This window comes from Pseudomonas sp. G1002 (assembly GCF_013385455.1).
Lineage (GTDB): Bacteria > Pseudomonadota > Gammaproteobacteria > Pseudomonadales > Pseudomonadaceae > Aquipseudomonas.
Map to the genome: position 1 here is coordinate 115,344 of NZ_JACAPY010000027.1, position 57,671 is coordinate 173,014.

A 57,671-nucleotide genomic window follows, 5' to 3' on the forward strand; every position below is an offset into this window, starting at 1 on the left:
GATGGTCAATATCACCCGCAACCTGGCGATCGACCAGTTGCGCAAACACCGCGAACAACCCTTGAACGAAGGCCAGGAGGACGCCACGGCCGACGAAAGCCCCAGCGCCCATGAACAGCTCGACAGCGAGCGTGAAGCCCTCGCCCTGAACCGCTGCCTCGACAGCCTCGAAGGCATGCAGCGTCAATCGATCACCGTGGCTTACTTCCAGGGCTTGTCGTGCTCGGAATTGGCCGAACATCTGGCCGCGCCCCTGGGCTCGGTCAAATCCTGGATTCGCCGCGGCATGGAGCGCTTGCGCAGGTGCCTTGAATCATGAACTACCAGACCACCGCCCTGCGCCGCGCCCTGGCGGCTGACTACGCCATCGGGCTGATGCCTGCCACCGCCCGCCGGCGCTTTGAAGCGCTGCTGCGGGATGACGCGGCGCTGCGCGTCGAACTCGGGCACTGGCAGGATGCCCTCGCCAGCCTCACCGGGCCGCTGCCTGAACGGCCGGTGCCGGACCACGTATGGGAAGGGATCAAGGCGCGCATTGAGCCGCAAGTGCTGCATATGCCGGCGAAGAAACCGTTCTGGATGAACCTGCGCTTGCTGGTAGCGGCGTGCGGGGTGGTGATCGCGGTATTGGTGGGTGTGTTGTACCAGCGCGATCTTGGGGTGGAGTACAACGCCACGCTGGTGGCGGCTGATCAGCAGCCGGCGCTGAAGATCCAGGCCTACGCGGATCACCTGCAAGTGGAACCGCTGACCCTGGCGGCCGTGGAGCCGGCCCGCGCGTTGGAACTGTGGGCAATCCCGGCAGGCGGCAAACCCATCTCCCTGGGGTTGTTGCCGGTGTCGGGTAACGGCCGAATCCAGTTGAGCAAAGAACACCAGGCGCTGCTGACGGCGCCGCTGACCCTGGCAGTGAGCCTTGAGCCTCAGGGGGGCTCGCCGACCGGACAACCCACCGGGCCGGTGCTGTATCAGGGCCAATTGGCATCACTCTGATCCGAGGCTCAATACGACGGATGAGGAACCGATCGCCGTTAACTGGGTCCATGAAAGACTACAAAACATGTCAGGAAGAGCCTAATGACTGCGATCAACCCCCAAGTGATTGAGCACAAGCCTTCATTCTGGAACCGCCCACGCCTGTTCGTCGGCGCCTGTTTGGTGATAGTGGCAGGCGTCGGCGGCGCCCTCTACACCCAGGACAGCGTCAAGGCTGCCGCATTGCTGGTGAACACCACCCAGCAACCGGCCACGCAAATCGTGGCCCACAAGGATTACCTCGAAGTGCAGCCGATTGCCGCCACCGCACCGGCTCCGGATCAAAGCCTGGAACTGTGGGCCGTCCCGGCTGACGGCACGCCAGTGTCGCTGGGCCTGCTGCCGGAAGACGGCAAAGGCATTATCGGCATCAACCCTCGCCAGCAGGAGTCGATCAGCAAGCCGGTGACACTGATGGTCAGTTCGGAAACCAAGGGTGGCTCGGTGAGCAAGCAGCCGACGGGGCCAACGGTGTATCAGGGGGCTTTGGCGATTCGCTGATTCTCCCACCCAACCGCAGATGCAAAAAAGGCGACCCTGAGGTCGCCTTTTTATTTGCCCGCGATTTAAGCCGCGCTGAACAACTTGTGCGGATCAATCACAAACTTCTTCGGCACGCCCGCATCGAACTCGCCGTACCCGCGTGGCGCGTCATCCAGGCTGATGACTTCCACACCGACGATGTCGGCAATGTTGATACGGTCCCACATGATCGCCTGCATCAGTTGGCGGTTGTACTTCATCACAGGGGTTTGCCCGGTGTGGAAGCTGTGGGACTTGGCCCAGCCCAGGCCGAAACGAATGCTCAGGCTGCCCATTTTTGCAGCGGCATCCACGGCACCCGGGTCTTCGGTGACGTACAGGCCCGGAATACCGATTTTGCCAGCCACCCGCACCACGCCCATCAACGAGTTGAGCACGGTGGCCGGAGCCTCTGCCTTGGCCCCTTCATGACCATGGCCACGCGCTTCGAAACCCACGGCATCGACGGCGCAATCCACTTCCGGCTCGCCCAGCAACGCAGCGATCTGTTCGTGCAGCGGGGTGTCTTTCGACAGGTCGGCAATTTCAAAACCCTGGGCCTTGGCGTGGGCCAGGCGGATCGGGTTGACGTCACCGATGATCACCACCGCAGCGCCCAGCAGGCGAGCGGAGGCGGCAGCTGCCAGGCCCACGGGCCCGGCACCGGCGATGTAGACCGTGCTGCCCGGGCCAACGCCTGCGGTGACTGCGCCGTGGTAACCGGTGGGCAGGATGTCGGAGAGGCAAGTCAGGTCGCGGATTTTCTCCATGGCCTTGTCGCGGTCCGGCAGTTTCAACAGGTTGAAGTCGGCGTAAGGCACCAGCACGTATTCGGCCTGGCCGCCGGTCCAGTCGCCCATGTCGACATAGCCGTAGGCGCCACCGGCGCGGGCCGGGTTGACGGTCAGGCACACGCCGGTGTGCTGCTCCTTGCAGGAACGGCAACGGCCGCATGCGACGTTGAACGGCACCGACACCAGGTCGCCGATCTTCAGGTTCTCGACGTCGCTGCCCTTCTCGATCACTTCGCCGGTGATTTCGTGGCCCAGGACCAGGCCGGTCTGGGCAGTGGTGCGGCCGCGCACCATGTGTTGGTCGGAGCCGCAGATGTTGGTGGAGACCACGCGCAGGATGACGCCGTGCTCAATCTTCCTGCCACGGGGGTCCTGCATTTTGGGATAGTCGATTTTCTGTACTTCGACCTTGCCGTTGCCGAGATACACGACACCACGATTACCAGACATGCTTTCACCTCGCTGTTGTTTTTATGGAACCGCGTTGCCCAGGCAGGCAGCGCGTTTAAGTGCTCGGGTACAGATGCTGTTTTTGCGTTGTTAGTAAGGGCCTCTTCGCGAGCAAGCCCGCTCCCACAGTTGACCGAGTCCTACCTTTGAAATGCGGTCGAATGTGGGAGCGGGCTTGCTCGCGAAGGCGTCCATCAGAGCACCACTGTCCGATTGGCGTTCAAGAACACCCGCCGCTCAATGTGATACCCCACGGCCCGGGCCAGGGTCAGGCCTTCGATATCCCGTCCCTTGGCAATCAAATCTTCCGGATAGTGACTGTGGTCCACCACCTCCACGCCCTGGGCGATGATCGGGCCTTCGTCCAAATCGTTATTGATGTAATGCGCAGTAGCGCCCACCAGTTTCACTCCCTTGTTGTAAGCCTGGTGATACGGCTTGGCGCCCTTGAAACCGGGCAGCAGGGAGTGGTGGATGTTGATGGCTTTACCGTCAAGCTTGCGGCACAGCTCCGGCGACAGCACTTGCATGTAGCGCGCAAGGATCACCAGCTCGGCGCCGGACTCTTCGATCACCTGCCACACCTGGCGCTCTTGCGACGGCTTGTCGTTGGGGTCCAGGGGAAAGTGGTAATACGGAATCTGGTGCCAGTCGGCCAGGGGCTTGAGGTCCGGGTGGTTGGAGACTACGGCGACCACGTCCATCGACAGTTGGCCGATGCGCTGGCGGTAGAGCAAATCGTTGAGGCAGTGATCGGCCTTGGAGACCATGATCACCACTTTCGGCCGGTAGTTCGGCGCGGTCAGTTCGAAGATCATGCCGAAGGCTTCGCCACGGGTGGCCAGGCCATCGCGGAAGGCTTGTTCGTCGAAACCATCGGGCTGGCGGAACTCCACGCGGATGAAGAACCGGCCCGAGAGCCGGTCATCGAAGGAGTGGTGCTCAGTGACGTAGCAGCCCTGCTCGAACAGGTAGCGAGTGACCGCGTCCACCGTGCCGAGCACGCTGGGGCAGTCGGCGGTCAAAATCCATGTATCGGGTACGCGGCTCATTATTCGTGACTCCTTGATCGTTCCCACGCTCTGCGTGGGAACGCCGCAATGGACGCTCTGCGTCCGCTCTTGGGACGCGGAGCGTCCCGGGATGCATTCCCACGCGGAGCGTGGGAACGATCAGGCCTGGACGCTTAAACCATACTCAGCCGCCGCATCCTGCAACCACAGCCACCAGTAATCCGAGAAGCTGCGACGAATCACCAGCTCCCAGGTGTCTTCAGCAGTATGGCGAATCACCAATTGCGACTTGGCGAACACCGTGCCCACCGCCTTGCCCACCGGGAAGCTGTTGGGGTGCACGTCGTAGCTGGTGGATTTCATCAGCACATCGCGCACGTTCGGGCCGCTGAGTTCGAGAATCTGCTGGCCGCCGCTGACGTTGACGACCTGGATATGCAAATCACCCAGCGCCTCACGCAAACTTTGCTCGGCGGCGAATTCCTCACCGCCTGGCACTACCAGCAACCACTCATCCGGACCGAGCCATTGCAAGCTGGTCTCGCCCTTGACGATGACTTGCAGGGCACCGGGCAATTCGATACCCAAGGCTTTGTGCACACCGGCGGCGAAGGCTGCGTCATGGCCATCGCCACGAATGGTCAGGTGGCCCAGCAGTTTCTTTTCACGCACGGTCACGCCGGCATTCTTGCGGCCCTTGCCTACCAGGCTGGCGAGGTCGGCATGGTGCAGCGACGACTCGGCCTTGGCTCCGGAGGTGGGGCGTTGTTGGTAAACATTGGCTGCTGTCATAAAGCACCTGTGTTGAATTTGATCGTTCCCACGCTCTGCGTGGGAATGCCGCCATGGACGCTCTGCGTCCGCTCTTGGGGCGCAGAGCGCCCCGGGATGCATTCCCACGCGGAGCGTGGGAACGATCAGGTGTCAGATGTTCTGGCGGTCGCCTTTAGGATCAAAGAACACCGAAGAAACAATCTCCGCCTCGATCACGCTGCCATCCGCCAGCGGTGCAAACACCCGCTCGCCGATGCGCTTCAAGCCGCCCTTCACCACGCCCATGGCAAACGAATAACCGAGGGAGTTGTGGGCATAACTGGAGGTGACGTGGCCGACCATCTTCATCGGGATCGTCTGCTTGGCGTCGAACACCAACTGCGCGCCTTCCGGCAGCCACACGTTCGGGTCAATCGGCTTGAGTCCGACAAGCTGCTTGCGGTCTTCACGCACGCAATCCTCGCGATTCATCCCGCGCCAGCCGAGCCACGAGAACGGTTTGGTGCGGCCTACACACCAGCCCATGTTCAGGTCGTCCGGGGTCATCGAGCCGTCGGTATCCTGGCCAACGATGATGAAACCCTTCTCGGCCCGCAGCACGTGCATGGTTTCGGTGCCGTACGGGGTCAGGTTGTACTGCTTGCCGGCCTCGACGATTTTCTCGAGCACACCCATGGCGTAGTCGGCCTGCACGTTGACTTCGTACGACAGCTCACCGGTAAACGAAATCCGGAACACCCGCGCCGGCACGCCGCCAACCAGGCCTTCTTTCCAGGTCATGAACGGGAAGCCGTCCTTGTCCAGGTCGATGTCGGTGACTTCGCTCAGCAGTTTGCGGCTGTTGGGGCCGGACAAGGTCATGGTTGCCCAGTGGTCGGTGACCGAGGTGAAGTACACCTTGAGGTCCGGCCATTCGGTCTGCTGGTAGATTTCCAGCCACTGGAGTACGCGTGCTGCGCCGCCGGTGGTGGTGGTCATCAGGAAGTGGTTGTCGGCGAGGCAGGCAGTCACGCCGTCGTCGAAGACCATGCCGTCTTCCTTGCACATCAGGCCGTAGCGGGCCTTGCCCACGTCGAGCTTGGTCCAGGCGTTGCTGTAGATGCGGTTGAGGAACTCGCGGGCATCCGGGCCCTGGATGTCGATCTTGCCGAGGGTGGACGCGTCCAGCAGGCCGACGCTGTCACGCACGGCCAGGCATTCGCGCTTCACTGCGGCGTGCAGATCTTCACCGTTGCGCGGGAAATACCATGGGCGTTTCCACTGGCCGACGTCCTCAAACTCGGCGCCGTTTTTCACGTGCCAGGCTTGCAGCGCGGTGTAGCGCACCGGCTCGAAGATGTGCCCACAGTGGCGGCCTGCTACCGCGCCGAAGGTTACCGGCGTGTAGTTGGGACGGAACATGGTAGTGCCCATCTGCGGGATGGTCACATTCAGCGAACGGGCCGCGATGGCCAGGCCGTTGACGTTGCCGAGCTTGCCCTGGTCAGTGCCGAAGCCCAGTGCGGTGTAGCGCTTGACGTGCTCCACCGACTCGAAACCCTCGCGGGTGGCGAGTTCGATGGCGGCTGCGGTGACGTCGTTCTGCAGGTCGACAAATTGCTTCGGCGCCCGTGCGGTAGCTTTCTCGTGAGGCACCTGGAACAGCGCCAGGGTCGGTTCCTCCAGACGGCTCAAGGCTTTGGGCAGCGTACCTTCCACCGGCGCAAACCCGGCTTCGCTGGCAGCGCGCACGCCACCTTCAAAACCGTCGGCCAGGGAATCGCCGAGGCCATAGACGCCATTGATGCCACCGACGCACACGCGTTTCTGCGGTGCTTCGCCCGGTACAAAACCGAGGATGTCTTCACGCCAGGTCGGCTTGCCGCCCAGGTGCGAGGCCAGGTGGACCACCGGGCTGTAGCCGCCGGAGCTGGCGACCAGGTCGCACTCCAGCCACTCGCCGGGGCTGGTGACTTTATGAGCTTTGACATCGATGGCCGCAACACGGGCGCCAGTGACGTGCTTGCTGCCACGGGCCTCGATCACGGCGCTGCCGGTGAGGATGCGAATGCCTTTGGCACGCGCCTCTTCAACCAGCGCGCCCCGTGGGTTGTGGCGGGCATCGGCTACGGCGACAACGCTGAGGCCGGCGTCGAACCAGTCCAGCGCCACGCGGTAGGCGTGATCGTTGTTGGTGGACAGCACCAGCTTCTTGCCCGGTGCCACGCCGTAGCGACGCACGTAAGTGGAGACCGCTCCCGCCAGCATGTTGCCCGGCACGTCGTTGTTGCCGTACACCAGCGGGCGCTCGCAAGCACCGGTGGCCAACACGACACGCTTGGCGCGAACCCGGTGGATACGCTGACGCACCTGGCCGATCGGCGCACGGTCACCGAGGTGGTCGGTGAGGCGCTCGTGAATGGTCAGGAAGTTATGGTCGTGGTAACCGTTGACGGTGGCGCGAGGCAGCAGCACCACGTCCGGCAGGGCCTTGAGTTCAGCAATCACACTGGCAACCCATTCAGCCGCCGGCTTGCCATCGAGGCTTTCGCGGGAATCCAGCAAGGAGCCGCCGAACTCTTCCTGTTCGTCCGCGATGATCACCCGGGCGCCACTGCGGGCGGCGGCCAACGCAGCCGCCAGGCCGGCAGGGCCCGCGCCCACAATCAGCACGTCGCAATGACGGTTCATGTAGTCGTAGGTGTCCGGATCGTTCTCGGTCGGCGAGCGGCCAAGACCGGCTGCCTTACGAATGTACTTCTCGTAAGTCATCCAGAACGATTGCGGGTACATGAAGGTTTTGTAGTAGAAACCCGGCGGCATCAGCTTGCCGCCGACCTTGCCGAGAATGCCCATCATGTCGTTGTTTACGCTCGGCCAGCCGTTGGTGCTGGTGGCGACCAAACCCTGGTACAGCGCCTGTTGCGTGGCGCGCACGTTGGGGATTTGCGTGGCTTCGGTGGCGCCGATCTGCAGCACCGCGTTCGGCTCTTCGGCACCGGCGGCGAAGATGCCGCGCGGGCGGGAATACTTGAAGCTGCGACCGATGATGTCGACGCCGTTGGCCAGCAATGCAGCGGCCAATGTGTCGCCCTCAAAGCCTTTGTAGCTCTGGCCGTTGAAGGTAAAGCTCAGGGCTTTGTTGCGGTCGATGCGGCCACCGTTAGACAGGCGATTGATCTGGCTCATACCTTCTCTCCAGAAGCCTTGGCGGTGAATTGCGGCTTGGTGCCAATCTTGTAGGTTTCAAGAATTTCGTAGGTCACGGTGTCGCGGGTCGCGTTGAAATACTGGCGGCAACCGGCGGCGTGAATCCACAGTTCGTGGTGCAGGCCGCGCGGGTTGTCGCGGAAGAACATGTAGTCGCCCCACTCCTCGTCGGTGCAGGTGTTCGGGTCCAGTGGGCGCGGGATGTGCGCTTGGCCGGAGGCGTGGAATTCCTCTTCGGAGCGCAGTTCGCCACAGTGAGGACAGAAGATATGCAACATAGGGAATTTCTCCTGTTAGTGGGCGACGGCCGCAGCGCCGTGTTCGTCGATCAGCGCACCGTTGTGGAAACGGTCGATGGAGAAAGGTGCAGCCAACGGGTGCATTTCACCCTTGGCGAGGCTCGCGGCAAATACGTTGCCTGAGCCTGGAGTCGCTTTAAAACCACCGGTGCCCCAACCGCAGTTGAAGAACATGTTCGGGACCGGGGTCTTGGAGATGATCGGGCAGGCATCCGGCGTGGTGTCGACGATGCCGCCCCACTGGCGGTTCATGCGCACGCGGGACAGCACCGGGAACATCTCGACGATGGCCTGGATGGTGTGCTCGATCACCGGGTACGAGCCGCGCTGGCCATAGCCGTTGTAGCCGTCGATACCGGCGCCGATCACCAGGTCGCCCTTGTCGGACTGGCTGATGTAACCGTGCACGGCGTTGGACATGATCACGCTGTCGATGATCGGTTTGATCGGCTCCGACACCAGTGCTTGCAGCGGGTGGGATTCGATCGGCAGGCGGAAGCCCGCGAGCGAAGCCATGTGGCCGGAGTTACCCGCCGTCACCACGCCGACGCGCTTGGCGCCGATGAAACCCTTGTTGGTTTCCACGCCGATGCACACGCCGTTTTCCTTGCGGAAACCGATGACTTCGGTCTGCTGGATCAGGTCCACGCCCAGTGCGTCAGCTGCGCGGGCAAAGCCCCAGGCCACGGCATCGTGACGGGCCACGCCGCCGCGCCGTTGCACAGTGGCGCCCATTACCGGGTAGCGAGTGTTCTTGGAGCAGTCGAGGTACGGAATCTCATCGGCCACTTGTTTGGCGTTGAGCAGTTCGCCGTCCACACCGTTGAGGCGGTTGGCGCTGACGCGACGTTCGGAGTCACGGATATCCTGCAGGGTGTGGCACAGGTTGTAGACGCCACGCTGGGAGAACATCACGTTGTAGTTCAAATCCTGGGACAAACCTTCCCAGAGTTTCATCGCGTGTTCGTACAGGTGCGCCGACTCGTCCCACAGGTAGTTGGACCGCACGATGGTGGTGTTGCGCGCGGTGTTACCGCCGCCCAGCCAGCCTTTCTCGACCACGGCCACGTTAGTGATGCCGTGCTCCTTGGCCAGGTAGTAAGCCGTCGCCAGACCATGCCCGCCGCCGCCGACGATGACCACGTCGTAGACCTTTTTCGGGGTGGGCGTGCGCCACATTTTCTGCCAGTTTTCGTGGTGGCTGAGTGAGTGCTTGAAGAGGCCGAAGCCCGAGTAGCGTTGCATAGTCATTACTCCAAAACCGCGCTCAGCGATAAACCGGGAAATCAGCGCACAGGGCGGCCACATGCTTGGCGACGTTGGCCTCCACATCGGCGTCGCCGAGGTTGTCGAGGATGTCGCAGATCCAGCCGGCCAGTTCCAGGCATTGGGTCACTTTGAAGCCGCGTGTGGTCACCGCCGGCGTGCCGATACGCAGGCCCGAGGTCACGAAGGGCGACTGCGGGTCGTTGGGCACGGCGTTCTTGTTGACGGTGATGTGAGCGCGACCGAGGGCGGCATCCGCGTCTTTGCCGGTGAGGCCCTGACGGATCAGGCTGACCAGGAACAGGTGGTTATCGGTGCCGCCGGACACTACATCGTAGCCGCGCTTGATAAACACGCCGGCCATGGCCTGGGCGTTGTCGATCACTTGCTGTTGATAGGCCTTGAAACCTGGCTCCTGGGCTTCCTTGAAGCACACCGCCTTGCCGGCGATCACGTGCATCAGCGGGCCGCCCTGGGCGCCTGGGAATACCGCAGAGTTGAGTTTCTTTTCAATTTCTTCGTTGGATTTGGCCAGGATCAACCCGCCACGTGGACCGCGCAGGGTCTTGTGGGTGGTGGTGGTGACCACATCGGCGTAGGGCAGCGGGTTCGGGTACAGACCGGCGGCCACCAGGCCGGCGACGTGGGCCATGTCGACGAACAGCAGCGCACCGACCTTGTCGGCGATCTGGCGAAAGCGCGGGAAATCCAGGGTCTTGGAGTAGGCGGAAAAACCCGCCACGATCATCTTCGGCTTGTGCTCCACGGCCAGGCGCTCGACCTCGTCGTAGTCGATCAGCCCGGTGTTGGTGTCGATGCCGTATTGCACCGCGTTGTACAGCTTGCCCGAGGACGACACTTTGGCGCCGTGGGTCAGGTGGCCGCCGTGGGCCAGGCTCATGCCGAGGATGGTGTCGCCGGCGTTCAACAGCGCCAGGTACACCGCACTGTTGGCGGACGAACCGGAGTGCGGCTGCACGTTGGCATAGTCGGCGCCGAACAGTTGCTTGGCGCGCTCGATGGCCAGCACTTCAACCTTGTCCACATGTTCGCAGCCGCCGTAGTAACGCTTGCCCGGGTATCCTTCGGCGTACTTGTTGGTGAGGCCGCTGCCCTGGGCTTCCATGACACGCTTGCTGGTGTAGTTCTCTGACGCGATCAGCTCGATATGATCTTCCTGGCGCTGCTCCTCGGCATTCATGGCCGCCAGCAGTGCATCGTCATAACCCTGGATCTGGTCTTGCTTGCTGAACATCGCGTCTCTCCCAGCGGCGGCGGTGCGCCAATCGTATTGTTGGGGCCGCCGCACGACGGAGGGGCCCTTTGATGCGATGGTAGGGCTGGCGCAGAGAGGTCAAATGCCTATGGACGCCACGCAAAGGTGCGTTTACGACATGGCCGGAGCAACACAGAACAAATGTGGGAGCGGGCTTGCTCGCGAATGCGGTGGGCCAGCCAATATAGGTGCAGCCTGACACACCGCTTTCGCGAGCAAGCCCGCTCCCACAGGGGTTAGGCGATGATCTTGCGGACCAGTAGCAGCAGCAGGAAATGCGCCGGATAAAGCGCATACGCCCAGCGCCGCATGGCCGGCGGCGACACCTGCCTGGCCTGTCGCAACAAGACCAATCCGGCCAGTGGCGCAATCAGGCATGTCGCCAATCCCAGCATCGCCACCAGCGTGCCGCTATTGAGCAGGATCTGCCATTGATTGGCAGCCAGGCACACCACACCCGGCAGCACGCTGAAGTACCACGGCCGGCGAAACACCAGCAGCATCGCCAACGGCAGCAGCACACCAAAAAACCCGAACATCAACTGAGCCGAAAACAACCCCGCCAAAACCAGCGCGATCAACGCCAATCCTCGATCAATAACCGTCTTCTGCTGCCATCCCCGGGCAACCAGCAAACCCAGCGCCAGGGTCGGCAGTACGTTCAGCGTGTCGGCGTCGTCGATGAACATCCGGTACGGCACCTCACTGATCACACTGAACAGCAGCAACCAGCCCAGATAGCGCCACTGCCCCGCCACCGGCGCGTCCTTGACCCGATGCAAATTCGCCGCGATCGCCAGGCAAAACCACGGGAACGCCAGGCGCCCCGGCACATACAGCCCGTCCAGGCTCAAACCGACATACCGCAGGTGGTCCAGCACCATACTCAGCAGCGCCAGCCACTTGAGCAGGTCCAGGGCGCCATCGCGGACGCGGCTTACAGGAACGCTTTCAGAACCGTGCATAATTCCCCAATGACTTTGCATTAACAGTGCGTGCGCCCGCCCGACAATCTTGGGTAAAGTGCGCACCAACATCGACCACAGGACTGGGCCATGACCGACAAGAGCCAACAATTCGCCAGCGACAACTATTCCGGCATCTGCCCGGAAGCCTGGGCCGCCATGGAGCTCGCCAACCAGGGCCATCAACGCGCCTATGGCGATGATGAATGGACCCACCGCGCCGCCGACGGTTTCCGCAAACTGTTCGAAACCGACTGCGAAGTGTTCTTCGCCTTCAACGGTACCGCAGCCAACTCCCTGGCGCTGTCCTCCTTGTGCCAGAGCTACCATAGCGTGATCTGCTCGGAAACCGCCCACGTCGAAACCGACGAATGCGGCGCGCCGGAGTTTTTCTCCAACGGCTCCAAGCTGCTCACTGCCCGCACCGAAAACGGCAAGCTGACCCCGGAGTCGATCCGCGAGATCGCCCTCAAGCGCCAGGACATTCACTACCCGAAACCCCGCGTCGTGACCCTGACCCAGGCCACCGAAGTCGGCAGCGTCTACACCCCGGAAGAAATCCGCGCCATCAGCGTCACCTGCAAGGAACTGGGGTTGAACCTGCACATGGACGGCGCACGCTTCTCCAACGCCTGCGCATTCCTCGGCTGCTCGCCGGCCGACCTGACCTGGAAAGCCGGGGTCGACGTGCTGTGCTTTGGTGGCACCAAGAACGGCATGGCCGTGGGTGAAGCGATCCTGTTCTTCAACCACAAGCTGGCCGAAGACTTCGACTACCGCTGCAAACAAGCCGGGCAGCTTGCCTCAAAGATGCGCTTCCTCTCCGCCCCGTGGGTGGGCCTGCTGGAAAACGACGCCTGGCTCAAACACGCCCGCCACGCCAACCACTGTGCACAATTGCTCAGCAGCCTGGTGGCGGATATCCCGGGTGTGGAGTTGATGTTCCCGGTGCAGGCCAACGGCGTGTTCCTGCAACTGTCGGAACCGGCAATTGCCGCGCTGACGGCCAAGGGCTGGCGCTTCTACACCTTCATCGGTAAAGGCGGCGCGCGGTTCATGTGCGCGTGGGATACCGAGGAAGAGCGCGTAAGAGAATTAGCCGCAGATATTCGGGAAGTAATGAGCGCCTGAAGTAGGCATCAGCCCCTCAGATAATGGCGAAAGGCCGAGACTGTTTTTTGATATTTCTGACAGCAACCAACTCAGCTTTCATTGACTAGCCTCTTGGAACCCGAAAGGAAAAGGCCGCCTTTCGGGACTAACCGCCAGCCGAATAATCGGCCGGAAACGGAAATCCAGCAGAGGGCAATACCATGGAAGCGCAACGCTACGGAAACAACTTGCTAGGCGAAGGCACTATCAGCACCACCGTCATCGACTGGGACGAATTCAGAAAATCCGCGAAAATCGGTGACACCATCAGCGAACCGACGAGGACATTGCGGATCACTGACAAGGTCTATGAACTGACAGCATCCGGCCAGCACTTCGTCGTGCATATCTATGCCCAATAACCTCTAACTGATCGTTCCCACGGTCTGCGTGGGAACGCCTCCCCGGACGCTCCGCGTCCAGGCCACACCACGGTTCAAGGACGAATTGATGGGCAGAAGCCGCTACACCATTACCGAACCTGAAAAACCACACTTCCTGACATGCACTGTCATGGAATGGACACCGCTATTTACCCGCGACTACCTTGTCGGCCACCTATTGAGTTGCTGGCGATATCAACAAACCCACGAACATTTCAATCTCTACGGCTACGTCGTTCTCGAAAACCATCTGCACTTCGTCGCTCAAGCACCTGACCTGGGTAAATGTGTCAGCCAGTTCAAATCCTTCACCGCTCGAACCATCATTGACGACCTGCAGAAACGAGGAGCGGAGCGAGTGTTGCAGCGTTTGCGTTTCAGCAAACGGGCGCATAAAACGGACCGGATTTATCAGCTATGGCAAGAGGGGTCACACGCCGAGTTGGTGTACAGCGAAGCGGTGATGCGCCAAAAGCTTGATTACATTCACCACAACCCTGTGAAGCGTGGTTATGTGGACTTGGCCGAGCACTGGCGGTATTCCAGCGCCCGCAACTATGCAGGACAGGATGGCCTGATTGAAATTCAGCGCTGGGCCTGATCGTTCCCACGCTCTGCGTGGGAATGCAGCCCGTGACGCTCCGCGTCACACAGCGGGACGGGACGCGGAGCGTCCAAGGAGGCATTCCCACGCGGAGCGTGGGAACGATCGATTCCTGTGAAGCGGGGTTGTGTGGACTTGGCCGAGCACTGGCGGTGTTCCAGCGCCCGCAACTATGCGGGACAGGATAGCCTGATTGAAATTCAACGCTGGGCCTGATCGTTCCCACGCTCTGCGTGGGAACGCAGCCCGTGACGCTCCGCGTCACACAGCGGGACGCGGAGCGTCCAAGGAGGCATTCCCACGCGGAGCGTGGGAACGATCGATTCCTGTGAAGCGGGGTTGTGTGGACTTGGCCGAGCTGGCGGTATTCCAACGTCCGTAACTATGCAGGACCGGACGGCCTGATCGAGATTCAGGGCTGGGCCTGATCGTTCCCACGCTCTGCGTGGGAATGCAGCCCGTGACGCTCCGCGTCACACAGCGGGACGCGGAGCGTCCAAGGAGGCATTCCGACGCGGAGCGTGGGAACGATCATTAGAACTCGATGCGCACATCACCCTTCGGCACGCTGCAGCACGACAGGATGTAACCCTCGGCTTCGTCTTCCTCGGTGATCCCGCCGTTGTGGTCCATCTCGACCTCCCCGCCCAGCTTCAGCACCTTGCACGTCCCACAGATCCCCATGCCGCAAGCTTTCGGAATCAGCAGGCCAAGCTTGGCCGCCGCTGCGTGAACGGTCTCGCCCGGTGCCACGCGGATGCTCTTGCCAGAGGCAATGAATTCCACCTGATGCAGGTCCGCCAGGTCGATCTCCGGTGCATCCGCCGCTTGTTCGGCTTGTTCCACCGCGTCGGCCCGGGCTTCCGGTGGCGTCGCGCCAAAGGATTCCTCGTGGTAGCGGCTCATGTCGAAGCCGGCGGCTTCCAGCAGGCGCTTTACCGCGTTCATGTAAGGCGTCGGGCCGCAGCAGAAGACTTCCCGCTCCAGGAAATCCGGCACCATCAGTTCGAGCATCTTGTGGTTCAGGTAACCGCGATAACCGGCCCAGGGCTCACCCAGGCCGTGTTTTTCGCAAATCAGGTGCAGGCTGAAGTTATCAATCCGCGACGCCATATGCTCCAGCTCGCGGTGGTAAATGATGTCCTTTGGCGAGCGGGCGCTGTGGATAAACGTCATGTCGACGTTGGCGTTGGTGTCGTAGAACCAGCGCGCCATGGACATCACCGGGGTAATACCGACACCACCACTGAGGTACAGCACTTTCGGGCTCGGGAAGTCGATGGCATTGAACAGCCCCACCGGCCCGTGCACCGCCAGCTCCTGGCCTTCGTGCAGCGTGTCATGCAACCAGTTGGACACCTTGCCGCCCGGCACGCGCTTGATGGTCACCGAAAAGCTGTAAGGCACCGACGGCGAACTGGAAATAGTGTACGAACGCATGATCGGCTGGCCGTCGATTTCCAGTTCCAGGGTGACGAACTGCCCGGGCTTGAAAAAGAACAGGATCGGCTGGTCGGCCATAAAGCAGAAGGTGCGCACGTCCCAGGTTTCCTGGATGACTTTGACGCAACGGACGATGTGCCGACCATTGGCCCAGGTCTGGGTTGTTACCGGGTTCAGGAAGCTGTTGGACATGCTGTTCTCCATAGCCGTGTGATCGGCCTTATGGTGGCGATTCTGCGTAACGCGCGAATCACCCATTTACCTATCTGCGACATTCACATACTTATCGCGACCAGCCCCCATACCACGGGGGTTGCGCGTCGGGAACAGAGTGGGCCATGTCGTTCATGGATAAGGTTCTGGCCGTTGTGGGGCCCACACTCGCTCCCAACAAAGACGCTTTCTTTACGCCTTGCTGCAAAACCTAGCCACTATTCGCCGGCCACACAGAATGGCCATGAGGACACACACGATGGACGTCACCGCAACCTTAAGCTTGGGCGATCCGCTGGAACCCGCACGCAAGGCCACTGCGCAAATGCTGCAAGAACGCGAGCGGACCTTTTCGCTGCCGCAGCCGTTTTACTCTGATGAACGGCTGTTCGATATCGACATGCAGGAAATTTTCCAGAAAGAGTGGTTGATCGCCGGCATGACCTGCGAGATCCCCGCCAAGGGCAACTACATCACCCTGCAAGTGGGCAAGAACCCGATCATCGTGATCCGTGGCGCCGACGGCGTGGTGCACGCGTTCCATAACGTGTGTCGCCACCGCGGTTCGCGCCTGTGCACCAGCGACAAGGGCAAGGTCGCCAAGCTGGTGTGCCATTACCACCAGTGGACGTATGAACTGGACGGCCGCCTGCTGTTCGCCGGTACCGAAATGGGCGCCGACTTCGACATGAAGCAATACGGCCTCAAGCCGGTGAATGTGAAGACCGCCGGTGGCTACATCTTTATCAGCCTGTCGGAGAACCCGCCGGCCATCGACGACTTCCTGTCGACCTTGAGCCACTACATGGAACCCTACGACATGGAGAACACCAAGGTGGCGATCCAGACCACCTTGTTTGAAAAAGCCAACTGGAAGCTGGTGCTGGAAAACAACCGCGAGTGCTACCACTGCAACGCGTCGCACCCGGAACTGTTGAAAACCCTGCTGGAATGGGACGACGTTACCGACCCGCGGGCCGACCAGGCCTTCAAGGACCACGTGGCCGCCTCCGCCGCCGCCTGGGATGCCGAAAAGATCCCTTACGCCCACGCCAGCTTCGGCCTGCGTAACCGCATCGTGCGCATGCCGCTGCTCAAGGGCACCGTGTCGATGACCCTCGACGGCAAGCAAGGCTGCAACAAGCTGATGGGCCGCATCAAGAACCCGGACCTGGGCTCGATGCGCATCCTGCACCTGCCACACTCGTGGAACCACTGCATGGGCGACCACATCATTGTGTTCACCGTGTGGCCGATCAGTGCCCAGGAAACCATGGTCACCACCAAGTGGATCGTGCACAAGGACGCCGTGGAGGGTGTGGACTACGACGTCGAGCGCATGCGCAAAGTGTGGGACGCCACCAACGACCAGGACCGTCGCCTGGCCGAAGAGAACCAGCGCGGCATCAACTCCACCGCGTACCAGCCAGGGCCGTACTCCAAGACTTATGAGTTTGGTGTGGTCAACTTTGTGGACTGGTACAGCGAGCGGATGCTGAGCAACCTGGGGGCGGCGCCAGCGCCGTATCTGAAAGGCGTCGCGGTCCACGAGTAAGCCATACAGTGACAGGGACCTGAACTGTACAAAAAACAGCCAGGTCTCTGACAGCCCCCTGCTTTCCTGCCTTCCAGCCATTGCCCAACAACTTATCCACAAAGCCACCCACAGCAATTGTGGGCAACTGCGCTTTCCCGTCGAAATAAAACCAAGAAAATCCGTGACTTATTCAAAGGTACCGGTTTTATCCCACATTGATCATTTTTTGACCTAAAGCCTGAAAGCCACGTCCTGCATGGGCTACAGAGGAACGCAAACACCTTATCCACAGAAGCGCCAACAGACTTTGGGGGCAACTTTGGACCATCTGTGGAAAACCGGCTTAAACCGAGGAAAATCGCGGCTTTGAAAGCAAAACTCAGCTGGAACGGCGATATTGGCTATATTTTAACCAGCACACTGTAAGCCACGTTTTATATGGCCTACAGCGGATAGCGAACATCTTATCCACAGAAGCACCAACAGACTTTGGGGGCAAGTCTGTCCCGGGCATTTTCCTTATCCACAGAAAAACCCAAGGAAAAACCGTCAGTTAGGTTGGTTATTTTTCGTACAGCGAGCTGGAGGGCTTGATTTGCATGGGGTGCGGACAGCCGCGAACAGGTTATCCACAGGTGGGTTAACAGGGATTGTGGGTAAAGCCACAATCGCCGCAAAACAGTGTGGGAGCGGGCTTGCTCGCGAAAGCGGCGGATCACTCGGTACATGAGTTACCTGACACACCGCCTTCGCGAGCAAGCCCGCTCCCACAGTGGATCAGCGCACTACACCTTCTTCTATAAGCAATTTAAGAATGGCTTCAGCGCCCGCTTCCGGACTCACGCCCTTGAGCACCTGCCCACCGCCGCCGCTGGCCTTGGCCGTAGCGGCCTTCATCCGGTCGGCACCGCTTTTGGCCTTGATCACCTTGAGGCGCTTGGGCCGAGGCTTGGCCGGCTGCAATACAGCGCCTGTGAATAACTCATCCTCCAACACCTCGACGTCATGGGCCGTCAGCTCACCGCGTTGCGCCGGGCCGTAGGCGCTTTGCCGTGGCTTGGGCGCGGCGTTATCCACCGTGGCCATAAACGGCAGGCGCACCTTCAGCCGCCGCCGTTGGCCGCGAGGCAAGGCCTGCAGCACATGGGCCACACCGCCTTCGATGGATTCCACCTGGGCCAGGCCGACAATCAACGGCCAACCCAGTTGCTCGGCCAGCAGGAACGGCAACATGCCCGAGCCTTCGCCGGTTTCCGCCTGGCTGCCGGTGAGCACCACTTGGGCGCCCGCGTCCCGCAGATAGTCGCCGAGCACCGGCAAGGCGTCTGCCCCGGCCGGTTGTTCAAGCACGTGCAACTGCGGCAAGCCCATGCCCAGGTAAGCGCGCAGGGTGGGTTCGCCGATGTCGCCGGCGTGCAGCACTTGCAGGTTATCCCCAGCCAGTTGCAGGCCCAGTTCCACTGCGCGCGCGTCTTGCTCGGCCCGGCGTGGACGGCCGGAAGTCGGGTGGGCACCGATGGACACCAGGCTGATTACATTCGTCGTCATGGCCATTTCCTTAAGCCGCATCGCGCTTGGCGCCGTGGCGGTAGGCCTCGACCGCAACGATCAAGGCTTGCAGTATCGCGGCGCTTTCGCCGATCACCGACAGGTCGGCACGCTTGATCATGTCGCAGCCCGAGTCGAGGTTGATCGCCACCACCTTGTCGCAGGCACCAATGCCTTGAAGGTGCTGGATCGCCCCGGAAATCCCCACCGCCACGTAAACCCGTGCAGTGACCCATGTGCCGCTGGCGCCCACCTGGCGATCGCGCGCCATGAAGCCGTCGTCCACCGCCACCCGCGAAGCACCTTCGGTAGCGCCCAACGCGGCAGCAGTCTGGTGGAACAGCGCCCAGTCCTTGACCCCGTTGCCACCGGAGAAAATAAATTCGGCTTCGGCCATGGGAATCGCCGCCGGGTCCACGGCCACCGCACCCAAATCTTCGATACGCGCAAGGCTGCGGGCCAGGCTTGTGGATAACTCCACCGGCAGCACTTCGTGACGGGTTTCGCTGACGGGATCGGCGCACTCCGCCGCAGCCAGGATCATCCGTGGCAGTGGGCGGGCAAGATCCTCCTGACCCGCGCCTGCACGGCCAATACATTCCTGGCCCTTGATCTGCCAGACCCGCGTGGCCGGGCGCTCCTTGAGGCTGGCGGCAAAGCGCCGCCCCAATTCACCACCGCCGCTGCGGCTGTCCGGCAGCAACCAGTGGCGCGGGTTGAACTGGTTATCCACAGCCCGCAGGCCGTGAACCCGTTGCTCCGGTGAATAACCGTCGAACTCATGCCCGTCCAACACCAGCAGCCGATCCACACCGGCGGTGGCGAAGGCGTTTTCCTTGTGTTCGCCGAACACTACGGCCAATACCGCACCGTCGTCGCCGGCCAGCTGCCGGGCCAGGCCCAGCAAGTCGCGGTCGTGGCTGCTCAGGCGGCCGCCGACCATGTCCGGCACCACGTTGATGTAGAAAGCGGGCGCCGGTACCTGATGCAGCGGCAACTGCACTTCCACCGCTGCCGTACGCTTGGCCGCGCCGCCCTGCTGGGCGCCGCTGCGGTCAATACGCTTGATGCCGTTGGGGCCGATAAAGCCGACACCGTGCACGTTCTTGCGGATGACCCCATTGGGCCCCATCCAGCTGTGTTGCACCGGCTGCATCGCCGCGTGCAGCGGGTGCAGGCGGTTACGGGCGATCCATTCGGCCCGTGGGTCGCGGCGAATAATGTCGCTCATCAATGCACCTCCGCAGGTTCGCGTTTCGGCGCCTTGGCCGGTGCCGCGTCTTCAAGCAACGCGTCAGCTACCAGTTCGGCAATGTCCTTGATCAAGGGACGCGGTTCGACCACGCCTTCCAGCATCGCCGTGCACTGTGGACAACCCACGGCCACCAGTTCGGCACCGGTCTCGCGGATGTCTTCCATGCGCATGTCGGGAATCCGCTGCTTGCCGGGAATATCGGTGATCGGCGCCCCGCCACCGCCACCGCAGCAGCGCGAGCGGAAACCGGAGCGCTGCATTTCCTTGACCTCGATCCCCAGCGCCCGCAGCACTTGGCGCGGTGCCTCGTACTCACCGTTGTAGCGGCCCAGGTAGCACGGGTCGTGATAGGTCACGCTGTTGCCTTTGTGCTGGCCCAGGTTCAGGGCGCCGGCGTCGATCAGTTCGGCCATGTAGGTGCTGTGGTGCTGCACCAGGTAGTTGCCATCGAAGGCGCCGTATTCGTTTTTCAGCACGTGGAAACTGTGGGGGTCGCAGGTGACGATGCGCTTGAAGCTGTACTTGGCCAGGGTCTGGATATTGCGTGCGGCCAGCAGCTGGAAAGTCGCTTCATCGCCCAGGCGCCGGGCCACGTCGCCGCTGTCGCGCTCCTCAAGGCCCAGTACGGCGAAGTCGACCTTGGCGGCTTTCAGCACTTTGACGAACGAGCGCAGGGTGCGCTGGTTGCGCATGTCGAAGGCACCGTCGCCGACCCAGAACAGCACGTCGACGGTTTTCCTGTCGCTGAGCAAGGGCAGGTTCAAATCCGCCGCCCAGTTCATCCGCCCGCCCGGTGCGAAACCGCCCGGGTTGTCGGTGGCGATCAGGTTTTCCAGGACTTCGGCGCCCTTGTTCGGGGTCGCGCCTTTTTCCAGGGTGAGGTGGCGGCGCATGTCGACGATGGCGTCCACGTGCTCGATCATCATCGGGCACTCTTCCACGCAGGCGCGGCAAGTGGTGCACGACCACAGGGTCTCGGCGTCCACCAGGCCATTGACGATTGGCTGGTGCGGGTTGCCGCTGTGTTCGCCGATGGCTTTGCCAGGATACGGGCTGCCGGCGAACTTGGCGTCGGTGCCACCGGCCAGGCCGACGACCATGTCCTGGATAAGTTTTTTCGGGTTCAGTGGCTGGCCGGCGGCGAACGCCGGGCACGCGGCTTCGCACTTGCCGCACTGCACGCAGGCGTCGAAGCCGAGCAGTTGGTTCCAGGTGAAATCCACCGGTTTTTCCACGCCCAGGGGCGCGCTTTTATCCGCGAGGTCCAGGGGTTTCAAACCGGTGGAACGGCCGCCGCCGAAGCGTTCGGCGCGGCGGTGCCAGGCCAGGTGCAGGGCACCGGCGAAGGCGTGTTTCATCGGCCCGCCCCAGGTCATGCCGAAGAACATTTCCGACACGCCCCACAGCACGCCCAGGCTCAGCAGCGCGGCGAGCAGCCAGCCGCCGAAGTCCGCCGGCAGAATCCCGGCCACCGGCAAGGTCACCAGGAAGAAGCTCACCGAGAACGCCATCAGGCTTTTCGGCAGGCGCATCCACGGGCCTTTCGACAGGCGTGCAGGCGGGTTGCAACGGCGCAGGTAGACGAAGGTGGCGCCGACAAACATCAGCACCGAAGCCAACAGCAAGGCGTAGCCGAGGATGCGGTTATGCAGGCCGAAACCGTGCACCAGGATCGCCAGCAGCGCCGAGAGCACAAAGCCCAGGGCGGTGGCGACGTGGGTGTTGGCGATGTATTTGTCGCGGGCGACCACATGGTGCAGGTCGACCATGTAGCGCTTGGGCATGGCCAACAGGCCGCCGAGCAAGTCGACCTTGGAGGACCGGCCGCGGCGCCACATGTTCACCCGGCGCAGCGCGCCGAGGACGGCAAGGCCCAGGGCGGCGAAGAGCAGGATGGGAAGAAGGGTGTTCAACATGGTGAAGCTCCCGAAGACCACACAGGTCTACTGTGAAACTGGCCCGAAATGTGGGAGCGGGCTTGCTCGCGAAGGCAGCGTGTCAGTCGATGCATCCAGTGGCTGACACACCGCTTTCGCGAGCAAGCCCGCTCCCACATTTGACCGAGTACACCTCGTCAGAAATCCTTGCACAGGCGCAGGGCGTCATAGATGGCCGCGTGGGTATTACGCTGGGCCACGCAGTCACCAATGCGGAACAGCAAGTACCCCTCGCCCGGCTCGCTCAGGCACGGCTGCGGCTTGATCGCGAACAGGGCCTCGATGTCCATCTGGCCCTTGTTGCGCGAGCCTGCCTTGAGCCCGTAGTAGAGCTCTTCGTCCGGACGCACGCCGTTCTCGACCACCACCTGGTCCACCACCCGCTCTTCCCTGGCCCCGGTGTATTCGTTCTCCAGCACCGCCACCAGCTTGTCGCCTTCGCGGTAGACCTTTTCCAGCATCATGTCGCCGGTCATGATCACTTCCTTGGGGTACATGCTGCGGTAGTACGTCGGGAACGACGTACCGCCCACGGCCACGCCCGGCTTGATGTCGTCGGTGACGATCTCGACCTGGCTGCCCTTGTCCGCGAGGAAGTCGGCCACCGACATGCCGGTGAACTCGCAGATGGTGTCGTACACCAGCACGTTCTTGCCAGGTAGAACCTTGCCGTCGAGCACGTCCCAGCTGCTGACCACCAGGCCTTCAGCCGCGCCCCAGTGTTCGTTTTGCTCCAGGAACGGATGACCGCCCACCGCCAGCACCACCACGTCCGGGCGCAGGTCGAGGATGGTCGCCGCGTCCGCCGCCACACCCAGGCGCAGGTCGACGTTCAGGCGCGCCAGTTCCAACTGGAACCAGCGGGTGATCCCGGCAATCTGGTCACGCTGCGGGGCTTTCGATGCAGTGGTGATTTGCCCGCCGATAAATTCTTTCTTCTCGAACAACGTCACGTCGTGGCCACGTTCGGCAGCCACCCGCGCCGCTTCCATCCCGGCCGGGCCGGCACCCACCACCACGACTTTGCGTTTTGGCCCGGTGGATTTCTCGATGATGTGCGGCACGCCCATGTATTCACGGGAAGTGGCGGCGTTCTGGATGCACAGCACGTCCAGGCCCTGGTACTGGCGGTCGATGCAGTAGTTGGCGCCGACGCACTGTTTGATCTGGTCGATCTGGCCCATCTTGATCTTGGCGATCAGGTGCGGGTCGGCGATGTGGGCGCGGGTCATGCCGACCATGTCCACGTAGCCGCCTTCCAGGATGCGCGTGGCCTGGTTCGGGTCCTTGATGTTCTGCGCGTGCAGCACCGGGGCCTTGACCACTTCCTTGATGCCGGCCGCCAGGTGCAGGAACGGCTCCGGTGGATAACTCATGTTCGGGATAACGTTGGCCAGGGTGTTGTGGGTGTCGCACCCCGAGCCGACAACGCCGATGAAGTCGAGCATGCCGGTGTCGTCGTAGTACTTGGCGATCTGTTTCATGTCCTCGTGGGACAGGCCGTCCGGATGGAATTCGTCGCCGCACAAACGGATGCCGACGCAGAAATCCGGGCCGACTTCCTTGCGTACCGCCTTCAACACCTCAAGGCCGAAACGCATGCGGTTTTCGAAGCTGCCGCCCCATTCGTCAGTACGTTTGTTGACCCGAGGGCTCCAGAACTGGTCGATCATGTGCTGGTGCACCGCCGACAGCTCCACACCGTCCAGGCCACCGGCCTTGGCCCGTGCCGCAGCGGTAGCGTAGTTGCCGATCACCCGCCAGATTTCTTCAGGCTCGATGGTCTTGCAGGTGGCGCGGTGCACCGGCTCGCGGATGCCCGAGGGCGACAGCAGCGTGGGCCAATGCTCGCCGTCCCAGCGCGAGCGACGGCCCATGTGGGTAATCTGGATCATGATCTTGGCGCCATGCTTGTGCATGGCATCGGCCAGGTTCTGGAAGTGCGGGATGATCCGGTCATCCGCCAGGTTCACCGACTTCCACCAGCCTTGCGGGCTGTCGATGGCGACACTGGAAGAACCGCCGCAGATCGCCAGGCCGATCCCGCCCTTGGCTTTCTCTTCGTAGTACTTCACATAGCGGTCGGTGGTCATGCCGCCGTCGGTGGCATACACCTCGGCGTGGGCGGTACTGAGCACGCGGTTGCGGATGGTCAGTTTGCCGATCTGGATCGGCGCAAACATTGCTTCGAAAGCCATGGCAGGGTCCTCGACTTACAACGGCTTGACGGTGAACAGGCCGTCGTCGTGGCCCTCTTCGGAGCCGCCGTATACCTGTTCCGCAACGGTGCGGATCTTGCTGCCGCGGGCTTCGAGAATCTGGTCCATCGCGCCGGCAAACCAGCCGGTGAACATGTAGTCGACCTTGCGCCCGACCTTGCCGTACACGTAGACGAATGCCGAGTGCTCGAGCTTGACGCTGGCCGTGCCTTTATCGAGGTCGATGTCCTGGATCTTGAACAGGCCCCAGCCGCGCTGCGACAGGCGCTTCATGTAGTGCTCGAACACTGCGACGCCTTCCAGGCCATGGCATTCAGCTTCTTTTTCACACCAGTGCCAGGCGGATTTGTAGCCGGCCTTGTAGAGGATTTCGGCGTAGGCCTCGCTGCCCAGGACTTCTTCGATCCCCATGTGATTATTGACGAAGAAATGGCGCGGCACGTACAGCATCGGCAGGGCGTCGGAGGTCCAGACACCGGTTTCGCTGTCGACTTCGATAGGCAATTGAGGGGCGATCTTGGCCATGGAAACTTAACTCCGGAAAATGCTTTGGTAAGCCCCCGACGCATAAGGTTGGGGGAAAAGAGGCGTGAGTGGTGGCTTATTCGCCCCAGACGTCCTTCAGGACGTTGACCCAGTTTTCGCCCATGATCTTGCGCACCACGCGCTCGGGATGGCCGCGCTTGAGCAGGGTCTCGGTGAGGTTCGGGAACTCGCCCACGGTGCGGATGCCCAGCGGGTTGATGATCTTGCCGAAGCTGGTCAGGCGGCGGGCGTAGCCCTTGTCGTGGGTCAGCATTTCGAAGAAATCCTGGCCATGGCCCTGGGTGAAGTCGGTGCCGATGCCGATGGCGTCTTCGCCCACGATGTTCATGGTGTACTCGATGGCTTCGGCGTAGTCGTCGATGGTCGAGTCGATGCCCTTGGCCAGGAACGGCGCGAACATGGTCACGCCGACAAAGCCACCGTGGTCGGCGATGAACTTCAGCTCTTCATCGGACTTGTTGCGCGGGTGCTCTTTGAGGCCTGAAGGCAGGCAGTGGGAGTAGCACACCGGCTTTTTCGATTCGAGGATGACTTCTTCGGAGGTCTTGGAGCCCACGTGTGACAGGTCGCACATGATGCCGACGCGGTTCATCTCGGCGACGACCTCGCGACCGAAGCCCGACAGGCCGCCATCGCGCTCATAGCAGCCGGTGCCCACCAGGTTCTGGGTGTTGTAGCACATCTGCACCACGCCAACCCCGAGCTGCTTGAAGATCTCGACGTAGCCGAGCTGGTCTTCAAACGCGTGGGCGTTCTGGAAGCCGAAGATGATGCCGGTCTTGCCCTGTTCCTTGGCGCGACGGATATCGGCGGTGGTTTTCACCGGGATCACCAGGTCGCTGTTTTCGCGAATCAGGGTCTGGCTGGCCACGATGTTGTTAATGGTGGCCTGGAACCCTTCCCATACCGACACGGTGCAGTTGGCAGCGGTGAGGCCACCCTTGCGCATGTCTTCGAACAGGTCGCGGTTCCACTTGGCAATGATCAGCCCGTCGATAACGATGCTGTCGGCGTGCAATTCGGCTGGGCTCATCAGGCGTCCCCTTATTGGCGATTCATGCGCCGAATCGTCTGCCGGCGCTTTGGGGCCAGCATATGCCCCGGGGCAGAAGGAGCCGGGTGCAAAAACGACAAGGGAATTGCCGAAAGCGTCAATCCGCGACAAAGGCCAACATGACATCTCTGACGGGTGTCTGTTCTTTGTCTTACGCTTGAGCCAGAATTTGCTCATCAACTGATATGAGACGGCGCAATGAAATCGATTTTCCTGGCTTTGGCACTCATCGCAACCGGCGTACACGCCGCTGAAGACACCGACAGCACGCCCTGCGATGGCATCGAGAACGACAAGCAAACCCTGGAATGCGCCACCTACAACAAAACCACCGCCGAACAACTGCTCAAGGATAACTACCAGGGCTTGCTGGAACGCATGGGTTCGACCTATGGCAGCAACAAGACGCAGCTGGCGGACATTACCGCTCGTCTGAAGGATGCCCAGCAGAAGTGGGAAAAGTTACGGGATGCGGATTGCGCCGTAGATACCTTCCCGGCAGTGGCGGGAAGCAAGGAATATGCAATCCAGCAGAATGATTGTCTGGCGCGGATGAGTGATGAACGGTCGGAGTTTTTGGAGTCGATTGGGCAGGAATAAGCGACAATCCCCTCCACTCTTTACTCAGAACCAAGGCTATTCATGACAATCTGCGGCATCGAAATCAAAGGCAGCGAAGCCATTATTGCTGTCGCCTCTCTCGACGGTCAGGCATTGGGCCACGTCGCTCTGGCCACCAAGAAAATCGCCCTTGAAGACGATGATGAGGCGGCCAACGTCAAGGCCTTCGCCGCTCAGGTCAGCGCGTTTGTGCGGGAAAACGGCATCAGCCGCATCGCCATCAAGAAGCGCAGCAAGAAAGGCGAATTCGCCGGTGGCCCGACCACGTTCAAGATTGAAGGTGTGTTTCAGTTGCTGGAGGGCGTTGAAGTGACGCTGCTGTCGCCGCAGACCATCAATGCGCAGAACAAGAAACACGACTTTGCCCTGCCGGCGACGCTGAACAAGTATCAGCATGAGGCTTACAAGGCCGCGTGTTCAGCCCTGCTGAAGAAATAAGCTACATCGCACATCCCCTGTGGGAGCGGGCTTGCTCGCGAATGCGGTGTGTCAGTCAATACATGTAACGACTGATCCACCGCATTCGCGAGCAAGCCCGCTCCCACATTTGATCTGCATTGTTCTCAAGAGCGGTGTTCATACCGCTTCCCGGCGCCGATCTTCCCTTGGGCACTTGGCAAACCTTGCCCGGTAGCTGCGGGTGAAATACGACGGCGATTCAAACCCGCAGGCGATGCTCACCTCCAGCACGCTCAGGTCGCTCTGGCGCAATAGCTGCCGGGCCTTCTCCAGGCGCAAGCCCAGGTAGAAGTTGCTCGGTGTGTCGTTCAGGTGCAGCCGAAACAAGCGCTCCAACTGCCGTCGCGTGACCTTGATCGCCTCCGCCAGCGCCAGTGTGCTCAACGGCGGTTCCGTGTGCTGTTCCATCTCCCCAATCACCTGCACCAACTTCTTGTTGTTGATGCCGTAGCGCGTGGCGATCTGCATGCGTTGGTGGTCTTTGCGCGGGCGGATGCGGCCGAGCACGAATTGCTCGGACACCTGGATCGCCAACTCTGGCCCGTGAGCCTGGCTGATCAGGTCGAGCATCAGGTCGATGGACGCGGTGCCGCCCGCCGAGGTGATGCGCCGGCGGTCGATCTCGAACAGCTCCTGGGTTACTGTCAGCTGTGGATAAGATTCCTTGAAGGCGTCGATGGCTTCCCAGTGCAGGGTCAGGCGGTGGCCGTCGAGCAGGCCGGCTTCGGCGAGTACGCAGGCGCCAGTGTCGATGGCGCCCAGGGTCACGCCGTCGTGGTCAAGGCGACGCAGCCAGTGTTCCAGTGCGGGCGTGGCGAACTTCAGCGGTTCGAAGCCGGCCACCACCAGTAAGGTCGAGCCTTTCTTCAGCGGCTCCAGCGCGGCGTCGGCGTTGACCGACATGCCATTGCTCGCCAGCACCGCGCCGCCGTCGGCGCTCAAGACGTGCCAACGGTACAGCTCGCCGCGAAAACGATTGGCGACACGTAAAGGTTCGATCGCGGAGATAAAGCCGATGGCGGAGAAGCCCGGCATCAGCAGAAAGTAGAAATCCTGGGACATGGAGCGCTCTCGTAGGACGGACAGCGTGGTCACTGTGATACGCCAGTTCAATCGGTCATTCAAGGGGGCAGGTCGCTGCAGTGCAAGAGCTGGTCGCCGCCGTGCGTTTTGTCGGGGACCAAGCTGCGTAACTTGGCTGCACGGTGCACAAAGACGCCGGAACCCACAATAACAACCTGCCGAGGGAACCACCATGAACCGACTGATCAGCCGCTGCGTGCTCGCACTCAGCGCCAGCGCCATTTTGAGCACCAATGTCATGGCAGCCGATGCGGCTTCTTGCCAGAACGTGCGCATGGGCGTGGTGAACTGGACCGACGTAATCGCCACCAGTGCCATGACTCAAGTGTTGCTCGACGGCCTCGGCTACAAGACCAAACAGACCAGCGCGTCCCAGCAAATCATCTTTGCCGGGATTCGCGACCAGCGCCTGGACATGTTCCTGGGCTACTGGAACCCGCTGATGACCCAGACCATCACCCCGTTTGTCGAGGCCAAGCAGGTCAAGGTGCTCGACAAGCCGTCCCTGGAAGACGCCCGCGCTACGTTGGCGGTGCCGACTTACCTGGCCGACAAGGGCCTGAAGACCTTCGCCGACATCGCCAAGTTTGAAAAAGAACTGGGCGGCAAGATCTACGGTATTGAACCAGGCTCGGGCGCCAACACCCAGATCAAGGCGATGATCGCCAAGAATCAGTTTGGCCTGGGCAAGTTCCAACTGGTGGAATCCAGCGAGGCCGGCATGCTCGCCGCCGTCGACCGCGCCGTGCGCCGCAAGGAGGCCGTGGTGTTCTTCGGCTGGGCGCCGCACCCGATGAACGTCAACGTGGCGATGACTTACCTCACCGGCAGTGATGACGCGCTGGGCCCGAACGAAGGCATGGCCACCGTGTGGTCCGTCACCTCGCCGACCTACGCCGAGCAATGCCCCAACGTGCACAAGTTGCTCAGCAACCTGACCTTCACCGCCGCCGACGAGAGCCGAATGATGCAGCCGCTGCTGGATCACAAGGACGCTTTCGAGTCGGCCAGGCAATGGCTCAAGGATCACCCGCAAGACCAGCAGCGCTGGCTGGAAGGCGTGACCACCTTCGACGGCAAACCCGCCGCAGCCAACCTGCAATTGACCAGCAAATAACCTGTCTTGAATCACCGTTTCGCAGCCGCTCCCGACTGCGAACGGTATGACTACGCCTGAAAATCACGCCTGTAAGGAACCTGCCTCATGAACCACGACGTCATCATCACCTGCGCACTCACCGGTGCTGGCGACACGACCGCCAGAAGCCCTCACGTGCCGGTCACTCCGAAACAAATCGCTGCCGCGGCGGTGGAAGCGGCCAAGGCCGGTGCCACCGTGGTGCATTGCCACGTACGTGACCCCGAGACCGGCAAGTTCAGCCGCGACGTGGCGCTGTACCGCGAAGTGATGGAGCGCATCCGCGAGGCGGACGTCGACATCATCGTCAACCTCACCGCCGGCATGGGTGGCGACCTGGAAATCGGTGGCGGCGAGAACCCCATGGAATTCGGGCCCAACACCGACCTGGTGGGCCCGCTGACCCGCCTGGCCCATGTGGAAGAGCTGCTGCCGGAAATCTGCACCCTGGACTGTGGCACCCTGAATTTCGGCGATGGCGACACCATTTACGTCTCCACCCCGGCCCAGCTGCGGGCTGGCGCCAAACGTATTCAAGAGCTGGGCGTAAAAGCCGAGCTGGAAATTTTCGACACCGGCCACCTGTGGTTCGCCAAGCAGATGATCAAGGAAGGCTTGCTCGACAACCCGTTGTTCCAACTGTGCCTGGGCATCCCGTGGGGCGCGCCGGCCGACACCACCACCATGAAGGCGATGGTCGACAACCTGCCGGCAGACGCGGTGTGGGCCGGCTTCGGGATTGGTCGCATGCAGATGCCGATGGCGGCGCAAGCGGTGCTGCTGGGCGGCAATGTGCGGGTCGGCCTGGAAGACAACCTGTGGCTGGACAAGGGCGTGCTGGCGACCAACGGCCAGTTGGTGGAACGCGCCAGCGAGATCCTCAGCCGCCTGGGTGCGCGGGTCATGACCCCGGCCGAAGGCCGCGTGAAGATGGGCCTGACCAAGCGCGGCTAAAACACACTGCACGACGCCCTGCAGGAACCGAATCAAATGTGGGAGCGGGCTTGCTCGCGAATGCGGTGGATCAGCCACCGAATGCATCAACTGAAAGCCCGCTCCCACATTTTGATCTTGGCTCTCACACAGAATCACCGAACTCTCTTAGGAATTTGCCATGAGCTTTATCACTGAAATCAAAACCTTCGCAGCGCTGGGCAGCGGCGTTATCGGCAGTGGCTGGGTATCCCGCGCACTGGCTCACGGCCTGGATGTGGTGGCCTGGGACCCGGCGCCTGGTGCCGAAGCGGCCCTGCGCAAACGTGTCGCGAATGCCTGGGGCGCACTCGAGAAACAAGGCCTTGCACCCGGCGCCTCGCAAGATCGCCTGCGCTTTGTGGCCACCATTGAAGAGTGCGTGAAAGACGCCGACTTCATCCAGGAAAGCGCCCCGGAACGCCTGGAATTGAAGCTGGAGTTACACAGCAAAATCAGCGCGGCGGCCAAGCCGAACGCGTTGATTGGTTCGAGTACTTCGGGGTTGTTGCCGAGCGAGTTTTATGAAGGCTCCACGCACCCGGAACGTTGCGTGGTGGGGCATCCGTTCAACCCGGTTTACCTGTTGCCGCTGGTGGAAGTGGTAGGCGGCAAAAACACTGCGCCGGAAGCGATTCAGGCAGCAATCAAAGTGTACGAATCCCTCGGCATGCGCCCTTTGCATGTGCGTAAGGAAGTGCCCGGTTTTATCGCTGACCGGCTGCTGGAAGCCCTGTGGCGTGAGGCGTTGCACCTGGTGAACGATGGTGTGGCAACCACCGGCGAGATCGATGATGCGATTCGCTTTGGCGCCGGTTTGCGCTGGTCGTTCATGGGGACGTTCCTGACCTATACGCTGGCGGGCGGTGATGCCGGGATGCGCCACTTCATGGCGCAGTTCGGCCCGGCCTTGCAGCTGCCGTGGACCTATCTGCCGGCGCCGGAATTGACCGACAAATTGATTGACGACGTGGTGGACGGCACCAGCGATCAGTTGGGCAAGCACAGCATTTCGGCGCTGGAGCGCTATCGTGATGATTGCCTGCTGGCGGTGCTGGACGCGGTGAAGACCACCAAGGAAAAACACGGTATGACCTTCGCCGAATAACCGCTGTTGATTTTCTGTGGGAGCTGGCTTGCCTGCGATAGCGATGTTGGATTCACCGCCGCCATCGCAGGCAAGCCAGCTCCCACATTTGACCGAGTACATACCCGGAATTCATGACATGCCCGCACTCACCACCTACACCACCAAAATCCTCCCCGAGTGGGTCGACTACAACGGCCACCTGCGCGATGCGTTCTACCTGCTGATTTTCAGCTACGCCACCGATGCGCTGATGGACACCCTGGGCCTGGACAGCGAAAACCGCGAAGCCAGCGGCCACTCGCTGTTCACCCTGGAGTTGCACCTCAACTACCTGCACGAAGTGAAACTGGGCGCCGCCGTCGAGGTACACACCCAACTCATCGCCCACGACCGCAAGCGCCTGCACCTCTATCACAGCCTGCACCTGGTGGGCGACGAAAAGGAGCTGGCGGGCAACGAACAGATGCTGCTCCACGTCGACCTCGCCGGGCCGCACTCGGCGCCATTCAGTGAAGCGGTGCTGGGCAAGCTTGCCAGCATCAGCGCCGAACAAACCGACCTGCCGAAGCCCGCCCTGCTCGGCCGCGTGATTGGACTGCCACCCCAAAAATAAGGAATCGCCATGCAAACCGCCGCCGCTGTTGCCGACTTCCGTACTTACCCACTGATCAGTGACCTGGCCGATGTGCAGGTGCACGGCGATCACCTCAGTGTGCGATGGGCCGATGGGCGGGTCAGCCCGTTTCATCACCAGTGGCTGCGGGACAACTGCCCGTGCCCTGTTTGCGTCTACAGCGTGACCCGTGAACAGGTGCTGGAAATCGTCGATGTGGACGAACACCTCACGGCCCTCAGTGCACGTATCGACCAGGGTCTGCTGACAGTGGAATGGAGCGGCGGGCATCGCAGCCAATACGATCCCGGATGGTTGCGGGCGCACGCCTACGACGATGAGTCCCGCGCCGAACGCCGGGCTGCCAAACCGAAATCCCTGCTGTGGGACCGTACGTTCGAGCTGCCCGTATTCGACTACGCAGCGCTGATGGAAGACCCGAAAGCCCTGCTGCAATGGCTGCTGGCCCTGCGTGACAGCGGCCTCACCCAAGTGCGCGGTGTGCCCACCGAACCTGGCTCGCTGGCGCTGATCGCCAAGCGCATTTCGTTCATCCGCGAGAGCAACTTCGGCGTGCTGTTCAACGTACAGTCCAAGGCCGATGCCGACAGCAACGCCTACACGGCATTCAACCTGCCGCTGCACAGTGATTTGCCGACGCGGGAGCTGCAACCCGGGCTGCAGTTCTTGCATTGCCTGGTGAACGACGCCGACGGGGGCGAGAGTATTTTTGTCGATGGTTTTGCGATTGCGCGGGCGCTGCGGGACGAAGATCCGGAAGCCTTTCGCGCGTTGTGCGAGATCCCGGTGGAGTTTCGCAACAAGGACCGTCACAGCGACTATCGCCGGCTGGCGCCGATCATCGCTCTGGATGCCTTGGGTGAAGTCGCCGAGATTCGCATGGCCAACTTTCTGCGCGGGCCGTTTGAGGCGCCTGCAGAGCAGATGCCGTTGCTCTATCGCGCCTATCGCCGGTTTATTGCGATGACCCGGGAAGAGCGTTTTCGGCTGGTCAAACGTCTGAATCCGGGCGAGCTGTGGTGCTTTGATAATCGCCGGACCCTGCATGCGCGCAATGCGTTTGATCCGGCGTCCGGCGCGCGACATTTCCAGGGCTGCTATATCGATCGGGATGAGTTGTTGTCGCGGATATTGGTGTTGCAGCGGTAGACCGAGGCTCCCCCTTCGCGAGCAAGCCCGCTCCCACATTTGACCGAGTTCCTCCTGAAAAAACGCGGTCAAATGTGGAATCGGGCTTGCTCGCGAAGGGGCCAGCAGCTTCACCTCAAATTTCAGCTCAAAAAAAGCCCCGATCCAGCCGTGACAGGATCGGGGCAGAGTGCTTTGTGTGAGCTGAGCATCCCGAGGGTGACCAAACCTTCAAGCTGCTTGCTTGATGCCAGTGTGCACACTCCCCTGCCTTGCGAGTTAGCCGAAAACGACCTGTTCATAGGTGTGCCGGACATTCATGCATTCAGGCCTTGCCGACTCGGTGATGGCCTACCAGAATCGACTTCAATCCCCCGCTCCCCTAACAAGGATTAACGTCATGATGCACGCGGATTTGATTGACCAGGATGACCTGCTGGGCCAGCTGCGGTCGTTGGGTTTCGAGGTGTCCAGCGGCGCTACCGCCGAGCAGGCTTGCGAGTGTGCGGTGCGCGGCTTGAGCGCGGCGCGGGCCAAGGCGCTCAAGGGTATGGTTGAGCAGATGTACACCGGCAGCGCGACGATCTTGCCGGCGGTGAGGCAGGCGATCGACAAGCAGTTGTTGCCGGCGCTGGTGCAATTTCGGCAGAACTCTGGCGCCTGATATACCGCATTCGCGAGCAAGCCCGCTCCCACATTCGACCGCGTTCCTACTGAAAAAACGCGGTCAAGTGTGGGAGCGGGCTTGCTCGCGAATGCAGGCGACTCGGTCTAAAGCCTTACACTCGCGAAAGTCGACTCATTCCTGGCCTGGCTCAACGCCGACAACGGCCCGGACAACGGTGACAACACCAGCGCCTGCGGAATCGGCATCATCGCCACCTGCTGCGTGGTGTTGGAACCCACACGCTCATCCCGCGGCGGAATGCCGAAGTATTCGCGGTAGCACTTGGAGAAGTGCGGCGTGGAGACAAACCCGCACACCGACGCCACTTCGATGATCGACATCGGCGTTTGCTTGAGCAACTGCCGCGCACGGATCAGGCGCAACTTGAGGTAGTAGCGCGACGGCGAACAGTGCAGGTATTTCTGGAACAACCGCTCCAGTTGACGCCGGGAAACCGCGACGTACACCGCCAGTTCATCGAGGTCGATCGGCTCTTCCAGGTTGGCCTCCATCAGCGCGACGATTTCCTGCAACTTCGGCTGGTTGGTGCCAAGCATGTGCTTGAGCGGCACGCGCTGGTGATCCTGTTCGTTGCGGATGCGCTCGTACACAAACATCTCGGAGATCGCCGCCGACAACTCACGGCCGTGGTCGCGGCTGATCAGGTGCAGCATCATGTCCAGCGGCGCGGTGCCGCCGGAGCTGGTGAAGCGGTTGCGGTCGAGGGTGAACAGGCGTGTGCTCATGGCCACGCGGGGAAAGGCTTCCTGCATCGACGCCAGGCATTCCCAGTGCACGCTGCAATCGAACCCGTCCAGCAGGCCGGCGCAGGCCAGGGCCCAGCTGCCGGTGCACACCGCGCCAAGGCGACGGGATTGGCGCGCCTGGCTTTGCAGCCACGACACATGTTCACGGGTCACGGTGCGCTGGATACCCACGCCGCCACAGACGATCACGGTGTCCAGGGCCGGGGCTTTGTGCATGGAAGCATCGGGGGTGATTTGCAGACCGTCGCTGGCCCACACTTGGTTTCCGTCCACACTCAACGTCGTCCAGCGATACAGCTCGCGGCCGGAGAGTTGGTTGGCCATGCGCAGGGGTTCGACTGCGGAGGCCAGGGAAATCAGCGTGAAATTGTCCAGCAGCAAAAAGCCGATGGATTGAGGCGCACGGTTCTGGGGTTGAGCCCCGGAGTTGAACGACGTCATCGCGGTATCTCCTCACACAAAGCGGGTGATGGCCTCAGGCGAGGCTCTTGTTATTGCGCTCATCGCCTTAAGGAAACTCCTATGGCGAGAGGCTTTGTATTGATAGAGCAAATGCCATGCCTAAAGTTGAATGCGTATTCAATAACTCCTGAAAACGACCTCATGACGTGTCTATATAAGCCCGCGCATGGAGTGGGGGATATGACCCAGAAAAGACGTGAGAGAACGCAGGCTCAAGGTGTGTGAGCAGATCGGTAGCACTTGTGGGAAGGGAGAGAAACGACGTGGGAAAAGTCTGTCACCACAAGCACGGGTGACCGATGGTCATGAGGGGAAATCGTTCGGGAGCTACTTATCTAATTGCGACGCGCTAAAAGGTGGCGCTTGTGGGTGTCGGTGTTCACTTTATGAGCAGTGTTGCTCTTCTGTGGCGAGGGAGCTTGCTCCCGCTGGAGTGCGAAGCGCTCCCAAGATTTTGGGGCCGCTACGCAGCCCAGCGGGAGCAAGCTCCCTCGCCACATAAAAGCTGGATCAACACTCCACCGCACTCACCGCCAACCCACCCCGCGATGTTTCCTTGTACTTGTCATGCATATCCGCCCCGGTATCGCGCATGGTGCGGATCACCCGGTCCAGCGAGATGAAGTGCTGGCCATCCCCCCGCAGCGCCATCTGCGCCGCGTTGATCGCCTTCACCGCGGCAATCGCATTACGCTCGATGCACGGCACCTGCACCAGCCCGCCTACCGGGTCGCAGGTCAGGCCGAGGTTGTGTTCCAGGCCAATCTCCGCCGCGTTGCACAATTGCTCCGGCGTCGCACCGAGGATCTCCGCCAACCCCGCCGCCGCCATGGCGCACGCCGAGCCGACTTCACCCTGGCAGCCGACTTCGGCACCCGAGATCGACGCGTTCTTCTTACACAGGATGCCCACCGCCGCTGCGCCGAGGAAATAGTCGACCACGTTGGCTTCGGTCACTTCTTCGCTGAACTTCATGAAGTAGTGCAGCACCGCCGGGATGATCCCCGCCGCGCCGTTGGTCGGTGCCGTGACCATGCGCCCGCCGGCGGCGTTTTCTTCATTCACCGCGAGGGCGAACAGGTTGACCCATTCCATCGCGCTCAAGGTCGAGCCGATCACGTTCGGCTTGCCCAGCTCCTGCAAGCTGCGGTGCAACTTGGCTGCACGGCGCCTTACATTGAGGCCGCCGGGAAGGATGCCTTCGTGCTTTAGGCCTTGCTCCACGCAATCCTGCATGGCGCGCCAAAGCTTCATCAGGCCGCTGCGGATTTCTTCTTCCGAGCGCCAGGTTTTTTCGTTCGCCAACATCAGCTCAGCGACCCGCAGGTTGTGGGTCTTGCACAGCTGCAGCAGTTCCACCGCACTGGAAAAATCATAGGGCAGCTCGGTGCGGTCCATGTCCGCCACCCCGCTGTTGGCCTGGGCTTCATCCACCACGAATCCGCCGCCCACCGAGTAGTAGGTGTCGCGGTGCAGCTCGCCGTTATCACCGAACACCACCAGGGTCATGGCATTAGGGTGGAACGGCAGGTTTTCGTCGATCAGGCGCATGTCCCGCGCCCATAAGAAAGGCACCGGCAAACGTGCGTCCAGCAGCAGGGTGTTGGTCTCGCGCAGGGTTTCGATGCGGATGCCGATCTGTGACGGATCGATCGCGTCCGGCCACTCGCCCATCAGGCCCATGATCACCGCGTTGTCGCTGCCGTGACCGATGCCCGTGGCCGATAAGGAGCCATACAGCTGAACTTCGACGCGCCTGACTTGTTCCAACACATCACGTTCACGTAATCCTTGAACGAACAACGCCGCGGCGCGCATGGGGCCGACGGTGTGAGAACTCGAAGGCCCAATGCCGATCTTGAACAGGTCGAAAACGCTGATAGCCATTGCCGTGAAACTCCTCGATGAGCACAGGCCAGGCGCACATAACGCCTGGTGACGGAGCTGCTACGCTCATGTCGCAATCCGCCCAGATGCGGCCATCATCAAGCTTTTGCTGGCGCTCACGGCGTCTCACACCGACGTACCCATGCTCATCAGCGCCGCTGTTGTGGAAGGCGACGTTTTGGCCGTTTTTTGCGGTGCAGATCGGTAAAAAGTGCAGTTTTGCCGTGGAAAAAATCTGTAAGCGACGTCACCGACACTGGATACGACCATCCCTGTACTGGATACGACGCCCCCTGTAGGCGTCAGATTTTCACTGGTACATGATCAGTCTCGACTCGTTTGCACAGTTGCGTGGCAGAGCTGTGCCGCACGCCCAACCGCAACACCTATAAGCGCGGTGTTATTGCCGCCAGAAAAACACCAGGAGTCCACCCCCATGAAAGGTTCCCCGTCGTTGTTGTTGGCCGCCATGCTGAGTCTGCCAGTCGTGGCTCACGCTGCAGAACCGGCGCAATGCCAGACCGTCAACTTCTCCGATGTCGGCTGGACCGACATCACCGTCACCACGGCCACCACCAGCGAAGTCCTCAAGGGCCTCGGCTACAAACCCCGCACCACGATGATTTCAGTACCAGTGACCTACAAGTCCCTGGCCGACGGCAAGAACATGGACATCTTCCTCGGCAACTGGATGCCGACCATGGAAAACGACATCAAGCAGTACCGTGATGCCGGCACCGTGGAAACCGTGCGCGCCAACCTGGAAAACGCCAAGTACACCCTGGCCGTACCGGAAGCGCTGTACAACAAGGGCCTGAAAGACTTCGCCGACATCGTCAAATTCAAGGATGAGCTGGGCGGCAAGATCTACGGGATCGAGCCGGGCAACGACGGCAACCGGACCATCCAGACCCTCATCGACAAGGACGCTTTCGGCCTGAAAACCGCCGGCTTCAAAGTGGTCGAATCCAGCGAAGCCGGGATGCTTTCGCAGGTGGAACGCGCCACCAAGCGCGACCAGGCCATCGTGTTCCTCGGCTGGGAACCGCACCCGATGAACACCCGCTTCAAGATGAAGTACCTGACCGGGGGTGATGATTCATTCGGCCCCAACTACGGCCAGGCCACCATCTACACCAACGTCCGCAAGGGCTACACCCAGGAATGCAGCAACGTGGGCCAGTTGCTGAAAAACCTGTCGTTCACCCTGAACATGGAAAGCACCCTGATGGGTAATGTCCTGGACGACAAAATGAAGCCTGACGCCGCCGCCAAGGCATGGCTGAAGAAGAACCCGCAAGTGCTCGACACCTGGCTCGCCGGTGTCACCACGGTCGATGGCAAACCAGGATTGGAGGCCGTCAAAGCTTACCTCGCCAAGTAACCGCTGACCCCGGGCCGGTACGCTGGCCCGGGATGTTTTTCCTCTTCGCATGTGGACATTCACTACCATGCTGACTGAACATAAAATCCCGCTAGGCCAGTACATCGCTGCCTTCGTTGAGTGGTTGACCCAACACGGGGCCGCCTACTTCGACGCAATCGCATCGACCCTGGAAACGATGATCCACGGCGTGACGTTCGCGCTGACCTGGTTCAATCCACTGGCATTGATCGGTCTGATTGCGCTGCTCGCTCACTTCATTCAACGCAAATGGGGCCTGACCGTTTTTGTCATCGCCTCCTTCCTGCTGATCCTCAACCTGGGGTACTGGCAGGAAACCATGGAGACCCTGGCGCAAGTGCTGTTCGCCACCCTGGTCTGCGTGGTGATCGGGGTGCCGCTGGGCATTGTTGCCGCGCACAAACCGATGTTCTACACCCTGATGCGGCCGGTGCTCGATCTGATGCAGACCGTACCGACCTTCGTCTACCTCATCCCTACCCTGACCCTCTTCGGGCTGGGTGTGGTGCCCGGGCTGATTTCCACGGTGGTGTTTGCGATTGCCGCGCCTATCCGTCTGACTTACCTGGGTATCCGTGATGTGCCGCAAGAGTTGATGGACGCCGGCAAGGCCTTTGGCTGCTCGCGCCGTCAGTTGCTCTCGCGGATCGAACTGCCCCACGCCATGCCGAGCATCGCCGCCGGCATTACCCAATGCATCATGCTGTCGTTGTCGATGGTGGTGATCGCGGCCCTGGTGGGCGCCGACGGCCTCGGCAAACCGGTGGTCAACGCGCTGAACACCGCCGACATCGCCCTGGGCTTTGAAGCCGGCCTGGCGATCGTACTGCTGGCCATCATGCTCGACCGCATCTGCAAACAACCCGACGCCAAAGTAGGGGGTGATGCATGAGCATTATCCGATTCGAAAATGTCGACGTGATCTTCTCCAAAGACCCACGCGAGGCGCTCAAGCTGCTGGACCAGGGCATGACGCGCAACGAGATCCTGAAAAAGACCGGGCAGATTGTCGGCGTTGAAAACGCCAGCCTGGATGTCGAGAAAGGCGAGATCTGCGTGCTGATGGGCCTGTCCGGCTCGGGCAAGTCGAGCTTGTTGCGCTGCATCAATGGCTTGAACACCGTCAGCCGCGGCAAGCTGTTTGTGGAGCATGAAGGTCGCCAGATCGACATCGCATCCTGCACCCCCGCCGAGCTGAAAATGATGCGCACCCAGCGCATCGCCATGGTGTTCCAGAAGTTCGCCCTGATGCCCTGGCTGACGGTGCGCGAGAACATCAGCTTCGGCCTGGAGATGCAGGGCCGCCCGGAAAAAGAACGACGCAAGCTGGTGGATGACAAGCTGGAACTGGTGGGCCTGTCGCAGTGGCGCAACAAGAAGCCCGACGAGCTTTCCGGTGGCATGCAGCAGCGTGTCGGCCTGGCCCGCGCATTGGCGATGGACGCCGATATCCTGTTGATGGACGAACCCTTCTCGGCACTCGACCCGCTGATCCGCCAGGGCTTGCAGGATGAGTTGCTGGAGCTGCAACGCAAGCTGAGCAAGACCATCGTATTCGTGAGCCATGACCTGGATGAGGCGCTGAAACTCGGCAGCCGCATCGCGATCATGAAAGACGGGCGGATCATCCAGTACAGCGTGCCGGAAGAGATCGTGCTGAACCCGGCGGATGACTATGTGCGGACCTTCGTGGCCCACACCAACCCGCTGAATGTGCTGTGTGGCCGCAGCCTTATGCGCACGGTGGATAACTGCACCCACGTCAACGGCTCCATCAGCCTGGACCCGGGCGGTGACTCGTGGCTGGACCTGGCCGAAGGCAACACCATCAAGGGCGCGCGGCAGAACGGTTCGGTGCTGAACCTGCAGAACTGGGCACCGGGGCAATCGGTGGAGGGCCTGGGCCGGATGCCGACGCTGGTGGATTCGAATATCGGGATGCGTGAGGCGTTGCAGATTCGGTATCAGACAGGGAACAAGCTGGTGCTGCAGGACAACAACAAGGTGGTGGGGATTCTGGGTGACAGCGAGCTCTATCACGCCCTCTTGGGCAAGAACCTGGGCTAACAGACACCGCAAAAAAAATGTGGGAGCGGGCTTGCTCGCGAATGCGGTGTATCAGTGTCAGATGTACTGACTGACACTGCGCATTCGCGAGCAAGCCCGCTCCCACATTTTGCTCAGGTGGTGTCAGTTTTGATCGTTCCCACGCTCTGCGTGGGAATGCCGCAATGGACGCTCTGCGTCCGCTCTTGAAATCGTGACGCGGAGCGTCACAGGATGCGTTCCCACGCGCAGCGTGGGAACGATCATCATCACCAACCTTTAGCTATAGACACGGCCAAGGAGCTGCCGATGGCTTTCAAACTGATCGAGCACGTCCCGGGTGATCTGCTCCTGGGTGAAGCCCATCAGGTCGTATTCCTGAGGCCCGTTGTGCAGGTAAACCTCGGCGCGGTAGTAGCGCGTGCGTTCTTCCTCGGGCAAGTCGTTCGGTGCCGACGAATAAGCATCCAGGCTGACCTCGTAGACAAACGGATTGCCCTCTTGCATCTCGATGCGCACACCAATGCAGCGCTTGGATTTGCCCAGCAGGGTCTGCACTTCCAGCCCCTGGTCACGCAACGCAGTCGCCGCTTCTTCCAGCGCCGGCGTGACGTGCTTGTCCATAAAGCGTTGCACGGTACCCTGGCTCGGTTGCAGGTCCAGGGCAGTCAAACGCTCGCTGAAACCACGCCGACCACGCTCGGCCAACTGCGCCTGCTCCAACTCGATCGCCACGTCCTGGCGCATCGCCTTGTGCAGGCCGAACATGAAGAACACCAGCACCACCGAGAACGGCAAGCCCGCCAGCACCACCATGGTTTGCATGGCTTCGAAGTTACCGGCGAACAGCAGGCCGATGGTCACCAGGGTGATCACCGCCGACCAGAAAATCCGCAGCCAGTGCGGCGCATCTTCGTCAACGTTGCCGCCCTTGCAGGACAGGTTCGCCATCATCACCGCGCCGGAATCCGCCGGGGTCAGGAACAGTACGAAGCCCACGAAGATCGACACACCGATGACGATTTTCGACGCCGGGTAATGCTCAAGCAGTTGGTAGATCGCCATGGACGGCTGTTCCAGCGCCGTCTTGCCCAACTCCACCGCGCCATGGTTCACCACCAGGTCCAGGGCCGAGTTGCCGAAGATCGACAGCCACGCCAGGGTGAAGCCCAGCGGGATCAGCAGCACGCCGGCCACCAGTTCACGCACCGTGCGACCACGGGAAATACGCGCGATGAACATGCCCACGAATGGCGCCCAGGAAATCCACCAGGCCCAGTAGAACAGGGTCCACAGGCCCATCCAGCGTTCGGTCTTGTCGGCGTCGCCTTCGTACACGTACAGGTCGAAGGTCTTCAGCACGATGCCGTTCATGTAGTCGCCGATGTTCTGCACGAAGCCGTTGAGCAGGTGCAGGGTCGGGCCGAACAGCAGCACGAAAATCAGCAGGCCGCTGAACAGCACGATGTTCAGGTTGGACAGGCGGCGAATGCCGTTCTCCACACCCGACACGGCGGCAATAGTCGCCACGGTGCTCATCACGATGATCACGATCAGCAGGTTGGTGTTGCTGTGCTGCATGCCGAACAGGTTTTCCAACCCGGAGGACACTTGCATCGAACCAATCCCCAGGTTCGTCACCAGGCCCAGCAGCGTTACGAACATGCCGAAGCCGTCTACCGCGTGACCGGCCGCGCCTTTGACCCAACGCTCGCCCACCAGCGGGTACAGCGCCGAGCGCAGGGCCAGCGGCTGGTTATGACGGTAGGCAAAGTACGCCACGGCCAGGCCGACCAGTGCGTAGATCGCCCAGCCGTGCAGGCCCCAGTGCAGGAACGTCAACTGCAACGCCTGGCGTGCAGCTTCGCCGGTGGCCGATGCGCCTTCAGGCGGGTTGAAGTAGTGGTCCAGGGGCTCGGAGGCGCCGAAGTACAGCAGCGAGATGCCGATGCCCGACGAGAAGAGCATGCCGGCCCAGGCGCCGTAGCTGAAGTCCGGGGTGTCGTCCTTGCTGCCCAGTTTCAATTTGCCATAGGACGAAAACGCCAGGCCCACCACAAACACCAGGTAGGCGGCGATCACGACCATGTAGTACCAGCCAAAGCTTTTCGACAACCAAGCTTGGGCCACACCGAGCATCCTGCCGGCTTCCTGCGGGGCGATGATCAGAATCGCGGTCAACAACAGAATCAGCGCGGTGGAGGTGTAGAACACCCAACCGTTGACCCGCACCTTTTCTGGCGGGGTCTTTATAAGAGAGGCAGAACTCATGGCACAGATGCTCCGGGCAGTGCAGAGAAACACAAGGCAACGCTTGACCCGAGCCATCGATTTTTCGGCAGTCGACGGACGGGTGTATAAAGACACCCCGAAAAACCATAAACCCCCGGCGAACCGCTGTGCCGGGCTGTTTCATGGGTTTTCCCGATGTCAGGTGGCGCCACATGCACGTAGGAAATACCTGTAGGCAGCGACCATTTGTCGCAGATCTTATTCTTTGTTGATTGAACGTTCAATCAAAACAAAATAGACTGGCCCTCAAGCCGACGGACGTTTATCGCCCGTTGGCAGGCCTAAGGAGAGGTGCACGATGCCCAAGGTCGGTATGCAACCCATACGCCGCCAGCAGTTGATCGAAGCCACATTGACGGCCGTCGATCAGGTCGGAATGGGGGATGCCAGCATTGCGCTGATCGCCCGTCTGGCCGGCGTCTCGAATGGCATCATCAGTCACTATTTTCAGGACAAGAATGGCCTGATCGCCGCCACGATGCGGTACCTGATGAACGTGCTGATCGAGAACGTCACCGAGCGCCGGTTGGCGCTGAAAGATGACAGCCCGCGGGCCCATCTTCAGGTGATCATCGAAGGCAACTTCGACGCCAGCCAAGTCAACGGCCCGGCTATGAAAACCTGGCTGGCCTTCTGGGCCACCAGCATGCACCACCCGTCATTGCACAGGCTGCAGCGGATCAACGATCACCGTCTGTATTCCAACCTGTGTTGCCAGTTCCGCCGAGCGTTGCCGTTGCCCGAGGCACGCAGCGCAGCCCGAGGCCTGGCGGCCCTGATCGACGGTTTGTGGTTGCGCGGCGCCCTGTCGGGAGACGCTTTCGACACGGAGCAGGCGCAACGGATCGCTTACGAATACATGGATTTCCAATTGGCCAAGCAGGTGAGTTAGAGCACACATAAACGCTCAACTCCCGAACCGCGCCAACCATTAATGCACTTGCGAGGACTTTATGGCCCGTTTCGAACTGCAAAAACTCTACATTGACGGCGGCTACTCCGACGCTGGCAGCGATGCCACTTTCGAAGCCATCAACCCGGCTAACGGTGAAGTTCTCGCCAACGTGCAACGCGCTACCAAAGAAGACGTCGAGCGCGCTGTGGTCAGCGCCGAAAAGGGCCAGAAAATCTGGGCCGCCATGACTGCCATGGAGCGTTCGCGCATCCTGCGTCGTGCCGTCGACATCCTGCGTGAGCGCAACGACGAACTGGCCGCCCTGGAAACCCTGGACACCGGCAAGCCGTATTCCGAAACCCAATACGTCGACATCGTCACCGGCGCTGACGTGCTGGAATACTACGCAGGCCTGGTGCCCGCCATCGAAGGCGAGCAGATCCCGCTGCGTGACACCTCGTTCGTCTACACCCGTCGCGAGCCACTGGGCGTCGTGGCCGGTATCGGCGCGTGGAACTACCCGATCCAGATCGCCCTGTGGAAATCCGCACCTGCCCTGGCGGCCGGTAACGCGATGATCTTCAAGCCAAGCGAAGTCACCTCGCTGACCACCCTGAAACTGGCTGAAATCTACACCGCCGCCGGCGTTCCGGATGGCGTGTTCAACGTCCTGACCGGCAGCGGCCGTGAAGTCGGCACCTGGCTGACCGAACACCCGCGCATCGAGAAAGTCTCCTTCACCGGCGGCACCGACACCGGCAAGAAAGTCATGGCCAGCGCTTCGAGCTCTTCGCTCAAGGAAGTCACCATGGAACTGGGCGGCAAATCCCCGCTGATCATTTTCGACGACGCCGACCTCGACCGCGCCGCCGACATCGCGATGATGGCCAACTTCTACAGCTCGGGCCAGGTCTGCACCAACGGCACCCGCGTATTCGTTCCGACCGCCCTCAAAGGCGCCTTCGAAGCCAAGATCGCCGAGCGCGTTGCCCGCATCCGCATCGGCAACCCGGAAGATGAAAACACCAACTTCGGCCCGCTGGTCAGCTTCGCCCACATGGAAAGCGTGCTCGGCTACATCGCCAAAGGTAAAGAAGAAGGCGCCCGCGTGCTGTGCGGCGGCGACCGTCTGACCGACGGTGAATTCGCCAAGGGTGCCTACGTGGCCCCGACCGTGTTCACTGACTGCACCGACGAAATGACCATCGTGCGTGAAGAAATCTTCGGCCCGGTGATGAGCATCCTCACCTACGACACCGAAGAAGAAGTGATCCGCCGTGCCAACGACACCGACTTCGGCCTGGCCGCTGGCCTGGTGACCAAGGACCTGAACCGCGCCCACCGCGTGATTCATCAGCTGGAAGCCGGTATCTGCTGGATCAACGCCTGGGGCGAGTCCGACGCGAAGATGCCGGTGGGCGGCTACAAGCAGTCGGGCGTGGGCCGTGAAAACGGGATCAGCTCGCTGAACAACTTCACTCGCATCAAATCGGTACAGGTTGAGCTGGGCGACTACGCCTCGGTGTTCTAAAACCTGATTGAGCCTGGCATGGCCCATGTGGCGAGGGGGCTTGCTCCCGTCGGGCTGCGAAGCAGCCCCATGCCAGGTACCGCAGTTCTTTCAGACAGAACTCGAGCGCTGACTTTGCGACTGCTGCGCAGTCGAACGGGAGCAAGCTCCCTCGCCACAAAAGCAGCCTGAACCAACTTTCACGAGGGTGCATTCAATGTCCCAAGAATACGACTACATCATTGTGGGTGCCGGCTCCGCCGGTAACACCCTGGCGACCCGTCTGACCGAAGACGAAGGCGTCACCGTCCTGCTGCTGGAAGCCGGCGGCCCGGACTACCGTTTCGATTTCCGTACCCAGATGCCAGCCGCCCTGGCGTTCCCGCTGCAAGGCCGCCGCTACAACTGGGCCTACGAAACCGATCCAGAACCACACATGGACGGCCGCCGGATGGAATGCGGTCGCGGCAAGGGCCTCGGCGGCTCCTCGTTGATCAACGGCATGTGCTACATCCGCGGCAACGCGATGGACTACGACAACTGGTCGAAACTGCCGGGCCTGGAAGACTGGACCTACCTGGACTGCCTGCCGTATTTCCGTAAAGCCGAAACCCGCGACATCGGCCCGAACGACTACCACGGTGGAGACGGCCCGGTCAGCGTGACCACGCCAAAGGCCGGCAACAACCCGCTGTTCCACGCGATGGTTGAAGCCGGCGTACAGGCCGGTTACCCACGTACCGAAGACTTGAACGGCTACCAGCAGGAAGGCTTCGGCCCGATGGACCGTACCGTGACGCCAAACGGTCGTCGCGCCAGCACCGCTCGCGGTTACCTGGACACGGCCAAGAAGCGCTCGACGCTGACCATCGTCACCCACGCCCTGACCGACAAAGTCCTGTTCGAAGGCAAGCGCGCCGTCGGCGTGCGTTACCTGATCGGTGCTGCCGAAGAGCGCGTTGAAGCCCGTGCCCGCAAGGAAGTCCTGGTGTGCAGCGGCGCAATCGCTTCGCCGCAACTGCTGCAACGTTCCGGCGTCGGCCCGGCGAAGCTGCTGGAAAGCCTCGACATCCCGGTGGTCCACGACCTGCCAGGCGTCGGCGAAAACCTGCAGGATCACCTTGAGCTGTACCTGCAATACGCGTGCACCCAACCGGTCTCGCTGTACCCGTCGCTGCTCTGGTACAACCAGCCGGCCATTGGTGCCGAGTGGCTGTTCAACGGCACCGGCATCGGCGCCAGCAACCAGTTCGAAGCGGGCGGTTTCATCCGTACCCGTGAAGAATTCGATTGGCCGAACATCCAGTATCACTTCCTGCCGGTGGCGATTAACTACAACGGCAGCAACGGTGTGAAAGAGCACGGTTTCCAGGCGCACATGGGCTCCATGCGTTCGCCGAGCCGTGGCCGCGTGCAGCTGAAGTCGAAGAACCCACGGGAATACCCGAGCATCCTCTTCAACTACATGGCCACCGAACAGGACTGGCAGGAATTCCGTGACGGCATCCGCCTGACCCGTGAAATCATGCAACAGCCGGCACTGGACCAATACCGTGGCCGCGAAATCAGCCCGGGCATCGACGTACAGACCGACGAGCAACTGGATAAATTTATCCGTGAGCACGCCGAGACCGCGTTCCACCCGTCCTGCTCGTGCAAGATGGGCACCGACGAGATGGCCGTGGTTGACGCCGAAGGCCGTGTGCATGGCATGCAGGGTCTGCGCGTAGTTGACGCGTCGATCATGCCGATCATCACCACCGGCAACCTGAACGCGCCGACAATCATGATCGCCGAGAAAATCGCCGACAAGATCCGTGGCCGCAAGCCACTGCCGCGCAGCACTGCGGATTACTACGTGGCAGGCGATGCGCCGGTGCGTGGCAAGCCGATGCGTGAAGTGGGTCCTACTGCGCAGTAACTGATAGACCGAGGTGCTCCCTTCGCGAGCAAGCCCGCTCCCACATTTTTGACCGTGTGAACCCGATCAAATGTGGGAGGGGGCTTGCTCCCGAAGAGGCCCGATCTGACACCGCAAGACCTCCCGCCCGCCTACACTTTCCTTGATCAGCTCCCAGCCCAGGCCTACTCTGTTTGCCTGCCCGCGCCGAGCCGCCCACAAGGAAGGCCCCATGTTCGAACACCACGCCACACTCAAAAAGCAGTTCAGTGCCCTGCGCACTACCGCCGAATTCTTTTCCCTGCGCTACGTCCGCGAGTCCGGCCAGTACCTGTCGGTACGCAAGAACGTCGCCGAGCCGCCACACCTCAGCCAGGACGAAGGCGCGATGCTCACCGTGCGCCTCAATGGCGTCGAAGCCTACGCCGCCACTCACGACATTTCCCTGCCCGGCCTGCAAGCCGCCCTTGAGCGCGCCGAACAGCAAGCCCGGCTCATCAAGCCCCACGCCCTGCTCGACCTGCGCGACCAGCCAGTGTCCAGCGACATTGCCGACTACCTGTCGCCGAGCCTCGACCAGCCCTTCCCGTCCCTGAGCGACTGCTACCAACTGCTCGGCGCCGAATCGGCCGCCGTGCCCAAGGACGAGCGCCTGGTGAACTGGGAAGTCAGCCTGGGCACCACCCACGTCGAACAGATCTACCTCAACAGCGCCGGCGCCGAACTGCGCCAGGCCCAGCGGTTTGTGTTCCCGGGTGTCAACGTCACGGCCTACGACGGCAATGACAGCCAGACCCGCACCCTGGGCGGCACCAACTTCGGCCAGCAAGGCGGCTTTGACGTGATCAGCCGCTTCGGCCTGGTGGGCGCGGCCCCAAAAGTCGCAGACAGCGCCCTGCAATTACTGTTGGCGCCAAACACGCCCAACGGCAAACGCGACCTGCTGCTGACGCCCGACCAGATGATCCTGCAGATCCACGAATCCATCGGCCACCCGCTGGAACTGGACCGCATCCTGGGCGACGAGCGCAATTACGCCGGCACCAGCTTCGTCAAGGCCAGCGATTTCGGTCACCTGCAATACGGCTCCAACCTGCTGAACGTGACCTTCGACCCGGACATTCCCGAGCAGCTCGCCAGCTACGGGCATGACGACGACGGCACGAAGGCCAGCAAACAATTCCTGATCCGCGAAGGCTTGCTGCTCAAGCCGTTGGGCGGTGCGTTGTCGCAATACCGCGCCGGCATGCAAGGCGTGGCCAACAGCCGTGCCTGCAGCTGGAACCGCGCGCCGATCGACCGCATGGCCAACCTGAATATCGAGGCCGGCGACCAGAACATGGCGCAGCTGATTGGCGGCATCGAGAACGGCATCCTGATGTCCACCAACCGTTCGTGGTCGATTGACGATGCACGCAACAAATTCCAGTTTGGCTGCGAGTGGGGCCAGTTGATTGAAAACGGCGAACTCAAAGGCGTGGTAAAGAACCCCAACTACCGGGCGATTTCCGCGCAGTTCTGGCGCAACCTCAGCGCCGTCGGCGACGCCAGCACCTTCAAGGTGCTGGGCACGCCGAACTGCGGCAAGGGCGAACCCAACCAGGTGATCCGCGTCGGCCATGCGTCGCCGGCCTGTGTGTTCAGCAACGTGGACGTGTTCGGGGGAGACGCCTGATGAATAATTTCAAAGCCCTGGTGGATTGGCTCAAGCAGGCCATCACCGACCACGAACAATTCCACCTCGGCTACGCCGACGAGTCCTCCGAGTTTGTGCGTTTCAACCACGGCAAAGTGCGCCAGGCCGGCCAGGTGCAACAAGCCAGCCTGAACCTGAAGCTGATCAACGACGGGCGCCACGCCGACCTCGGTATCACCCTGGCGGGCGAGCCTGAACTGGATCGCCAGCGCCTGGCCGACGGCCTGCAACAACTGCGCGAGACCTTGCCGTTGTTGCCGCAGGATCCGTACCTGCTGCTCAACCACAACGCCTGGCAAAACAAGGACCAGCAGGACCGACCACTGCCGGACCTGGCCCAGGTGCTGGAAGCAATCAGCGCGGCCGCCGAGGGCGTGGACATGGTCGGCTTCTACGCCGCCGGCCCTATCAGCCGTGGTTTCGCCAGTTCATCAGGCGCCTTCGGCTGGCACCAGGCCAACAGTTTCAACTTCGACTTCAGCCTGTTCCACGCCAACGGTGAAGCGGTGAAAGCCAGCTACGCCGGCAACGATTGGGACAGCGTGGCCTTCGCCCAGCGTTTCAAGCAGGCCCGTGAGCAACTGGAATACCTTGGTCGCCCGCTGCACCCGCTGGCACCGGGGCAATACCGCGCCTACCTGGCACCGGCGGCCATGGAAGAGATCATCAGCATGCTGACCTGGGGCGGGTTTTCCGCCCAGTCCATCGCCAGCAAGGGCAGCCCGTTGCAACGCTTGTACAACGGTGATCAAACCTTGAGCACGCTGGTGACCCTGGACGAACAGGTCAGCGGCTCCCTGAGCTCGGCGTTTTCCCGTGACGGCTATCCGCGCAGTGATGTGAAGCTGATCAATGCCGGCAAGGCTGAAGGCCAATTGGTGAACTCCCGCAGTGCTGCCGAATACGGCTTGAGCACCAATGGCGCCAGCGGCGATGAATCTCCCAGCGCCCTGCAGATGGCGGCCGGCGACCTGGCCCAGGCCGATATCCTCAAGCAACTGGGTACCGGTTTGTACATCAGCAACCTGTGGTACCTGAACTACTCCGACCAGCCCGCCGCACGCCTGACCGGCATGACCCGCTTCGCCACGTTCTGGGTCGAAGACGGCGAGATCAAGGCGCCGGTCAGCACCATGCGTTTTGATGACAGCGTGTACAGCCTGCTGGGCTCGCAACTGGAAGCGCTGACCGCTGATCGGGAATTGCTGCTGTCGGCGAGTACGTATAGCCAGCGCAATACGTCATCCAATCTGCTGCCGGGGGCGCTGGTAAAACGCCTGACCCTGACCTTATAAGCAACGCAAAACCCATGTGGGAGCGGGCTTGCTCGCGAATGCGGCGTGTCAGCCACTACATCTGTGACTGAGGTACCGCATTCGCGAGCAAGCCCGCTCCCACAGTTGATCGCATTCCATATTTTGATTCGGTTCAGCCTCAAAAGCCCACTCCAGACACCTGGCCGTCCGGCCAGTTGTCGCTCGCGAAAAACCTCGTTATAAAGGTTGGTGGCACCTAGCCACGTCCGCGCGGTAAAAAAACTCAAACAACACCCCGCCGTCCTCAACCCACTTGCACGCAAGTGATGCACGACCTTGCCTGGGATAGGGCAAGCTGGAGCGTTGACATGAACCATGGAAGTTTTGTCATTGAAAAGCTGTTCAAGCACTACAACGTTCACGTAGAGCAGCTTGGTAACAACCCAGAGAAGAAAACCGTGCTGTTGGTCAACGGCGCGCTGTCCACCACCCGCTCGTTTGCACGCACCAGCAAGTGCCTGTCCGAGCACTTCAATGTGCTGATGTTCGACCTGCCGTTCTCCGGCTATTCACGCCCGCACAACACCGACCTCGACCTTGTGACCAAGGACGATGAAGTGCAGATCCTGCGCGCCCTGGTGGAACGCTTTGAGGTCAACCACCTGGTGTCTGCCTCATGGGGGGGGATTTCCACGCTGCTGACCCTCGCCCACAACCCGCCGTCGATTGAAAGCTCGGTGGTGATGGCACTGGCGCCCAACCTCAACCAGGCCATGCTCGAATACGTAGAGCGGGTGCGCGTGCTGATCGAGGCCGATGACAAATCCGCCGTCGGCCATCTACTGAATGAAACCGTGGGCAAATACCTGTCGCCCCGGCTCAAGCGCAACAATCACCGGCACCTGTCGACCATGGCCACCACCGAGTATCGCCAGGCACGCTTCCATATCCATCAGGTGCTGGCGCTGGGTGACGGCAACTACCTGCCGCAACTGACCCGGATCGAAACCCCGGTGCACTTCCTCAACGGCGTGCTGGACGAGTACACCCCGGCAGACGAAGCCCAACTGTTCAAGAAATACGTAGGCCGCAGCAGCTTCGCCACCGCCGAGCACACTGGCCATTTGCTTGACCTGGAATCCCGCGAAGCGGCCCTGGCCGTGCACCGCGCGCTGATTGATTTCCTGGTGGGCAAACACGTGGAGTTGTCAGATATAGACGAAGGGCCTGTGGGAAAAGGAGCCGCCGATGGCGCATAATCGCCGACACATAGGCTGCTAACAAAAAGGTAACTCATGCCGAATCGCGCCCCTCTCGATGCCAAGACCGCCCGCTGGCTACCCTGGGTGGTAGCGATTGCCTTCTTCATGCAGTCGCTGGATGGGACGATTCTCAACACCGCCTTGCCGGCCATGGCTCGAGACCTGGCGGAGAACCCCTTGCGCATGCAAGGCGTAGTGATTGCCTACATGCTCACCGTGGCCCTGCTGATTCCCGCCTCGGGTTGGGTGGCCGACCGCTTCGGCACCAAGAAGATCTTCTTCGGCGCGATCATGCTGTTCAGCATTGGCTCATTGCTCTGCGCACTCTCCAGCACCTTGACCATGCTGGTGGGCGCCCGGGTGATCCAGGGCCTGGGCGGTGCGTTGATGTTGCCGGTGGGCAGGCTGGTGGTGCTGCGCGCCTACCCACGTTCGGAGCTGGTGCGGATCATGGGTTTCATCACCATTCCCGGGCTGCTCGGCCCACTGCTCGGCCCGACCATGGGCGGCTGGATGGTGCAATACCTGACCTGGCACTGGATCTTCCTGATCAACCTGCCGGTGGGCATCATCGGCTGCTACGCCGTCTGGAAATTCATCCCCGACCTGCGCGGCAGCGAACGTACGCGGTTCGACGGCGTGGGTTTCCTGCTGTTCGGCGCGGCGATGGTGCTGATCACTATCGCCATGGAAGGCCTCGGCGAATTGCACCTGCCGCACCTGCGGGTGATGTTGCTGCTGTTCGGCGGCCTCGCATGCCTGGCGGCGTACTGGCTGCGCGCCGGGCATATCGACAACCCGCTGTTCTCGCCGGTGCTGTTCAAGACCCGGACCTTTGCGGTGGGCATCCTCGGCAACCTGTTCGCTCGCCTGGGCAGCGGCGCGTTGCCGTTCCTGGTGCCGCTGTTGCTGCAGGTGGCGCTCGGTTACTCACCGTCCGAAGCCGGGATGAGCATGCTGCCCCTGGCGGCGGCGGCGATGTTTGCCAAGTCCATCGCCCGGCCGCTGATCGAGCGCCTGGGCTACCGCGTGGTGCTGACCGGCAACACCCTGGCGCTGGGCATCATGCTGGCGAGCATGGGCCTGGTCAGCGAACACACGCCCTACCCGCTGCTGCTGAGCATGCTGGCGATCCTCGGGGCGATCAACTCGCTGCAATTCACCGCGATGAACACCGTGACCCTGATCGACCTCGACGACGCCCAGGCCAGCAGCGGCAACAGTTTGCTGTCGGTGGTGGCGCAGTTGTCCCTGAGCCTTGGAGTGGCCTGCGCCGGTGCGCTGCTGGGTGGTTTTACCGCCGAAGTGGGCAACGACGGGGTCGATACGGTGCTTGGGGCGTTCCAGTTGACCTTCGTCACCGTGGGCATCATGGCGATGCTGGCGGCGGCGATCTTCCTGCAATTGTCGCCAAAAGACGGCAAACGCGTGGTCAGCCGTGAGCACGACATTGAGCATTAACAGGCTTCTCGTCTAGAACTTGCAGGGAAAATCCCACGAGGCTGGTACACTGCGCGACATTTTGTTTTGCAGAGCCAGTCCCGTGACTACCATCGCCACCGCTTTTAATACTTTGCCCCTGTCCGCCGCCATGCTGGCTAACCTCGACTCGCTGGGTTATGTCGAGATGACGCAGATCCAGGCGCAAAGCTTGCCGGTGATCCTCAAAGGGCTGGACCTGATTGCCCAGGCCAAGACCGGCAGCGGCAAGACCGCAGCCTTCGGCATCGGCCTGCTGAACCCGATCAACCCGCGCTACTTCGGTTGCCAGGCACTGGTCATGTGCCCGACCCGCGAGCTGGCTGACCAGGTGGCCAAGGAAATCCGTCGCCTGGCCCGCGCCGAAGACAACATCAAGGTGCTGACCCTGTGCGGCGGCGTGTCCCTCGGCCCGCAGATCGCTTCCCTGGAGCACGGCGCCCACGTCATCGTTGGCACCCCGGGCCGCATCCAGCAGCACCTGCGCAAGGGTTCGCTGGTTTTGGACGGCTTGAACACGCTGATCCTCGATGAAGCCGACCGCATGCTCGACATGGGCTTCTACGACGCCATCGAAGACATCATCAGCAAGACCCCGGCCCGCCGCCAGACCCTGCTGTTCTCGGCCACCTACCCGGTGAGCATCAAGCAACTGGCCTCGAAATTCATGCGCGCGCCGCAACAGGTCAAGGCCGAAGCGTTCCACTCGGACGATCAGATCGAGCAGCGCTTCTACGAGATTTCTCCGGAAGAGCGCATGGACGCGGTGACCAAGGTCCTGGCGCATTTCCGCCCGGCGTCTTGCGTAGCCTTCTGCTTTACCAAGCAGCAAGTGCAGGAAACCGTGGATCACCTGACCGCCAAGGGCATCTCCGCCGTTGGCCTGCATGGCGACCTGGAACAGCGCGACCGTGACCAGGTACTGGCGATGTTCGCCAACCGCAGTACGTCGGTACTGGTCGCCACTGACGTTGCCGCCCGTGGCCTGGACATTGATGCACTGGACATGGTGATCAACGTCGAACTGGCCCGCGACTCGGAAATCCACATTCACCGCGTGGGCCGTACCGGTCGCGCGGGTGAGACTGGCATCGCTATCAGCCTGGTTGCCCCGTCTGAAGCCCACCGCGCCCAGGCCATCGAGCAGTTGCAGAAGTCGCCGCTGAACTGGGACCAGTTGGACAACCTCAAGCCTCAGAGCGGCGGCCCGTTGCTGCCGGTGATGAGCACCCTGTGCATTGCCGCCGGCCGTAAAGACAAGGTTCGCCCGGGCGACATCCTTGGCGCACTGACCGGTGAAGCCGGGATCCCGGGGGCCCAGGTCGGCAAGATCGCGATCTTTGATTTCCAGGCGTTCGTGGCCGTTGAACGCGGGATCGCCAAGCAGGCATTGCAGCGTTTGAATGACGGCAAGATCAAAGGCCGTTCGTTGCGCGTGCGTATCCTGTAAAGATCTCAAGCTATACCGAGATCAAAAATGTGGGAGCGGGCTTGCTCGCGAATGCGGTATATCAGTCGACAGATTCGGTGACTGACACTGTGCATTCGCGAGCAAGCCCGCTCCCACATTTGACTGTATTCCAATTCAGAATTTGTATGAGGACATGGCTGTGCGCTCGACCGAAGTTGTGATCATTGGCGCCGGCGCCGCAGGCTTGATGTGTGCGCTGACCGCCGCCGGGCGTGGGCGCAAGGTGATGTTGATCGACCACGCGAACAAGGCCGGCAAAAAGATCCTGATGTCCGGCGGTGGCCGCTGCAACTTCACCAATATGTACACGGAGCCTGCCAACTTCCTCTCCCACAACGCGCACTTCTGCAAGTCCGCCCTGGCCCGCTACACCCAGTGGGATTTCATCGCGCTGGTGGCCAAGCACGGCGTGCCGTACCACGAGAAAAAACTCGGCCAGCTGTTCTGCGACAACAAGTCCAGCGACATCCTCGGGATGCTGCTGGATGAGTGCATCCAGGTCGGCGTGAGCATGCACCTGGACACCTCGGTGCAGGAGATTGCCAAGGTCGATGGCGGCTATCAGTTGCAAACCACCCTGGGTGAGTTGCGCTGCGAATCACTGGTGATCGCCACCGGCGGGCTGTCGATCCCGACCCTGGGGGCCACCGGCTTTGGTTATCAAGTGGCCAAGCAGTTCGGCCATGAACTGCTGCCAACCCGCGCCGGGCTGGTGCCGTTCACCATCACCGACCAGCTCAAGGAATTGTGCGGCGAGCTGTCCGGTACGTCCGTGGATTGCCTGGTGAGCTGCAACGACCAAAGCTTTCGCGAGAACATCCTGTTTACCCACCGCGGCCTGAGCGGGCCGGCGATCCTGCAGATTTCCTCCTACTGGGAACCCGGCGACACCGTGGAAATCAACCTGCTGCCCGATCACGACGCCCACACCTGGCTGCAAGCGCAACAGGTGGAGCGCCCGAACAGCGAGCTGAAAACCCTGCTGGGTGAGATCTTCACCAAGAAGATGGCCAACCTGCTGGCGGAAACCTGGTTCGTTTCCAAGCCGATGAAGCAGTACACCCACGCCGAGATTGCCGACATCGCCGGCAAACTGGGGAGCTGGCAACTGGTGCCGGCGGGTACTGAAGGCTATCGCACCGCCGAGGTCACCCTGGGTGGCGTGGACACCCGGGAAGTCTCGTCCAAGACCATGGAATCCCTGAAAAGCCCTGGTTTGTACTTCATCGGAGAAGTGCTGGATGTGACCGGTCACCTGGGCGGGTTCAATTTCCAGTGGGCGTGGGCTTCCGGTTATGCCGCTGCCCAATTTGCCTGACGGAACGCGGTAAAAAAATGTGGGAGCGGGCTTGCTCGCGAAGGCGGAGTGTCAGCTAATACATCAGTGACTGATACACCGCCTTCGCGAGCAAGCCCGCTCCCACATTTGGTTCGTGGTGTGCTTGGAAGTAATGACTGGAATAAATTTTGCTCTCAGATGTGATCGCCACGCTTGCCGTGGCGTCATTACTGGCTCAATTTAGCGGCATCGTCCCGGAAGACCCCAGACTTCATGTCATCGACCTCCTTCAAGCAGTCCATGCGGCGCCTTTGGGCACTGGATAAGTTCAGTTACAGCGTACGGGTATTCATCGCCCTGACCGGCAGCATGGCGCTGTGCTGGTACCAGAATGAAATGGCGCTGCTGATCCCGCTGTTCCTGGGCATTATCGCCAGCGCCCTGGCCGAGACCGATGACAACTGGCAGGGCCGGCTCAACGCCCTGGCCGTGACACTGGTGTGCTTCAGCACTGCGGCACTGTCCGTCGAACTGCTTTTCCCTTATCCCTGGATCTTCGCGATCTTCCTGGCTCTGTCCAGCTTCGGCCTGACCATGCTCGGTGCCCTCGGCGAGCGTTATGGGGCGATCGCTTCGGCCACCCTGATTCTCTCGGTCTACACCATGATCGGCGTGGACCAGCGCGGTGGCGCCGTCACCGACTTCTGGCATGAACCCTTGCTGCTGGTGGCCGGCGCCGCGTGGTATGGCGCGCTGTCGGTGTTGTGGCAGGTGCTGTTTTCCAACCAGCCGGTGCAGCAGAGCCTGGCGCGACTGTTTCGCGAGCTGGGACGCTACCTCAAGCTCAAGTCGTCGCTGTTCGAACCGATCCGCCAACTGGATGTGGAAGCGCGGCGCCTGGAACTGGCGCAGCAGAACGGCCGGGTGGTGGCAGCACTGAACGCCGCCAAAGAGATCATCCTGCACCGGGTCGGCAATGGTCGCCCGGGCTCCAAGGTCAGCCGCTACCTCAAGCTGTACTTCCTGGCCCAGGACATCCACGAGCGCGCCAGCTCGTCGCACTACCCTTACAACGCCCTCGCCGAAGCCTTCTTCCACAGCGACGTGCTGTTCCGCTGCCAGCGCCTGTTGCGCCAGCAAGGCAAGGCCTGCCAGACCCTGGCCGAATCGATCCAGATGCGCCAGCCGTTCGTTTATGACGACAGCTTCGCCGAAGCCCTGGGCGACCTCAACGCCTCCCTGGAACACCTGCGCATCCAGAGCAACCCGGCCTGGCGCGGCCTGCTGCGCTCCCTGCGCGCCCTGGCGGCCAACCTGTCGACCCTGGACCGCCTGCTGGGCGACGCCGCTAACCCCGACAGCCTGGCCGATGCCACCGACAGCAGCCTGCTGGACCGTGCACCGCGCAACCTCAAGGAAATGTGGACGCGCCTGCGCACGCAGTTGACGCCGACTTCGTTGCTGTTCCGCCATGCCCTGCGCCTGCCCCTGGCGCTGAGTATCGGCTACTGGATGGTGCACTTGATTCACCCGTCCCAAGGCTATTGGATCATCCTCACCACGCTGTTCGTGTGCCAGCCAAACTACGGCGCCACCCGGCGCAAGCTGGGCCAGCGGATCATCGGCACCGCCATCGGCCTGACCATCGCCTGGGCGCTGTTCGACCTGTTCCCCAACCCGCTGATCCAGTCGATGTTCGCCATCGCCGCCGGCCTGGTGTTCTTTATCAACCGTACCACGCGCTACACCCTGGCGACCGCCGCGATCACGCTGATGGTGCTGTTCTGCTTCAACCAGGTGGGCGACGGCTACGGGCTGTTCCTGCCACGGCTGTTCGATACCTTGCTCGGCAGCCTGATCGCCGGGCTGGCGGTGTTCCTGTTCCTGCCGGACTGGCAGGGCCGGCGCCTGAACAAGGTGCTGGCCAATACCCTGACCTGCAACAGCATCTACCTGCGCCAGATCATGCAGCAGTACGCCGCGGGCAAAAGCGACGACCTGGCTTACCGCCTCGCCCGGCGCAATGCCCACAACGCCGACGCCGCGCTGTCCACCACCCTGGCGAACATGCTGATGGAGCCGGGGCATTTCCGTAAGGAGGCGGATGTGGGGTTCAGGTTCCTGGTGCTGTCCCACACGCTGCTCAGCTACCTGTCGGGGCTGGGCGCCCACCGGGAAACCCAACTGCCGGCGGAAGTGCGCGAGCACTTGATTGAAGGCGCCGGGAAGACGCTGGCGGCGAGCATCGACGAGATCGCCACGGGGCTGGCGAACAAGCAGCCAATTGCGATTCAGAGTGATGCCGAGGAAGCCTTGGCAGTGGATCTGGAGCAGATGCCGGATGAGATTGATGAAGGGCAGCGGCTGGTGCAGACGCAATTGGCGCTGATCTGCCGGCAACTGGGGCCGTTGCGCACGTTGGCGGCTCACCTGATCAAAGATACCAGCGAAGCCTGAACCCTCTTCGCGAGCAAGCCCGCTCCCACATTCGGCCGAGCTCCACCTTTGGAATGCGGTCGAATGTGGGAGCGGGCTTGCTCGCGAAGGGGCCATTAGCCTCACTACATCCCGTGCTGCTTCATCAACCGCGCATAACTGCCATCTGCCTTCATCCTGGCAATCTCCCGATCAAACCCGGCAACAATCTGCTGATGCTGAGGATTTTTCAGGCTAACCAGAATGTGAAGGCTGTTTTCGCTCAGCGGCACCGGCAAAAACTCCACCGCGTTGCGCACGGTGGCGGACTCCCGAGCCAGGTAGTAGCGGGCGACGAATTCGTCCTCCAGCGTCAGCCGCAC

The 57,671-nt window shown here is 61.5% G+C and carries 48 protein-coding genes (2 of these 48 cut by a window edge); 28 read left to right on the plus strand and 20 right to left on the minus strand.

Features of this window, described 5'->3' with window-relative positions; translation table 11 throughout:
* The 3 genes from HX801_RS14755 to HX801_RS14765 all read left to right on the plus strand — a co-directional run.
* Positions 1-319 carry the 3' portion of a sigma-70 family RNA polymerase sigma factor gene (locus HX801_RS14755; RefSeq protein WP_032899276.1) on the plus strand. The gene continues 317 nt to the left of window position 1, outside the view, so 319 of the gene's 636 nt are visible here — the last part of the coding sequence; the start codon falls outside the window, past its left edge; the stop codon is at positions 317-319.
* A complete protein-coding gene (locus HX801_RS14760; protein WP_087694755.1) occupies positions 316-993 on the plus strand; it encodes an anti-sigma factor domain-containing protein in 678 nt (225 codons plus the stop codon). The genes HX801_RS14755 and HX801_RS14760 overlap by 4 nt, the downstream gene beginning before the upstream one ends.
* 84 nt (positions 994-1,077) lie before the next feature.
* On the plus strand, positions 1,078-1,536 hold the full coding sequence (locus HX801_RS14765; protein WP_003209196.1) for an anti-sigma factor domain-containing protein: 459 nt from the start codon (positions 1,078-1,080) through the stop codon (positions 1,534-1,536).
* Positions 1,537-1,601: 65 nt separating this feature from the next.
* On the opposite strand, the gene fdhA is transcribed toward HX801_RS14765, so the two are convergent.
* The 8 genes from fdhA to HX801_RS14805 all read right to left on the minus strand — a co-directional run bounded on the left by fdhA (position 1,602) and on the right by HX801_RS14805 (position 11,583).
* Positions 1,602-2,801 (minus strand): formaldehyde dehydrogenase, glutathione-independent, encoded by a 1,200-nt coding sequence (gene fdhA / locus HX801_RS14770; RefSeq protein ID WP_003209194.1) that lies wholly within the window; start codon positions 2,799-2,801, stop codon positions 1,602-1,604.
* 194 nt (positions 2,802-2,995) lie between these two features.
* Positions 2,996-3,853 carry a formyltetrahydrofolate deformylase gene (purU, locus tag HX801_RS14775; protein WP_003209192.1) on the minus strand — a complete coding sequence of 286 codons (858 nt, stop codon included), beginning with the start codon at positions 3,851-3,853 and terminating at the stop codon, positions 2,996-2,998.
* Between the two features lie 120 nt (positions 3,854-3,973).
* Positions 3,974-4,606 carry a sarcosine oxidase subunit gamma gene (locus HX801_RS14780; protein ID WP_008434339.1) on the minus strand — a complete coding sequence of 211 codons (633 nt, stop codon included), beginning with the start codon at positions 4,604-4,606 and terminating at the stop codon, positions 3,974-3,976.
* Positions 4,607-4,738: 132 nt separating this feature from the next.
* A complete protein-coding gene (locus HX801_RS14785; RefSeq protein WP_102604380.1) occupies positions 4,739-7,756 on the minus strand; it encodes a sarcosine oxidase subunit alpha in 3,018 nt (1,005 codons plus the stop codon).
* Positions 7,753-8,055, minus strand: coding sequence for a sarcosine oxidase subunit delta (locus HX801_RS14790; RefSeq protein WP_003209187.1), 303 nt, complete (start codon positions 8,053-8,055; stop codon positions 7,753-7,755). The genes HX801_RS14785 and HX801_RS14790 overlap by 4 nt, the downstream gene beginning before the upstream one ends.
* Positions 8,056-8,070: 15 nt before the next feature.
* The gene (locus HX801_RS14795; protein ID WP_003209185.1) at positions 8,071-9,321 is read right to left on the minus strand and encodes a sarcosine oxidase subunit beta; all 1,251 of its coding nucleotides are present in this window, start codon (positions 9,319-9,321) and stop codon (positions 8,071-8,073) included.
* Between the two features lie 22 nt (positions 9,322-9,343).
* On the minus strand, positions 9,344-10,597 hold the full coding sequence (glyA, locus tag HX801_RS14800; RefSeq protein WP_008434333.1) for a serine hydroxymethyltransferase: 1,254 nt from the start codon (positions 10,595-10,597) through the stop codon (positions 9,344-9,346).
* A gap of 257 nt (positions 10,598-10,854) precedes the next feature.
* Entirely contained in the window at positions 10,855-11,583 is a 729-nt protein-coding gene (locus tag HX801_RS14805) for a TraX family protein (protein ID WP_177022306.1), read from the minus strand.
* Between the two features lie 90 nt (positions 11,584-11,673).
* Between HX801_RS14805 and HX801_RS14810 the strand changes: the two genes are divergently transcribed.
* The 3 genes from HX801_RS14810 (at position 11,674) to HX801_RS14820 (ending at position 13,719) form a co-directional block, all read left to right on the plus strand.
* A complete protein-coding gene (locus HX801_RS14810; protein ID WP_010167499.1) occupies positions 11,674-12,714 on the plus strand; it encodes a low specificity L-threonine aldolase in 1,041 nt (346 codons plus the stop codon).
* 182 nt (positions 12,715-12,896) lie between these two features.
* The gene (locus tag HX801_RS14815; RefSeq protein ID WP_003209176.1) at positions 12,897-13,097 is read left to right on the plus strand and encodes a hypothetical protein; all 201 of its coding nucleotides are present in this window, start codon (positions 12,897-12,899) and stop codon (positions 13,095-13,097) included.
* An 88-nt stretch (positions 13,098-13,185) separates the two neighbouring features.
* On the plus strand, positions 13,186-13,719 hold the full coding sequence (locus HX801_RS14820) for a hypothetical protein (RefSeq protein WP_008434329.1): 534 nt from the start codon (positions 13,186-13,188) through the stop codon (positions 13,717-13,719).
* Positions 13,720-14,256: 537 nt separating this feature from the next.
* On the opposite strand, the gene gbcB is transcribed toward HX801_RS14820, so the two are convergent.
* Entirely contained in the window at positions 14,257-15,357 is a 1,101-nt protein-coding gene (gene gbcB / locus HX801_RS14830) for a glycine-betaine demethylase subunit GbcB (protein ID WP_008430657.1), read from the minus strand.
* Positions 15,358-15,637: 280 nt separating this feature from the next.
* On the opposite strand from gbcB, the gene gbcA reads away from it, so the two are divergent.
* Entirely contained in the window at positions 15,638-16,933 is a 1,296-nt protein-coding gene (gene gbcA / locus HX801_RS14835; RefSeq protein ID WP_003216945.1) for a glycine-betaine demethylase subunit GbcA, read from the plus strand.
* Positions 16,934-17,692: 759 nt separating this feature from the next.
* Here gbcA and HX801_RS14840 read toward each other — a convergent pair.
* The 6 genes from HX801_RS14840 to HX801_RS14865 form a co-directional block, all read right to left on the minus strand.
* Entirely contained in the window at positions 17,693-18,463 is a 771-nt protein-coding gene (locus HX801_RS14840) for an electron transfer flavoprotein subunit beta (RefSeq protein WP_102370063.1), read from the minus strand.
* A gap of 10 nt (positions 18,464-18,473) precedes the next feature.
* Positions 18,474-19,694 carry an electron transfer flavoprotein subunit alpha/FixB family protein gene (locus HX801_RS14845; protein WP_177022307.1) on the minus strand — a complete coding sequence of 407 codons (1,221 nt, stop codon included), beginning with the start codon at positions 19,692-19,694 and terminating at the stop codon, positions 18,474-18,476.
* Positions 19,694-21,634, minus strand: a complete 1,941-nt coding sequence (gene dgcB / locus HX801_RS14850; RefSeq protein ID WP_177022308.1) for a dimethylglycine demethylation protein DgcB — start codon at positions 21,632-21,634, stop codon at positions 19,694-19,696. Before dgcB ends, HX801_RS14845 begins: the two co-directional genes overlap by 1 nt.
* A gap of 158 nt (positions 21,635-21,792) precedes the next feature.
* Positions 21,793-23,853, minus strand: a complete 2,061-nt coding sequence (dgcA, locus tag HX801_RS14855) for a dimethylglycine demethylation protein DgcA (protein WP_087694764.1) — start codon at positions 23,851-23,853, stop codon at positions 21,793-21,795.
* A 15-nt stretch (positions 23,854-23,868) separates the two neighbouring features.
* Positions 23,869-24,399 carry a DUF5943 domain-containing protein gene (locus HX801_RS14860; RefSeq protein WP_008430647.1) on the minus strand — a complete coding sequence of 177 codons (531 nt, stop codon included), beginning with the start codon at positions 24,397-24,399 and terminating at the stop codon, positions 23,869-23,871.
* Positions 24,400-24,475: 76 nt separating this feature from the next.
* Positions 24,476-25,453, minus strand: a complete 978-nt coding sequence (locus HX801_RS14865; RefSeq protein ID WP_003216932.1) for a dipeptidase — start codon at positions 25,451-25,453, stop codon at positions 24,476-24,478.
* A 219-nt stretch (positions 25,454-25,672) separates the two neighbouring features.
* On the opposite strand from HX801_RS14865, the gene HX801_RS14870 reads away from it, so the two are divergent.
* Together HX801_RS14870 and HX801_RS14875 are read left to right on the plus strand one after the other, a co-directional pair.
* Positions 25,673-26,074, plus strand: a complete 402-nt coding sequence (locus tag HX801_RS14870; protein WP_076017818.1) for a lysozyme inhibitor LprI family protein — start codon at positions 25,673-25,675, stop codon at positions 26,072-26,074.
* 42 nt (positions 26,075-26,116) lie between these two features.
* Entirely contained in the window at positions 26,117-26,533 is a 417-nt protein-coding gene (locus HX801_RS14875; RefSeq protein WP_102604375.1) for a DUF3010 family protein, read from the plus strand.
* 138 nt (positions 26,534-26,671) lie between these two features.
* Here the strand turns inward: HX801_RS14875 and HX801_RS14880 are convergent, their stop codons facing one another.
* The gene (locus HX801_RS14880; protein WP_003216927.1) at positions 26,672-27,616 is read right to left on the minus strand and encodes a GlxA family transcriptional regulator; all 945 of its coding nucleotides are present in this window, start codon (positions 27,614-27,616) and stop codon (positions 26,672-26,674) included.
* A 193-nt stretch (positions 27,617-27,809) separates the two neighbouring features.
* On the opposite strand from HX801_RS14880, the gene HX801_RS14885 reads away from it, so the two are divergent.
* From HX801_RS14885 to HX801_RS14910, 6 genes are all read left to right on the plus strand, one after another.
* The gene (locus HX801_RS14885; protein WP_017476439.1) at positions 27,810-28,754 is read left to right on the plus strand and encodes a choline ABC transporter substrate-binding protein; all 945 of its coding nucleotides are present in this window, start codon (positions 27,810-27,812) and stop codon (positions 28,752-28,754) included.
* Between the two features lie 87 nt (positions 28,755-28,841).
* Positions 28,842-29,729 (plus strand): 3-keto-5-aminohexanoate cleavage protein, encoded by an 888-nt coding sequence (locus HX801_RS14890; RefSeq protein ID WP_003216924.1) that lies wholly within the window; start codon positions 28,842-28,844, stop codon positions 29,727-29,729.
* Between the two features lie 160 nt (positions 29,730-29,889).
* Positions 29,890-30,855 (plus strand): L-carnitine dehydrogenase, encoded by a 966-nt coding sequence (locus tag HX801_RS14895; RefSeq protein ID WP_177022309.1) that lies wholly within the window; start codon positions 29,890-29,892, stop codon positions 30,853-30,855.
* A 118-nt stretch (positions 30,856-30,973) separates the two neighbouring features.
* Positions 30,974-31,450, plus strand: a complete 477-nt coding sequence (locus HX801_RS14900) for a thioesterase family protein (RefSeq protein WP_008430629.1) — start codon at positions 30,974-30,976, stop codon at positions 31,448-31,450.
* Positions 31,451-31,459: 9 nt separating this feature from the next.
* Entirely contained in the window at positions 31,460-32,620 is a 1,161-nt protein-coding gene (locus tag HX801_RS14905; protein ID WP_008430627.1) for a gamma-butyrobetaine dioxygenase, read from the plus strand.
* Positions 32,621-32,999: 379 nt separating this feature from the next.
* Positions 33,000-33,263, plus strand: a complete 264-nt coding sequence (locus HX801_RS14910) for a hypothetical protein (protein ID WP_003216918.1) — start codon at positions 33,000-33,002, stop codon at positions 33,261-33,263.
* A 107-nt stretch (positions 33,264-33,370) separates the two neighbouring features.
* Here HX801_RS14910 and HX801_RS14915 read toward each other — a convergent pair whose 3' ends face one another.
* Together HX801_RS14915 and HX801_RS14920 are read right to left on the minus strand one after the other, a co-directional pair.
* A complete protein-coding gene (locus tag HX801_RS14915) occupies positions 33,371-34,474 on the minus strand; it encodes a GlxA family transcriptional regulator (RefSeq protein ID WP_003216915.1) in 1,104 nt (367 codons plus the stop codon).
* Between the two features lie 531 nt (positions 34,475-35,005).
* On the minus strand, positions 35,006-36,382 hold the full coding sequence (locus HX801_RS14920) for an L-serine ammonia-lyase (protein ID WP_008434038.1): 1,377 nt from the start codon (positions 36,380-36,382) through the stop codon (positions 35,006-35,008).
* 436 nt (positions 36,383-36,818) lie between these two features.
* Between HX801_RS14920 and HX801_RS14925 the strand changes: the two genes are divergently transcribed.
* From HX801_RS14925 to choV, 3 genes are all read left to right on the plus strand, one after another.
* Entirely contained in the window at positions 36,819-37,766 is a 948-nt protein-coding gene (locus HX801_RS14925; protein WP_003216912.1) for a choline ABC transporter substrate-binding protein, read from the plus strand.
* 67 nt (positions 37,767-37,833) lie between these two features.
* Positions 37,834-38,679: a choline ABC transporter permease subunit gene (gene choW, locus HX801_RS14930; protein WP_003216909.1), complete on the plus strand. Its 846-nt coding sequence runs from the start codon at positions 37,834-37,836 to the stop codon at positions 38,677-38,679.
* Positions 38,676-39,854 (plus strand): choline ABC transporter ATP-binding protein, encoded by a 1,179-nt coding sequence (gene choV, locus HX801_RS14935; protein ID WP_003216907.1) that lies wholly within the window; start codon positions 38,676-38,678, stop codon positions 39,852-39,854. The genes choW and choV overlap by 4 nt, the downstream gene beginning before the upstream one ends.
* Positions 39,855-40,112: 258 nt before the next feature.
* Here the strand turns inward: choV and HX801_RS14940 are convergent, their stop codons facing one another.
* On the minus strand, positions 40,113-42,047 hold the full coding sequence (locus HX801_RS14940; protein WP_236260840.1) for a BCCT family transporter: 1,935 nt from the start codon (positions 42,045-42,047) through the stop codon (positions 40,113-40,115).
* A 376-nt stretch (positions 42,048-42,423) separates the two neighbouring features.
* On the opposite strand from HX801_RS14940, the gene betI reads away from it, so the two are divergent.
* From betI to yccS, 10 genes are all read left to right on the plus strand, one after another.
* Entirely contained in the window at positions 42,424-43,017 is a 594-nt protein-coding gene (betI, locus tag HX801_RS14945) for a transcriptional regulator BetI (protein WP_003216902.1), read from the plus strand.
* Positions 43,018-43,078: 61 nt separating this feature from the next.
* On the plus strand, positions 43,079-44,551 hold the full coding sequence (gene betB / locus HX801_RS14950) for a betaine-aldehyde dehydrogenase (protein WP_003216900.1): 1,473 nt from the start codon (positions 43,079-43,081) through the stop codon (positions 44,549-44,551).
* Between the two features lie 196 nt (positions 44,552-44,747).
* Complete coding sequence (gene betA, locus HX801_RS14955; RefSeq protein ID WP_087693216.1) at positions 44,748-46,451, plus strand: choline dehydrogenase; 1,704 nt, start codon at positions 44,748-44,750, stop codon at positions 46,449-46,451.
* Between the two features lie 211 nt (positions 46,452-46,662).
* A complete protein-coding gene (locus HX801_RS14960; protein WP_177022310.1) occupies positions 46,663-48,105 on the plus strand; it encodes a TldD/PmbA family protein in 1,443 nt (480 codons plus the stop codon).
* Complete coding sequence (locus tag HX801_RS14965; protein ID WP_177022311.1) at positions 48,105-49,421, plus strand: TldD/PmbA family protein; 1,317 nt, start codon at positions 48,105-48,107, stop codon at positions 49,419-49,421. The genes HX801_RS14960 and HX801_RS14965 overlap by 1 nt, the downstream gene beginning before the upstream one ends.
* A gap of 329 nt (positions 49,422-49,750) precedes the next feature.
* Positions 49,751-50,641 (plus strand): alpha/beta fold hydrolase, encoded by an 891-nt coding sequence (locus HX801_RS14970; protein WP_102604368.1) that lies wholly within the window; start codon positions 49,751-49,753, stop codon positions 50,639-50,641.
* Positions 50,642-50,677: 36 nt separating this feature from the next.
* Entirely contained in the window at positions 50,678-52,105 is a 1,428-nt protein-coding gene (gene mdtD, locus HX801_RS14975; protein WP_003216894.1) for a multidrug transporter subunit MdtD, read from the plus strand.
* 130 nt (positions 52,106-52,235) lie between these two features.
* Complete coding sequence (gene dbpA / locus HX801_RS14980; RefSeq protein ID WP_236260841.1) at positions 52,236-53,573, plus strand: ATP-dependent RNA helicase DbpA; 1,338 nt, start codon at positions 52,236-52,238, stop codon at positions 53,571-53,573.
* Between the two features lie 160 nt (positions 53,574-53,733).
* Entirely contained in the window at positions 53,734-54,912 is a 1,179-nt protein-coding gene (locus HX801_RS14985) for an NAD(P)/FAD-dependent oxidoreductase (protein WP_102604416.1), read from the plus strand.
* Positions 54,913-55,146: 234 nt separating this feature from the next.
* Complete coding sequence (yccS, locus tag HX801_RS14990; protein ID WP_003216889.1) at positions 55,147-57,330, plus strand: YccS family putative transporter; 2,184 nt, start codon at positions 55,147-55,149, stop codon at positions 57,328-57,330.
* Positions 57,331-57,434: 104 nt separating this feature from the next.
* Here the strand turns inward: yccS and HX801_RS14995 are convergent, their stop codons facing one another.
* Positions 57,435-57,671 carry the 3' portion of an ABC transporter substrate-binding protein gene (locus HX801_RS14995; protein WP_102370074.1) on the minus strand. 501 nt of this gene lie beyond the right edge of the window, so 237 of the gene's 738 nt are visible here — the last part of the coding sequence; its start codon lies beyond the right edge, outside the window; it ends in the stop codon at positions 57,435-57,437.

Excerpts from the sequence above, each read along its gene's own strand:
- HX801_RS14925 (WP_003216912.1), top strand. The coding sequence starts at position 36,819 with ATGAAAGGTTCCCCGTCGTTGTTGTTGGCCGCCATGCTGAGTCTGCCA.
- HX801_RS14865 (WP_003216932.1), bottom strand. The coding sequence starts at position 25,453 with ATGAGCCCAGCCGAATTGCACGCCGACAGCATCGTTATCGACGGGCTG.
- HX801_RS14860 (WP_008430647.1), bottom strand. The coding sequence starts at position 24,399 with ATGGCCAAGATCGCCCCTCAATTGCCTATCGAAGTCGACAGCGAAACC.
- HX801_RS14915 (WP_003216915.1), bottom strand. The coding sequence starts at position 34,474 with ATGACGTCGTTCAACTCCGGGGCTCAACCCCAGAACCGTGCGCCTCAA.
- HX801_RS14965 (WP_177022311.1), top strand. The coding sequence starts at position 48,105 with ATGAATAATTTCAAAGCCCTGGTGGATTGGCTCAAGCAGGCCATCACC.
- HX801_RS14880 (WP_003216927.1), bottom strand. The coding sequence starts at position 27,616 with ATGTCCCAGGATTTCTACTTTCTGCTGATGCCGGGCTTCTCCGCCATC.
- HX801_RS14885 (WP_017476439.1), top strand. The coding sequence starts at position 27,810 with ATGAACCGACTGATCAGCCGCTGCGTGCTCGCACTCAGCGCCAGCGCC.
- HX801_RS14870 (WP_076017818.1), top strand. The coding sequence starts at position 25,673 with ATGAAATCGATTTTCCTGGCTTTGGCACTCATCGCAACCGGCGTACAC.
- choV (WP_003216907.1), top strand. The coding sequence starts at position 38,676 with ATGAGCATTATCCGATTCGAAAATGTCGACGTGATCTTCTCCAAAGAC.
- betB (WP_003216900.1), top strand. The coding sequence starts at position 43,079 with ATGGCCCGTTTCGAACTGCAAAAACTCTACATTGACGGCGGCTACTCC.
- HX801_RS14875 (WP_102604375.1), top strand. The coding sequence starts at position 26,117 with ATGACAATCTGCGGCATCGAAATCAAAGGCAGCGAAGCCATTATTGCT.
- HX801_RS14815 (WP_003209176.1), top strand. The coding sequence starts at position 12,897 with ATGGAAGCGCAACGCTACGGAAACAACTTGCTAGGCGAAGGCACTATC.
- HX801_RS14910 (WP_003216918.1), top strand. The coding sequence starts at position 33,000 with ATGATGCACGCGGATTTGATTGACCAGGATGACCTGCTGGGCCAGCTG.
- HX801_RS14795 (WP_003209185.1), bottom strand. The coding sequence starts at position 9,321 with ATGCAACGCTACTCGGGCTTCGGCCTCTTCAAGCACTCACTCAGCCAC.
- HX801_RS14810 (WP_010167499.1), top strand. The coding sequence starts at position 11,674 with ATGACCGACAAGAGCCAACAATTCGCCAGCGACAACTATTCCGGCATC.
- yccS (WP_003216889.1), top strand. The coding sequence starts at position 55,147 with ATGTCATCGACCTCCTTCAAGCAGTCCATGCGGCGCCTTTGGGCACTG.
- HX801_RS14840 (WP_102370063.1), bottom strand. The coding sequence starts at position 18,463 with ATGACGACGAATGTAATCAGCCTGGTGTCCATCGGTGCCCACCCGACT.
- HX801_RS14780 (WP_008434339.1), bottom strand. The coding sequence starts at position 4,606 with ATGACAGCAGCCAATGTTTACCAACAACGCCCCACCTCCGGAGCCAAG.
- purU (WP_003209192.1), bottom strand. The coding sequence starts at position 3,853 with ATGAGCCGCGTACCCGATACATGGATTTTGACCGCCGACTGCCCCAGC.
- HX801_RS14785 (WP_102604380.1), bottom strand. The coding sequence starts at position 7,756 with ATGAGCCAGATCAATCGCCTGTCTAACGGTGGCCGCATCGACCGCAAC.
- HX801_RS14895 (WP_177022309.1), top strand. The coding sequence starts at position 29,890 with ATGAGCTTTATCACTGAAATCAAAACCTTCGCAGCGCTGGGCAGCGGC.
- HX801_RS14960 (WP_177022310.1), top strand. The coding sequence starts at position 46,663 with ATGTTCGAACACCACGCCACACTCAAAAAGCAGTTCAGTGCCCTGCGC.
- fdhA (WP_003209194.1), bottom strand. The coding sequence starts at position 2,801 with ATGTCTGGTAATCGTGGTGTCGTGTATCTCGGCAACGGCAAGGTCGAA.
- HX801_RS14890 (WP_003216924.1), top strand. The coding sequence starts at position 28,842 with ATGAACCACGACGTCATCATCACCTGCGCACTCACCGGTGCTGGCGAC.
- HX801_RS14805 (WP_177022306.1), bottom strand. The coding sequence starts at position 11,583 with ATGCACGGTTCTGAAAGCGTTCCTGTAAGCCGCGTCCGCGATGGCGCC.
- HX801_RS14845 (WP_177022307.1), bottom strand. The coding sequence starts at position 19,694 with ATGAGCGACATTATTCGCCGCGACCCACGGGCCGAATGGATCGCCCGT.
- glyA (WP_008434333.1), bottom strand. The coding sequence starts at position 10,597 with ATGTTCAGCAAGCAAGACCAGATCCAGGGTTATGACGATGCACTGCTG.
- HX801_RS14905 (WP_008430627.1), top strand. The coding sequence starts at position 31,460 with ATGCAAACCGCCGCCGCTGTTGCCGACTTCCGTACTTACCCACTGATC.
- choW (WP_003216909.1), top strand. The coding sequence starts at position 37,834 with ATGCTGACTGAACATAAAATCCCGCTAGGCCAGTACATCGCTGCCTTC.
- HX801_RS14920 (WP_008434038.1), bottom strand. The coding sequence starts at position 36,382 with ATGGCTATCAGCGTTTTCGACCTGTTCAAGATCGGCATTGGGCCTTCG.
- betI (WP_003216902.1), top strand. The coding sequence starts at position 42,424 with ATGCCCAAGGTCGGTATGCAACCCATACGCCGCCAGCAGTTGATCGAA.
- HX801_RS14900 (WP_008430629.1), top strand. The coding sequence starts at position 30,974 with ATGCCCGCACTCACCACCTACACCACCAAAATCCTCCCCGAGTGGGTC.
- HX801_RS14760 (WP_087694755.1), top strand. The coding sequence starts at position 316 with ATGAACTACCAGACCACCGCCCTGCGCCGCGCCCTGGCGGCTGACTAC.
- HX801_RS14790 (WP_003209187.1), bottom strand. The coding sequence starts at position 8,055 with ATGTTGCATATCTTCTGTCCTCACTGTGGCGAACTGCGCTCCGAAGAG.
- HX801_RS14820 (WP_008434329.1), top strand. The coding sequence starts at position 13,186 with ATGGGCAGAAGCCGCTACACCATTACCGAACCTGAAAAACCACACTTC.
- HX801_RS14765 (WP_003209196.1), top strand. The coding sequence starts at position 1,078 with ATGACTGCGATCAACCCCCAAGTGATTGAGCACAAGCCTTCATTCTGG.
- dgcB (WP_177022308.1), bottom strand. The coding sequence starts at position 21,634 with ATGTTGAACACCCTTCTTCCCATCCTGCTCTTCGCCGCCCTGGGCCTT.
- dgcA (WP_087694764.1), bottom strand. The coding sequence starts at position 23,853 with ATGGCTTTCGAAGCAATGTTTGCGCCGATCCAGATCGGCAAACTGACC.
- mdtD (WP_003216894.1), top strand. The coding sequence starts at position 50,678 with ATGCCGAATCGCGCCCCTCTCGATGCCAAGACCGCCCGCTGGCTACCC.
- HX801_RS14970 (WP_102604368.1), top strand. The coding sequence starts at position 49,751 with ATGAACCATGGAAGTTTTGTCATTGAAAAGCTGTTCAAGCACTACAAC.
- dbpA (WP_236260841.1), top strand. The coding sequence starts at position 52,236 with ATGCTGGCTAACCTCGACTCGCTGGGTTATGTCGAGATGACGCAGATC.
- gbcA (WP_003216945.1), top strand. The coding sequence starts at position 15,638 with ATGGACGTCACCGCAACCTTAAGCTTGGGCGATCCGCTGGAACCCGCA.
- betA (WP_087693216.1), top strand. The coding sequence starts at position 44,748 with ATGTCCCAAGAATACGACTACATCATTGTGGGTGCCGGCTCCGCCGGT.
- gbcB (WP_008430657.1), bottom strand. The coding sequence starts at position 15,357 with ATGTCCAACAGCTTCCTGAACCCGGTAACAACCCAGACCTGGGCCAAT.